The following is a 57671-nucleotide window of genomic DNA, read 5'->3' on the forward strand; positions in this document are numbered from 1 at the left end:
AAGGCCCAAGCGACTGTTTAGCAAAAACACAGGTCTGTGCGAAGCCGCAAGGCGAAGTATACGGGCTGACGCCTGCCCGGTGCTGGAAGGTTAAGGGGAGTGGTAAGCCTTCGGGCGAAGCTATGAACCGAAGCCCCAGTAAACGGCGGCCGTAACTATAACGGTCCTAAGGTAGCGAAATTCCTTGTCAGGTAAATTCTGACCCGCACGAATGGCGTAACGACTTGGGCGCTGTCTCAACGAGAGATCCGGTGAAATTTTAATACCTGTGAAGATGCAGGTTACCCGCGACAAGACGGAAAGACCCCATGGAGCTTTACTGCAGCTTGATATTGAATTTGGGTACGATCTGTACAGGATAGGTGGGAGCCGTAGAACTTTGAGCGCCAGCTTGAAGGGAGGCATCCTTGGGATACCACCCTGATCGTATCTAGGTTCTAACTTGGTACCGTGATCCGGTGCGAGGACAGTGTCAGGTGGGCAGTTTGACTGGGGCGGTCGCCTCCTAAAGAGTAACGGAGGCGCCCCAAGGTTCCCTCAGAATGGTTGGAAATCATTCGAAGAGTGCAAAGGCAGAAGGGAGCTTGACTGCGAGACCTACAAGTCGAGCAGGGACGAAAGTCGGGCTTAGTGATCCGGTGGTACCGCATGGAAGGGCCATCGCTCAACGGATAAAAGCTACCCTGGGGATAACAGGCTTATCTCCCCCAAGAGTCCACATCGACGGGGAGGTTTGGCACCTCGATGTCGGCTCATCGCATCCTGGGGCTGAAGTAGGTCCCAAGGGTTGGGCTGTTCGCCCATTAAAGCGGTACGCGAGCTGGGTTCAGAACGTCGTGAGACAGTTCGGTCCCTATCTGTCGTGGGCGTAGGAAATTTGAGAGGAGCTGTCCTTAGTACGAGAGGACCGGGATGGACGTACCGCTGGTGTACCAGTTGTTCCGCCAGGAGCACCGCTGGGTAGCTATGTACGGAAGGGATAAGCGCTGAAAGCATCTAAGCGTGAAGCCCCCCTCAAGATGAGATTTCCCAGTATGTAAGACCCCTTGAAGACGACGAGGTAGATAGGTTGGGGGTGGAAGTGCAGTAATGCATGGAGCTGACCAATACTAATCGGTCGAGGGCTTATCCTAAAGATAAGGCGCAATGAAGTTTCGGATCCAGTTTTCAGGGTGTAACACCTTGGAATTACGCTTGATATTCAAATTCACTTTGCTGATAATCTGAATATCTTGTAGAATTTCACTAAGCGAGTCCATTCATATGGAGAGATACCCAAGTGGCTATAAGGGGACCCTCTGCTAAGGGGTTAGACTGCGAAAGTGGTGCGAGGGTTCGAATCCCTCTCTCTCCGCCATTTAGGACAAGCTAGTGAATTATGTTATGGCGGTGTAGCTCAGCTGGCTAGAGCGTACGGTTCATACCCGTGAGGTCGGGGGTTCGATCCCCTCCGCCGCTACCATACATACCCAGGAGGCTTAGCTCAGCTGGGAGAGCATCTGCCTTACAAGCAGAGGGTCGGGGGTTCGATCCCCTCAGCCTCCACCATTGTGCCGGTGTAGCTCAACTGGTAGAGCAACTGACTTGTAATCAGTAGGTTGGGGGTTCAAGTCCTCTCGCCGGCACCATTTTTTTGAAAAATATAGGGAACTGTGGTGTAGAGGCCTAACATGCCTGCCTGTCACGCAGGAGATCGCGGGTTCGAATCCCGTCAGTTCCGCCATTTTTCAGTTTAATATTTTCACCGTACTAAAGTGGGAAGGGGTATCCCTCCGCACTTTATTTTTTTGTCAATGGATATGGCTCGGTAGCTCAGTCGGTAGAGCAGAGGACTGAAAATCCTCGTGTCGGCGGTTCGATTCCGTCCCGAGCCACCTTTATATGGAGGATTAGCGAAGTGGCCAAACGCATCAGACTGTAAATCTGCTCCCTTACGGGTTCGGTGGTTCGAATCCATCATCCTCCACCAGTTTTATGAGCCATTAGCTCAGTTGGTAGAGCACCTGACTTTTAATCAGGGTGTCGAAGGTTCGAGTCCTTCATGGCTCATCAGAAGTCATCAACTATAAGTTGATGGCTTTTTTTGTGTTGTTTTAAGTTATGTTTTTATATAGCTTTTTGTTTTAAGGTATCGACAGGTTATAATAAGTTCATTATGTTCGCTTAGTGTTTATCTATATTCTAAAAAAAGTGAAGTGGTGATCGCGTGACTTTGGATACAGAGTGGATTCAGCAACAGCTTCAGAATATAATTCAAGCGCCTTTTACCATAGTGCCTTGGTGCCCAGAAATGATGGCAGAAGGAGAATCAACCGATTCAGTCATACCGGATAGATCATTTGTTAGTGAAAATAAATTATATTTTCCGTTTCGTGCATCGGTAGGTGAACTGGCTGCTTTTGCGGTAGAGGCCAGATACTTGTCGGATCGAGAACGGAAGTTGATAGAAGCGCTACTGGGGAACATGGAACAAGTTTGGCACAATGGTCCAAGCTTGTCGGTCAACCGGGCTTATAGCGAGGAAGAGCGGATGAATCATTTTGGACAATGGCTCATACAGCAGGCTGCCAACCTAAGCAGTAAAGAAGAGGTTCCTGCTGAATTAGAACTTCGTGATCCGCTATCAGCGTGTATGGTGCCGTTTTTGCTAAATGGTGAGGGAACACAGGATGGGGCTATTACCTATACGCAGCTTCATCGATTGTTAGCGAGCTATTTTGGAGGGAATGTGCTGCTTACTCCATTAGACGAACAATCTTGGCTGATTCTGGCTAGAAAGGAGCTTTTATTAGGAGCCGACGATGAACGGGATAAAGATACTGAGACCAGGGAGACAGATTTTGCGGAACCGCTGGAGGAGGTACTTACGGCTTTTAGCTTGGGGTTATATGAACTTATCGCGAATGAATGGGTCGGTGTATTCCATTTGGCGATTTCCAAGCCCTCGATCCCTTTGCAAAGTCTTCCCCACGAGCTGAATTTATTATGGGAGACAATCCATCTTGGCAAGCTTTTTCATGTAACAGAGCACATCCACCTTTCATGGGAGCTTCATTTGGAGAGACTGTTAAATCGCATTCCCAAGGAGCAGCGTGTACTATTTTTGGAGCAAGTAATGAAGTCATCTGTCATACTGGAAGACTCAGAAACGATGGCTACATTGGATATCTTTTTTCAACTGGATTGTAATGTGAGTGAAACAGCCAAGCGTCTGTATGTTCACCGAAACACGTTGATTTACCGTTTGGACAAGATTAAACAGGAGACCGGATTGGACGTGAGGACGTTTAATGATGCGGTTTTGGTCAAACTATATCTACTATTGTACAAAGTGACAAAAAGGAAATAGCATTTTTGTGCAGTTTGCGAATAGTCATACTTTGGGTACTAGGGTAAGATACAAGTAGAAAATGTATTCGATTTCAAAACTTGACCTTGGGGAGGCAAAAGCTATGGCTGGCGTACGTTTAGAGCATATTTTTAAGAAATATCCAGGTGCAGAAAAAGCTACGGTTGTTGATGTCAATTTGGACATTCAAGATAAAGAATTTCTCGTATTGGTTGGTCCTTCTGGTTGCGGGAAATCTACTACACTTCGTATGATTGCTGGTTTGGAGGAAATTTCAGACGGTAAATTGTACATTGGTGATCGTGTTGTGAACGATGTGGCTCCAAAAGACCGCGATATCGCGATGGTATTCCAATCCTATGCCTTGTATCCGCATATGAACGTATACCAAAATATGGCCTTTGGTCTGAAGCTCCGCAAGGTTAAAAAGGAAGAAATTGATAAACGTGTACGTGAAGCGGCTAAAATCCTTGATATTGAGCATCTGCTGGATCGCAAGCCGAAAGCGTTATCAGGCGGTCAGCGTCAGCGTGTTGCCTTGGGACGTGCGATTGTACGTGACCCACAAGTCTTCTTGATGGATGAACCGCTGTCCAACTTGGATGCCAAGTTGCGTGGTCAGATGCGTGCGGAAATCACGAAGTTGGCTAAGCGTCTGGAAACGACCGTTATCTATGTAACACATGACCAGGTTGAAGCCATGACGATGGGTGATCGGATTGTAGTTATGAAGGATGGTATCATTCAACAAGCTGCTTCCCCGGATGAACTGTACAACCGTCCAGTGAATCTGTTCGTAGCTGGTTTTATCGGCTCTCCTACGATGAACTTTATCTCGGGTAAGCTGGTTGAAAAAGAAGGTGCGCTGCATTTCGCAGCACCAGGTCTGGATCTGTTTGTACCTGAAGGTAAGGGACAGATTTTGAAAGCGAAAGGCTACATTGGCAAAGAAGTGATCTTGGGCATTCGTCCTGAGGATATTCATGAAGAGCCTGTATTCTTAGAGGCTTCTCCGAACACGATCTTTACATCCACTGTGGATGTAACGGAAAACCTCGGTCATGAAATGCTGTTGTACCTAAGTGGTGCCGGAAACGATACGATTATTGCCCGTGTAGACGGACGTTCCAATACTCGTGATGGTGTCAAAGCGAAGTTGGCTGTTGATATGAACAAAGTTCATATTTTTGATAAGGAATCGGAATTGAGCATTCTGGTTGGCGAATAAGATTAGCCTCTGGAAGAGAGTCGCAGTTTTCCCCAAGCGGAGAACTGCGACTCTTTTGTATATGATATCCGCTACTAGCTTTGGCATTGCATTCAATGGAAAATTCCGATACGATGGGTGTACAATGGTGCAGGTTTAGATTCAGACAAGGTTCGTTGGCATAAGTCCTAGATTGGTGGGGCTTGGAGGTCCAACTGTCGGGATAGGGATAGCCTGGAATCCTATTGTTAAATCAAGTCAAGTGTGGACTCATTCAGGATAGACTGTGTGGGCTTGTATGGTTAATAGAATAATGCTACATAAATCAAATGGCGTATAGAATCCGGTTTTTGCAGATGAAGGAGAGAATACAATGGCTAAACAGGTAAAGGTATCCGAGCTTGTACAGCAGTTTCAAATGGAGGTTATTTCCGGTGAAAAAGGTCTACGCAGACTGATCACCGTGGACGATTTGAATCGCCCAGGCCTGGAGATGGCCGGGTATTTTGAATATCATACACAGGAGCGGGTACAGCTTTTGGGAAGGTCTGAGCTAGCTTTTCTGGGTATGCTGCCTCCTGAGGAGCGACGGGATCGGATGGAGCGTTTGTGTACAGAGCTGACTCCATGTATTATCATCACACGTGGCCTAGAGGTACCGGCCGAGTTAGTGGAGGCAAGCGCAGAGCGAGATATTCCTGTACTGCGAACCAATATGGCGACGACGATTTTATCAAGCCGGATCACAGGTTTTCTGGAAAGAAAGCTGGCACCTACGGCGACTATTCATGGTGTACTGTGTGACGTGTATGGCGTGGGAATGCTTATCACTGGCAGTAGTGGAATTGGTAAGAGTGAAACAGCACTGGAACTTGTTAAACGTGGGCATCGCTTGGTAGCAGATGATGCGGTAGAAATCCGGCAAACGTCCGACTTTCAGTTGCATGGAACAGCACCTGAACTAATTCGTCACCTGCTTGAAATTCGTGGCGTGGGCATTATTAATGTGATGACACTGTTTGGTGCTGGTGCAGTTCGTAATAATAAGCGGATTACATTGGTTGTCCGTCTGGAGGCATGGCAACAGGACAAGCAGTATGACCGTCTCGGTCTCGATGAAGAAACCACACGCATTATTGATACAGATGTTCCACTCGTTACGATTCCAGTACGTCCGGGCCGAAATCTGGCTGTTATTATCGAGGTAGCGGCCATGAACTATCGGTTGAAACAAATGGGCGTTAATGCAGCTCTGCAATTTACAAACAAGCTGACTGCGACGATTTCTGAAGATATGGAAGAGATGGATTAAGGTTCGTTCGGTTGCAAGGAAGAACAAGGAGTGAGAGAAACATATGTCAACGGCAACATTACTGCTGAATCCGATTGCTTTTTCAATCGGGGCAATCAAGGTCCATTGGTATGGGCTTATTTTGGGGCTGGCGGCACTTGTGGGTTTATATCTCGCCATCCGTGAGGGAAAAAGATTCGGTATTTCGCAGGAATTCTTTATGGATATGCTGCTTCTGGGTGTTCCATCGGCCATTATTGGAGCGCGTATTTATTATGTAGCCTTCAAATGGGAAGACTACCGAGATAATCTATGGGATGTCTTTAAAATTTGGAACGGCGGTATCGCGATATATGGTGCTTTGATTGGTGCCATTATATGTGCGGTTATTTATTTTCGCTATAAAGGGTATAACTTCTGGCGTATCGCTGATATTTGTGCGCCGGGTCTATTAATCGGTCAAGCGATTGGACGCTGGGGTAATTTTGTCAATCAAGAGGCTTACGGTGGACCAACAGAAGAGACTTTTTTGCGCAATCAGCTACATCTACCGGACTTCATTGTGAATCAGATGAACGTTAACGGGGTGTTTCACCACCCTACGTTCCTGTACGAATCGCTGTGGAGTATTGTAGGCGTGATTTTGCTGCTTGTGATTCGCCGGATGAAATTTGTACGTGCGGGTGAAATGTTTGCATTTTACTTCATTTGGTACTCTATTGGTCGCTTTTTCATCGAGCGGGTGCGGACGGACAGCTTGGCCTTTCAGGGACCGGACTGGCTGGCTTCCTTTGTGAATGCTCTGTGGTCCCCTATGGTATGGCTAGGGTTTGAACCGGGGTACTTGGATCCGAATTACGGTAACGTACGGATCTCACAGTTGCTTGCTATTTTCATCATTGTAGCTGCTGTGATTTTCATCTTGGTTCGTCGTCGGAAGGGCTCAGCCGTTGCGAGATATAGCGACCCGATTGTCTCCAGCAAGACAGGGATTGATCAGGTGCCTGATGTGACGCCAGAACAGGTGTCCCGTCCTGGACAGGATGCGGTTTCTCCAACTGCCACGGCGGATAAGCTATCTAAGGAAGACACGGATGAGGACAAGAAGGAGCATCTATGATAAATACGATTTTGTTTGATTTAGACGGTACCATTATGGATACGAATGAGTTGATTATCAGCACATTTTTACACATTTTGAACCATCCAGATGCTGATCCGCTAACGCGGGAGCATATTATTCCTCATATGGGGGGAACACTGGACGATCAACTCCGTACTTTTACGGGATTAACGGATGTATCTGGGCTAATCAAAGACTACCGTGCTTATAATCAAATTCATCATGATCAAATGGTGAAGCCATTTCCACATGTTATTGAGGTTATTCAGGAGCTGCGCGCACGAGGAATTAAGCTAGGGGTTGTAACAACTAAAATACGACCATCCACGATGCGTGTACTTAACCTGTTTGATCTGACTTCGTCTATGGATTACATTGTGACGGTAGACGATGTGGAACATCCGAAGCCTCACGCGGAGCCAGTGCTTAAGGCCTTGGCAGGTCTGAATGCTGAAGCGGAACATACGTTGATGGTTGGAGATAGCTCCTTTGATATTTTGTCAGCTCAGGCGGCAGGTGTGAAATCTGCGGGAGTGGCCTGGTCGCTCAAGGGTGAGGAAACTCTGCGCGGATATGGACCAGACTACATGCTATATGATATGAGGGATTTGCTGAAGCTGGAGCTTCAAGGTGTCAATGTATCGTGAGAAAGGTGAACCGCTATCCTGTAGAAGGTCCCAATGCGTTGTGGCAAATTTATCGGACGGTGAGCCCTTGGAAAGGCGTTAAGAACTTCATTTTTATACAGATTGCCCGGTATTGTCCTGTGCTTTCTCTGAAAAATGTTATTTACCGCAGAATGCTGGGGATGAAGGTTGGGCAACATGCAGCCTTCGGTCTGATGGTGATGGTGGATGTTTTTTTTCCAGAGCATATTACAATCGGGAACAATTCGGTCATTGGATATAACACGACCATACTGGCTCATGAATACCTTATACAGGAGTATCGCATCGGTAAAGTGGTGATCGGGGATCGTGTGCTGATCGGCGCAAATACAACCATTTTGCCGGGTGTTACCATCGGTGACGGAGCAGTGGTAGCGGCCGGAGCGGTTGTGCATAAAGATGTACCAGCAGGTGCATTTGTAGGTGGTAATCCGTTGCGTGATTTAAGACGCTCTGGTGTGGATGAAAAGTAAATAGCACGATGAGAAAGACCCCTTATGTATTAAGGGGTCTTTCTTGTGCTGTTTTTCTGTATAATAAGTGGGGTAATGCATGTTGGTTATGTTTAAAAGTTGATAATAAATATTTTTGCAAGGCGATATGGGAGCGTGTTGATTTGGTCAAAAAAGAACGTATACCAGAGCTTGATATTTACAGGGGAATATTAATTGCGGCCGTCATTACCATTCATGCGACTTCAATGGCATTGATTGATGCGCGTCATTCTCTATTGTTTTACCCCTTTTTATTTTTAAATATGTTTAGCAGCTTTGCAGTGCCTGTATTTATTTTTGTGAGCGGTTTTGTTTTATTTTACAATTATGTCGATCGGCCACTTCGTGGAAAGAGTATGCTTTTGTTTTTTCAAAAAAGACTGATGTTTATTGTGTTACCCTACGTTTTATTTTCTCTTATGTACTATTTGACCTTGGTGACACGTGGGTTGATGCCGCTTAGTGATCTTCCGCTCGTGCTGCTAACGGGAAAGGCGTATACGCATTTGTATTATGTCATTATTATCATCCAATTTTATTTGGTCTTTCCGCTACTGTTGTGGGGAGTGCAGCGTTTACGTCATTGGATATCGAGTCCACGGAGAGCAGCTTTTGTCATTTTGGCAGTAGGGTTGCTCATTCAATGGGGGTTTGTACTGCTGAACAAATATGTTTGGCAAGAGGAGAGAGGAAGCCTTGCGATTACGTATATCAGTTACTTTGCCTTGGGTGCCGCTGTAGCGATTGGATATGAAGGGTTTAAAAAGTGGCTTTTTCCAGTCCCAGGTACGGTAATGGGTCGCGGCCAGTTGATCAGCTGGTGGGCCTTGTGGGCGGCTTGGTTATTACTCGGGATCGTTTATGTACAAATATGGTTTATAGCCTACCGCAAAGCCATTTATGCGGACTCGCTGGTCTATGAACTGCTACATAATGCATATGCTCTCGTATCTGCATTGGTGCTGTTTCAGTTATCGGTTTTATTATATCGTCATACTAGTGATAGACTGCGAATGTTCATTAGTTGGCTGGGAGCATGTTCTTTCGGTATATATTTACTTCATCCGGCGTTATTACGAGTGTATCGCAAACTGGATTTGCATGGTACACCGATAGAATATGTCTTCTCTGTTGCTGGCGGATGGGTGTTGGCGCTGTTTGGATCATGGCTGATTGTGACGTTGTTTTTTCGATATGTACCATTTTCATGGATCGGTTTGGGTACAGTTCCGAAGTTTCCGTTCCAGAGTAAAGATAAACAGGCAAATTGTTAAGTATTTTGACTTAGACTGTTGGCTTAAGGCTGACAGTCTTTTTTTTAGGATTCATGCATTTTGCATTGGATAAAATATGGAGAGGGGCAGCGATTGTCTAAGCTGTAAAAATGGGCTGCTTCGTTTGGTTGACGTTCATAAGTAGGGCATGATAATATATCGAATATACTTTAGTTTATTAGCACTTTACCATGATAAAGATATTGAAATCATGAGGTGATAGAGATGTCTAAGCCAAAAGGATTCGAGATTCCTATAGGGGTTCGGGATTACCTTCCACGTGCAGTGTCGAAGCTGCGGGCCATTGAACTGAATGTACTCGCATGTATGGAACGTTGGGGTTACCGTCAGATTATGACGCCTACGATGGAATACTACGATACGGTAGGAGTAGCTAGCTCTACTTCTGATCGGAAGCTGTTTAAATTGCTCAACAACCGAGGGACTACGTTGGTACTTCGTTCTGATATGACTGCTCCAATTGCACGGGTGGTATCTTCGTTGCTAAAGGAAGAGGAAGTACCGCTTCGCCTTTCCTATCACGCCAATGTATTTCGAGCGATTGAGGAAGAGGCAGGAAGAGAGGCAGAGTTTTTTCAAACAGGCGTGGAGCTGGTAGGGGATGACTCGCCTGAGGCTGATGCAGAAGTGGTAGCATTGGCCATTGCATCATTGCAGGCAGCGGGTGTTACCTCTTTTAAAATTGCCATGGGACATGTGGGATTCCTGAACGGGTTATTTGAGGAGATCATTCCAGGTCGCCAGGCTGAACAGCAGGCGCTAAAAGAACTGTTGCTCAATCGTGATGTAGTGGGCTACCGAACGGCGATTGAAGCTTTAGGTTTGGCGCCCGAGCATCGCGATAAGCTGGAGGCCATTCTTCGGCTGCGTGGCGGGAAGGAAATTTGCGAGCAGGCTACCCGCCTTAGTGTAGAGCAGCAGACGCTTCAAACCATTGCACATTTGTGCGAGGTGTGGGAAGTCCTGGAGGCATACGGCGTATCTGAGCATGTGTTAATTGACCTTACCATGATCGGGGATTTTTCATATTATACAGGAATGACTTTTGAGGGCTATGCAGCGGAAATCGGATTCCCGGTATGCAACGGAGGTCGTTATGACAATCTGCTTCAGCAGTTTGGGCGATCTGTACCAGCAACGGGATTCGCATTGAAGACGAACCGAATCGTCGATGGTGTGGATGGTATTGCAATTGAGACGAAGCGTCCTGTACTTATTCGTTATGACGAGCAGGAACGTCGAAAGGCGTTATCTGCAGCGGCACAGCTACGTGCAGAGGGGCTTACTGTGGTGACAGGACTCGCGGGGGGGCCGGAAGATCGACGTCGTGAGCAGCAGGATCTGTACGCAGAGGTATACAGCTATACAGCTGAAGGAAGACAGCCAGTACAAAGGAGGGAATTGCCATGACGGAAACATTGAAGGTAGCCATGCCGAAGGGACGGATTTATAAGCAGGCTTCCAAGTTGTTTCGCCAGGCAGGGGTTCCAATTCCACTGGATGTGGACGAAACCCGCAAGCTGGTCATTCCATTGCCTGAACTGGGGATGGAATTTATTATGGCGAAGCCCGTCGATGTTCCTACGTATGTGGAGTACGGTGCAGCTGACATCGGCATTGTAGGTAAGGATGTGTTGCTTGAAGAAAACAAGGATGTATATGAGCTGCTGGATCTGGGGATTGCCCGTTGCCGGATGTCGGTGATTGCTTTACCCGATTGGCAACCAGGTATTCGTCAGCGGGTCGCAACCAAATATCCAAATGTGGCTTCCCAGTATTTTCGGGAGCAAGGTCAGCAGGTGGAGGTCATTAAGCTGAATGGTTCCATCGAGCTGGCGCCGTTAATTGGTCTGGCAGATCGCATTGTAGATATGGTGGAGACGGGGCAGACCTTGCGGGAGAACGGATTGGTTGAGCAGATTAGCATACTGGATATTACCAGTCGTTTGATTGCCAACCGGGTCAGTTACCGGATGAAAAATGGTCCGATTCAGGCATTGTGTGATCGATTGCATCAGGTGATTCCAACTGAAGTAGTACCGAAGGGTTAAAGGAACGGAGCAACGGTTAAGGAGCATTCTGCAAGCAAGCAGCAGGTAAGGGGGAATGAGCAAATGAAGATCGTAGCAGCCCGTGATTTCAATCTCCAACGAGAGGTAGATTACGGAACACCTGAGCAAAACGAGGCTGTGCGTACGATTATTCAATCGGTACGCCAAGAGGGAGATGAGGCTGTCCTGCGGTATACAGAAATGTTTGACGGTGTATCGCTGACAGCGGAGCAGCTTCGTGTGACAGATGGAGAATTAAAGTTGGCCTATGATAAGGTAGAGCCTTCATTTATACAGGCGATTCGAGAAGCGGCCGCTCATATTCGCGCTTTTCATACCAAGCAAAAGCGTAACTCATGGATAGATTTACAATCAGATGGTAGCTTGCTTGGTCAAATCATCCGACCCTTGAAACGTGTAGGCGTGTATGTTCCAGGTGGTAAAGCTGCCTATCCCTCCTCGGTATTGATGAATGTTATTCCAGCTCAAGTGGCTGGAGTACCGGAGATCGTCATGGTGACACCCCCGGCGACAGGCGGCAAGGCAGGGATCGACCCCTATACACTGGTAGCTGCGGCAGAGGCTGGTGTAACGGAAATATACAGGGTTGGCGGAGCGCAGGCTATTGCCTCTCTTGCATACGGGACACATAGTATTGAACCGGTTGATAAAATTTGCGGTCCCGGCAACATTTATGTAGCGCTGGCGAAGCGAGAGGTATACGGTGCAGTGGATATCGACAGTATTGCGGGACCGAGTGAAATTGTCGTATTGGCAGACGACACGGCGAATCCCTCTTATGTAGCGGCCGACCTACTTTCACAGGCGGAACATGACGAAATGGCCTCAGCCATTCTGGTTACGCCTTCGCAACGCTTGGCCGAAGAAGTATCAGCCGAGTTACATCGCCAATTGGCGGAGTTGCCGCGCAGAGATATCGCTGCTGCATCGGTGGAGGCATACGGAGCCATCATTGTCGTTGACAATTTGGAAGAGGGCATCCGTATTGTCAACCGGCTTGCGCCAGAGCATTTGGAGATCATGACAGAGCAGCCGATGGAGCATATGGGGCTGATTGAAAATGCGGGAGCTATTTTTCTGGGAGCGTACAGCTCAGAGCCGGTAGGCGATTATTTTGCCGGACCTAACCACATCATTCCGACGAATGGAACAGCACGCTTTTCTTCGCCAGTGGATATTGATGATTTTATCAAGAAGTCGAGTATGATCTATTACAGCAAGGAAGCACTGCTGCGCAATGGAGAGACCATTATGCAGCTTGCCCGGCATGAAGGGCTGGAAGGCCACGCACGGGCGATACAAGTTCGATTGGACAATGAGAAGAAGGCGGTGGATGGCGATGGGGAACGAAAATAGCAAAGCAGAGCGTACAGGCAGTGTCAGCCGGAAAACGAACGAAACAGACATTCAGCTGTCATTTGCAGTAGACGGGACAGGGCAGGCCGAGATTGAAACGGATGTTCCTTTTCTGAATCACATGCTGGATTTGTTCACCAAGCACGGACAATTTGATCTAAATGTACAGGCCAGAGGGGATGTGGACATTGACGATCATCATACCGTCGAGGACATTGGGATCTGTCTGGGGCAAACCTTGCTGGAAGCATTGGGCGATAAAAAAGGTATCAAGCGCTATGCCAGCGTCTTTGTACCGATGGATGAGGCACTCGCGCAGGTTGTTATTGATCTGAGCAATCGACCTCATTTTGAGTATCGCGCAGAGTACCCGTCTCAGCAGGTAGGCAGCTTCTCGACAGAGCTGGTGCATGAATTTCTATGGAAATTTGCATTGGAGGCTCGCATGACGCTGCACGTCATTGTTCACTACGGGCAAAATACCCACCATATGATTGAGGCGGTGTTCAAAGCGCTGGGGCGTGCTTTGGATGAGGCGACCTCCATTGATCCGCGGGTGACAGGAGTGCCTTCAACGAAGGGAGTGCTGTAGTCCATGTCCATTGCCATTGTGGATTACGGCAGAGGGAATCTGCATAGTGTGAGCAGGGCGGTTGAGCGCCTTGGCTATGAGGCTGTAGTGACAGGAGATGCTCAAGTGATTCGTGCCTCTAGCGGTGTAATTTTGCCGGGGGTAGGGGCTTTCGGGGATGCGATGGAACATCTGCGTTCCAGCGGATTGGATCGGGTTATTCAGGAGGTTGCAAGTGCTGGACAACCGCTGCTCGGTGTTTGTTTGGGAATGCAGCTATTGTTCACTCGTGGTGAAGAGTACGGCAGTCACGAAGGACTTAATATATTACCAGGCGAGGTCGTTCGGTTTGCTCCTGATCTGGGCGTTAAAGTGCCACATATGGGCTGGAATCGTCTGCATATCACCCAGCCAGAGCATCCGTTATTGCAGGGTCTGGAGGAAGGACATGTATATTTTGTGCATTCCTATCATGCAAAGCCGGAGATCGAAAGTGACCTGCTGGCAGTAACCGACTATGGTGGACCTGTAACGGCTATTGTTGGCAGAGGACATGTATACGGTATGCAGTTCCATCCGGAGAAAAGCGGAGAAATGGGGATGCGTCTGCTTCGTCAGTTTTTGGAATTGGCGGAAGCGGAAAAGCGAGCATAACTACTTGAGCGTTTGTGTTAGTAGGCTCAAATTTGGGCGTTGATGGGTGTGAAGGTATATAGCTGTTGATTAGTTCATAAGGGGGTCATACTTTGTTCACGATATACCCGGCGATTGATATTCGCGATGGCAAATGTGTACGACTGGTACAAGGTGATTATAACCAGGAGACAATATACAACGAAAATCCGGTGGAAGTAGCACGAGAATGGGAGCGCTTGGGCGGCTCCTACATTCATTTGGTTGATTTGGACGGTGCCAAAGCAGGTCAACCGGTGAATGATGCGCTCATTGGACGGATTGCTTCTGCGGTGCAAGTACCTGTACAAGTGGGCGGTGGCTTACGTACGCTTGAGCATGTGGAGCGGCTGTTGTCGCTGGGCGTGAGCCGAGTGATTTTGGGCACGGCAGCTATTGAGGATCGTGCTTTTACGGAAGCGGTATTGGGTACCTACGGTGATCGGATCGCCATCGGTCTAGATGCGCGAAATGGCTATGTGGCTACGCGTGGATGGCTCGAAACCTCGGAGGTTCGAGCAGATGAATTGGCTGCTGAACTGGCCTCCAAGGGAGCTGAAACATTTATTTTCACAGACATTTCTCGCGACGGCATGATGCAGGGCCCGAATGTAGAGGCCATTGCAGCGCTTGCCAAAAGCAGTGGACGAACCGTGATTGCATCCGGCGGAGTCAGCAAGATGGATGATCTAATCACACTGAGCACCTATGCGAAAGAAGGCGTGGGCGGAGCTATTGTGGGTAAAGCATTGTATACAGGGAGCATTGATTTACAGGTTGCCGTACAAGCTGTAGCAAAGGCATAGGGGGAGTAGGCATGCTGGCTAAACGTATTATTCCCTGTCTGGATGTAAAGGATGGCAGGGTGGTTAAGGGCGTTAATTTTGTGAACTTGCGCGATGCAGGTGACCCGGTGGAGCTGGCTGCGCTTTATGACCAGGAAGGGGCGGACGAAATCGTATTTCTGGATATTTCCGCTTCGGTTGAAGGTCGTGCCACGATGGAAGAAGTAGTTCGCCAGACAGCCGGAGAAATTGCTATTCCTTTCACCGTAGGTGGCGGGATATCTCATGTCGACGATATGAAACGCATTTTGCGGGCCGGTGCTGATAAAATCGGCGTAAATACGGCGGCTGTCCGCAACCCACAGCTCATTGCGGAAGGAGCGCGCAGCTTTGGTTCACAATGTATCGTTGTTGCCATCGATGCCAAGTACAATGAGGCGTGGGGCGAATGGGAAGTTTACACGCACGGAGGCCGCACGCCATCGGGCATTCGCGCCTTGGCCTGGGCCAAGGAAGTAGAGCAGCTGGGGGCCGGTGAGATTCTGCTGACCAGCATGAATGCAGACGGAACTAAGGATGGCTTTGACCTGCCGCTGACTTCCGCGGTTTCGGATACCGTAGGGATTCCAGTTATTGCTTCCGGCGGAGCAGGCAAACAGGAACATTTCTATGACGTGTTTACGTCAGGTAAGGCGGATGCTGGATTAGCAGCAACGATTTTTCACTATAAAGAAATCGGAATCCCTGAGCTGAAACGGGATTTGAAGCGCAGAGGAGTGGAGATACGATGAGCAACGAATTGAACCAACAGCTATCTCTGGAGCAGATACTGGATAATGTCCGCTGGAACGAGGCGGGGCTTGTCTCGGCGATTGTGCAGGATGATGCTACACTTCAGGTGTTGACGCTGGCCTATATGAACCGCGAGTCGCTGAAACGGTCTTTGGAGTCAGGAGAGACCTGGTTCTGGTCACGTTCCAGACAGGAGCTGTGGCACAAAGGAGCAACTTCTGGGAATACGCAAAAGATCTCCTCCATCCAGCTGGATTGTGACGGCGATGCTCTATTGGTGCGTGTCATTCCGAGCGGTCCGGCCTGTCATACAGGCACAACGAGTTGCTTTTCTCGTGATATTTCCGTGCCAGGAACAGCTGTAACACCTGTGGCAGGAAAAGCAGGAGCTCAAGTGTCGGTAACTCGTACCGATGCTATTCCCATTGCTTCAGAAGGCCGCTTTGAGGTGCTTGCCCAATTGGAAGCAATTATTAAGGAACGCGAGGAGACGCGTCCTGAAGGAGCCTACACGACCTATCTTTTTGATAAAGGTGTAGACAAAATCCTGAAAAAGGTTGGCGAAGAAGCATCTGAGACAATCATTGCAGCCAAAAATAAAGATAATGAGGAGTTGCGTCTGGAGGTCAGCGACCTGATTTATCACCTGCTGGTGCTGTTGCAGGAGCGCAAGCTACCACTCGATGACGTGCTGGCTGAGCTGAATCGCCGTCATGAACGCCCTCGTCGTGATTAGGACGGCTATTGTAGGATTTGAAAGGGGGAGGGCTGCATGAAAATTGACTATCATACGCATCATTCCCGCTGCGGGCATGCGATAGGAAGTCTGGAGGAGTATGTGCAGCAGGGGATCCGGCTGGGGCTGGATCAGCTCGGCTTATCCGATCATATGCCGCTGCTGCATGTAGAACCAGCCAACTATTATCCAGAAATGGCGATGCCTATGGATGAGCTGCCCCGATACGTGGAAGAATGCTTGGATCTGAAGGAGCGTTATAAAGGGCAAATTGATATTCGTGTTGGTTTGGAAGGCGACTATATCGAGGGCTGGGAACGCGAAATCGAAGATATCGTCCATGCATACCCATGGGATTATGTGATTGGTTCCGTCCACTTTCTCGGTGAGTGGGATGTCACCGACTTCCGTCAGGTACACCATTGGGAAGGTAAAAATGTGCTAGAGGTGTACCGCACATATTATGATGCGGTTTCCAAGGCGGCCGCTACGGGGTTGTATGACATCATGGGTCATTTGGATGTCATTAAGCGCTTCGGCTATCATCCGAAACCAGAGGAAGAGGAGGAGCTGCGTGAATTGGAGCGCTCCGCACTCTCAGCCGTAGCCCGCAGCGGTCGGGCAATGGAATTCAATGCATCAGGGCTTTCCAAACCCTGTGCCGAAATGTTTCCGAGCCGCCGCATGCTGGAGCAAGCTTTCACGCTAGGTATCCCGTTGACCATCGGCTCGGATGCCCATGATCCAGCGAAGCTGTCTGAGCACTTGGAGAAGGCGCGATCACTTTTATATGAAGTCGGCTATCGCGAGCTTGCCGTATTTCAGCATCGTGAACGTTCACGGGTTCCGTTAACGCTATAATACTTATTTATTGGATCAAAATGTTATATCTAGTTGCTAGCCGAACGCGCCTTTCATACAGGGAAAATGCGCTCGGCTATTTTGCGTATTTTTGCATATGTATCTATCGAGGTACGAGCACAGAACCGTTTTTTGGAATGAGGTAGGATCGACTGTCAAGTCGTTTTGAAGTTGTGGTATACTGAAGGGTATGAACATGCCAGTTACTTTTAAAGGAGGTGCCTTGGTTATTTATGAAAGGGAAACATCTGCGAGTTTCGGAGCCTAGCCCTAAGATTATTGCTTTGCGTTTCGACGCATCTTTCTTTTTTGAGAAAGCTGTGCGCTCGCTTGATCGCAATCATTATGACAAGGCATTGAAATATTTTCGCAAAGCCGTTGAATATGAACCGGATAATCCGGTGAATCATTGCAATATGGCGGGTATATTATCAGAGATGGGGGATTATGCAGGTTCGAATGAGATCCTGTCCTCTGTTCTGAGTGACGTAGACTCGTCGATGACAGAATGTTATTTCTATATGGCGAATAATTACGCTAATATGGAGCAGTTTGAAGAAGCGGAAAAAGCATTGGTCACGTACCTGGAGGAGGACGAAGAAGGCCAGTTTCTTGATGAAGCCGAGGAAATGATGGAGCTGCTCTATTATGAGCTGGACCGTCCGACGAAGTTGAACCGCATTAAGGCCCGGCAGGGAGTGGTTGAGCATGATCAGGCCCGTGTTCTGCTGGAGGAAGGGAAATTTGCTCAGGCAGCCCAACTGCTCAAGCAAATTTCTGAGGAGCAACCAGACATGTTCGCTGCGCGGAATAATCTCGCGCTAGCGTATTACTACATGGGATTGTTCCAAAATGCTAAGGCTACCATTATTCAAGTGTTGGAGGATGAGCCAGGTAATTTACACGCATTGTGCAACTTGGCGATTTTTTATCAGCACGAAGGCGGCGGTCCGGAATTGGATCGTCTGGTTCAAACCTTGGCGGTCACTATACCGTTTCAGGAAGAGCAGGTATTCAAGCTGGCGACCACTATGGGGATTCTCGGACGTCATGAGGAGGCCTACAGACATTTTCGCAGGTTGCTTCATGGCAATGGAGAGAACAATGCGGACGCTTCTTTGTACCATTACACAGCGGTAGCTGCCAGCAATACAGGAAGATATGCGGAAGCTCGGCGGTTATGGAGTCATTTGCAAAAGCAGGATGCTTCCTCGGAGGTTCCAAGATTTTTCCTGTCCAGATTGGAAGAGCTTCAGCAGGAAGGTACACCGCTGCAAGTGCTCAGCTATCACTATCATCTCCCGTTTGAGGAGCAATTCCGCATGTGGGAGAAGTTTGGCGCTGAGCAGGTACCGGACAGTATGAAGAAGGACCCGCTAATCCGATCATCTTTCTTCTGGGCCTTGCGTCACGGAGACCGGGCGACTCAGCTTCAGGTCATTCAGGCGTTAAGCCTGATCGGTGACGATGAGGTTCGCCAGGCACTGGAGTCCTTTGTAGAAGATCCGGTTCAGGATAGTGAACTCAAACGCCGTGCTTTGCAAGTATTGCAAGAGCTGGCAGAGCAGGAAGTACAGAATACACACGCGAAAACGGAGCATCCTGAGCGGTTGGAGGCTGAGAAAGATCCGTATACAACCGAAGGTGATATCTCTGCTTCGCCAGTTGATCCACAATGGCAGGCCGTGCTGGACAAGGTACTGACCGTCATGAGCAAATCATCCGATCCGGCCATGCAGCATGATTTGAGATCACTTTGGCAGGAGTATCTGGATCGGCTTGCTCCAGAAGTCCCGATGGTTCAGCATACTGAGGGATGGGCAGCTGCGCTGGAATATTTGACAGCCAAAATGCATCATCATTCAGTCACCTATCAGGAAGTAGCCGACCGCTATGGTATTTCCGTATCGACCGTAAGCCGCTACGCACGTCAAATTGACAGCGTGTGTGGTATCAAACAGAAGCTGAAGCAGCCGCTCTCCACGTTTAAAAAGCAGGTCTGAGACCTGCTCCAAACATCACTTAAAGGAGGCAACAAACGTATGTATAAATCCATAATTATTGGTACAGGTCCTGCAGGCTACACAGCCGCTATTTATTTGGCACGCGCCAACATGAATCCGCTGATCATTGAAGGAATGCAGCCCGGTGGGCAGCTGACCACAACGACTGAAATTGAAAATTTCCCGGGTTTTGAGCAAGGTATCCTCGGACCTGAGCTGATGGATAACATGCGCAAGCAGGCCGAACGTTTTGGCGCTGAGTTTACTTCCGGTTGGGTAGAGGAAGTCGATTTCAGCAAGCGCCCTTTTAAAGTGAAGGTAGAGGGTAAAGGTATCATTGAGGCGGAGTCGGTTATTATTGCTACAGGTGCGTCCGCCAAATACCTCGGCATTCCAGGTGAGCAGGACAATGTAGGTCGCGGAGTTAGCACATGCGCAACTTGCGACGGCTTCTTTTTCCGTGGGAAAAAGATTATCGTGGTCGGCGGTGGCGATTCAGCCATGGAGGAAGCGAGCTTCTTGACCCGTTTTGCTTCCAGTGTAACCTTGGTCCATCGTCGTGACGAATTGCGGGCATCTAAAATTATGCAAGACCGCGCACGCGAAAATGAAAAAGTACATTGGGCATTAAACCGGACTCCTCTCGAAGTTGTGACGGGAGAAACTGGCTTAAAGGGCTTGAAAGTACACAATAATGAGACCAACCAGGATGAGCTAATAGAGGCAGATGGCGTGTTCGTGGCGATTGGGCATACACCGAATACAGGCTTCCTGAACGGACAGATCCATACCGATGAGCACGGCTATATTGAAGTGAAGCCAGGCACGACGGAAACGAATATTCCGGGTGTTTTTGCCTGTGGGGACGTGCAGGATAACCGTTATCGACAAGCCATTACGGCTGCGGGAACGGGCTGTATGGCGGCTATGGATTGCGAGAAGTATCTTGAAGGCAGCGCTGTCCACGACTGGAGCGAAACACTGGATCAATAAAGGGTGTCTATAATACACAAAGTGGCTAATGTGAGGGGCTAATGGCCCTCTGTTAAGCTCCGTTGTTTGTTCAGGAAGAGAAAGCCTGGTGCATTTGCACAGGCTTTCTCCTTTTTATGATTAAAGAAAAATTTCCGTTAAGCGTGGTCTGGCTTCCTTGAAAGTACGTCAATAGACGTTTTTCTTATGGAGGCATGAGGTTAAAAGTTCAGCTAATCGTACATTTTTCAACAGGCAAGTGTCCTTGACCGTAACGGGGGCTTCAATTATAGTTGGAACGTAGGATTACTATTATGAGGCAGGAATTTTAAGCTATATTTCATACCAGATTTTTAAGTAAACATAAAAGGTGGCTTGGAACATGTCTGAAAGTATCTATGTAGGTGTCGATTTGGGCGGTACCGCGATTAAAGTCGGCATTTGTAATGAAAACGGACAGCTTTTGCACACATATGAGGGACCAACCGAAACCGATAAAGGTGTAGACGTTGTCATTGGTAATATCGAAAAATATGTGCGGCACATTGTTGAGGAATCTCCTTATGAGTGGGATCAACTAAAGGGTGTCGGTGCAGGCGTTGCAGGTTTTACGAATGTTCGTGATGGTATTATTGTCCTCGCTCCTAATATTGGCTTTCGTGACGTACCGATCCGTGCGCTCCTAGAGAACCGGATTGGCAAGCCTGTGAAAATAGACAATGATGCGAATGTTGCTGCGCTGGGTGAGGCTTGGGCTGGTGCAGGCAAAGGCATTGAAAACTGCGTATGTTATACCCTGGGAACAGGCGTAGGTGGCGGTATTATTATAAACGGTAAAATATATCAAGGTTCTTCGGGCATGGCTGGGGAAATTGGCCATATCAGCGTCGTGCCTGATCTGGAGGCTATTCAGTGTGGATGCGGCAAAATGGGTTGCTTGGAAACTGTATCTTCCGCAACAGGCATCATTCGTATGGCCAAGGATGCTGTGGAACGTGGCGACCGGACCTCTCTGGCGCTGGAAGATCACATTGCTGCTAAGGAAGTATTCGATGCTGCTAAAGCCGGGGATGAAGTCGCACTGCGTATCGTGAACCGGGCTGCCTTTTATTTGGGGAAATCGATGGCAGCTGTTGCCGCTGTGCTCAATCCAGAATTGTTTATTATAGGCGGCGGTGTTTCTAAAGCAGGCGACTTTTTGTTTGAAGAGATGCGTCGCGTATACGCCAAGCTGGCTCCTGAACCGCTTCAAAAAGGTGTATATATCGTACCAGCAGTGTTAGGCAATGACGCGGGTATCGTAGGGGCTGCAGGGTTGCTGCTACGCTCCTAATCCACAGGTTGATGATAGGGGTACTGGCATAGAGCGAAGAAGCAGAAGGAGAGGGAAGTCCATATGACAGACAATCTAAAAAATGCTGCGCCGTGGGCAACGCTCATTATTATTACGGGGATGTCAGGCGCAGGGAAGACCATTGCGGTGCAGAGCCTTGAAGACTTGGGCTTCTTCTGCGTTGATAATCTGCCCCCTGTGCTGATTCCCAAATTTGCCGAGTTGATTGAGCAGTCTAACGGTAAAATAGGCAAAGTGGCTCTTGTCATTGATTTACGCGGACGAGAATTTTTCACCGCCTTGTCGGAATCGCTTAATTATATTAAAGATCATTTTACGATTCATTGTGAAATTTTATTCTTGAATGCGAATGACGGTGTTCTCGTACAGCGGTACAAAGAAAGCCGTCGACGGCATCCGCTTGCTCCAGATGGTATGCCTTTGGATGGGATTCGTTTGGAGCGTAAGATGTTGGAGGAACTCAAAAGCTCCGCTACACAGGTTATTGATACAAGTACGATGAAGCCCGCAACCTTAAAGGCGAGGATTATTTCGAGATTTTCTCATCTGGAGAGCAGTATGCTGTCCGTGAATATTACTTCTTTTGGCTTCAAATATGGTATTCCCATTGATGCCGATCTTGTATTCGATGTGCGCTTCCTGCCTAATCCCCACTATGTGGACCAGCTACGTCCACACACGGGACAGGATAGCGATGTATATGATTATGTCATGAAGTGGCCGGAGACTCAGGCGTTCCTGACCAAGTTGCTGGATATGTTGCACTTTTTGATTCCGCAGTATCGCAAAGAAGGTAAAAGCCAGGTCATTATCGGTATTGGCTGTACTGGAGGTAAGCATCGTTCAGTTGCAATATCGGAGTATTTAGGAAAAATGCTGGGTGCCAGCGAGACAGAATCCGTTTCTGTTTCGCATCGGGATGCTGATCGGGACCGGCATTAATGAGGTGAAATCATGAAAGAGACCGGATCACAACGGGAGCGCCCACGTATTGTTGTTATGGGCGGCGGAACCGGCTTGTCCGTCATGCTGCGGGGCTTGAAGCAAAAGCCGCTGGATATTACGGCTATTGTTACAGTCGCTGACGATGGCGGAAGCTCCGGGATATTGCGCAGTGAGCTGCAGATGCCCCCTCCAGGGGATATCCGCAATGTGCTGACTGCCTTGGCTGACGTGGAACCAGTAATGTCAGATATGCTAAAATACCGTTTTGGTGCTGGATCAGGGTTGTCAGGCCATAGCTTGGGGAATTTGATCTTAGCAGCGATGACTGATATATCGGGGGATTTTGTAACGGCGGTGCGTGAGCTTAGCCGTGTATTTGCTGTCCGAGGGCGTGTACTACCGGCGGCTGAGGAAGGCGTTGTGCTCAGCGCCGAGATGGAGGATGGCACGGTGATCACCGGGGAGTCCAAAATCCCAGAAGCGGGCGGACGAATCAAACGTGTTTTTCTTGAACCGACTCACGTGGAGCCGTTGCCTGAGGCTGTGGAAGCCATTAATGAAGCCGATGCGATTCTAATTGGTCCCGGCAGTCTATATACCAGCATTTTACCGAATTTGCTTGTACCGAAACTTGCTGAGGCTGTGGTGAAATCAGATGCTATCAAAATATTTGTCTGCAACGTGATGACCCAGCCGGGGGAAACCGATGGCTATACAGTGGGAGATCACCTGCAAGCGATCTATGAGCATGTAGGGCATCATCTGTTCGACTATGTCATTGTAAATAACGGAGAAATTCCACCCCAAGTACAGGAGATGTATGCCGAGCAGGGAGCTAAGCCTGTTCAAGTAGACATGGGCGAGCTGGCTGATCGAGGATATAAAGTAGTGGCAGATACGTTAGTTCTGTTCCGCACGTATTTACGGCATGACGCCGACAAACTGAGCCAGCATATTTACCAATTGGTACAAAACTGGATGTTAAGAAGGAGGTGAGTCCCTTGTCCTTTGCGGCACAAACGAAAAAAGAGCTTACGATGATTGAAAGCCAGCCCTGCTGTGAAAAAGCGGAACTGTCTGCGCTCATACGTATGCTCGGATCCGTACAACTGTCGAATAAAAGGGTGATATTGGACGTGTCCACAGAAAATGCCGCGATTGCAAGGCGGATTTACTCCTTGATCAAAAAGCATTTTCAACTTCACATCGAACTGCTTGTACGGAAAAAAATGCGCTTGAAAAAAAATAATGTGTATATTGTCCGCATTCCTAATGGTGTACAAGAGCTGCTAAAGGAGCTTTATATTGTCTCAGAAGGTTTCTTGTTCACTGACGGGATTAATCGGGATATCATTCGGAAAAACTGTTGTAAGCGGGCTTATCTGCGGGGTGCCTTTATGGCAGGTGGCTCTGTGAATAATCCAGAGGGATCGTCTTACCACCTTGAAATTTCTTCGATGTATGAGGAGCATTGTCAGGCGCTAGTTGATCTCGCTAATGAGTTTCATCTCAATGCCCGCTGTATTGAGCGAAAAAAAGGCTTTATCCTTTACATCAAGGAAGGCGAGAAGATCATTGAGCTGCTTAGTATCATTGGGGCGCACCAAGCCTTGTTCAAATTTGAAGATGTACGTATCATGCGCGATATGCGCAATTCCGTAAACCGTATTGTTAATTGCGAAACAGCTAATTTGAACAAGACGATCGGAGCTGCTGTCCGGCAAATTGAGAATATTAAGTTGCTGGAGAGGGAAGTTGGTTTGGAGACCTTGCCAGATAAACTGCGTGAAGTGGCAGAAATTCGGCTCGCTCATCCCGATTTGAATTTAAAAGAAGTCGGGGAAATGCTCAAAGGGGTCGTGAGTAAATCGGGTGTAAATCATCGACTTCGCAAAATTGATGAGATGGCTGACAAAATCAGGGGGGAAAACGGCCTGATTCCGTAAAAGAGGGTCTGTGGGGCTTTTAGAACCGGTTTTTTTAGTTTTTTTTCTAGTGTCTGTCCCGGGTTAATGTTATAATGTGATAAATAAAATGGAGTAAATAGCGTCCAGATTTATTTGATGAGGGGGTAAGCTGACATGTCAAAACATCCAGTAGTCGTACGCTTGAAAACAGGACTGCACGCCAGACCTGCTGCGTTGTTCGTACAGGAAGCGAATAAATATTCATCTGAAATTTTTGTGGAAAAAGAAGACAAAAAGGTTAATGCCAAGAGCATCATGGGTATTATGAGCCTCGCCATCAGTACAGGTACTGAAATCAATATTAGTGCTGAAGGTGCGGACGCCGAACAGGCTGTAAACGCTTTAGTAAGTCTGGTTAGTAAGGTAGAGCTGGAAAATCAATAAACGAACATTTGCTTTGTGATATGATGTATGCTCTTAGTGAAAGCCCCCTCGGGGGCTTTTTTTTGTATCCAGAAAAAGCATTCAACCAGCCCCGCCATTAAGCTATTTATGTATATTTATTTGAATATAGCGACCGCGTTAAGTCCAAGCTACAAATAATTAAAACCCCTGGGTAATGCTCTGTTTCGGAAATTTATACCGCTTGACTGCAACCTTTTCCCGTTTTTTCCGTCTGGAAAGTACAAACATTTTCAAGAAAGAGGCTGACTACAATGAGAGTTTGGACAAAAACAGTAAGCACAGCAATTCTTGCAGGAGCATTATTAGCTGGAGGAGTAGCAGGAGGGCTGTGGACGGGAGCTGATCGCGCTTATGCAGCAACGGCGACGACGGCGAATGGTGTAATTAACGTGAGTGGAAGTGGTGAAATAATGGCTAAGCCAGATATCGCTTATCTCTCTATTGGTGTGCAATCGGAAGGAAACACCGCTGCTGCAGCTCAAAAAGCCAATGCTGCGAAAATAAACAAGGTTACACAGCTGTTAAAAGAAAAATGGAGCATTAGTGCAGACGATATTCAGACAAGCCAGTTCTCTGTACAGCCTAACTATACCTATAACGAGAAAGAAGGACAGAAGCTCAAAGGCTACATGGCCAACCATACACTTTCAGTGAAATATCGCAATTTGGATAAAATTGGTCAACTGTTGGATGAGGCTACAAATTCCGGTGCAAACAACGTAGATAATATACAGTTTTCCGTAGAGAATCCTTCCGCTTATGAGGAAGCAGCAATTGCAAAGGCGTTGGATAATGCTCAATCCAAAGCAAGTGCCGTAGCAAAATCAGCTAAACGCGGTTTAGGAGCTCTGGTGAATGTGACAGTAGATGGCGGGGAAGCTCAGGTTTACACACAACGTGAGAATGCCATGTCCAAAGCGCTCATGGATATGAGTGGCGGAACAGAGATACAGTCGGGTCAAGTAACGGTGAAAGTCCAAGTGTCTGCCCAATATGAGATGAACTAGTATAGACCATTAAGCGGAGCCGCAAGCGCCTGCAACATTGCAGGATGACTTGTTGGCTTCTTTTGTCTATTGAAACCGTTTTGTAATGAGTCTGTCATAGCTAATGGCTGTTAGGTGTACAGATTGAAATCAAGGAGTGTACAGATTGTAAACTACATACAATAGGGTATAGATATAATAAGAAAAGTGATCAAAACACATAGATTATACAGATTTGCAATAGGAGGAATACTTACGATGAACAAACATACAAAAAAATGGGGCTCAGCATTGCTGGCAGCGGGAATTTTAGCAGGGGTTGCGGTTATTCCCGTTTCCTATATTGGGGCAGCATCGACCAAACAGCAGCAAGCGACAACACAGCAACCAGGGATCGCCATCCAATGGAATGGTAAAACGTTGGCCGCTAAAGGTATTCAAGTGAACGGGAACACCATGATTCCAGTGGCAGCACTGCGTGACAGCTTGGGAATTCCGGTGAGCTATGACACCAAAGAAGGGACATATACAGTGGGGAGTGGGTACAACAAGCTCTATATCGTGGTCTCCTCCTCGGATGCCTATGTCAATGTGAACGGAATCAACACGCGCAGCATGGATGCCAAAATGATCGCCGGGAAGCTGTACATTCCTATGAGTCTGCTGAAAGACTATCTGGGTATCGATGCTCAGTGGAATGCAGCTCAGAAAACCGTAACATTGAGTAAAAGCCAGCTAAATCCAATCACAATTGCATCTCAGACGCTTCCAGCTTCGAGCAATGCAAAGGTATCTTATAAGATTAAGTATCCACAAATCAGCGGCAGCCAGCTGAATCCTGAGGCTCAACAGACCATTAATAATGTGCTAAAAAAGCATGCAGAGACAGTATTGGCAGCAGGCAAAAAGATGGTGGCAGAGGGAGAGGTTACAGCAGAAAGACCGTATGATTTCGAGAATGATTTTGCAATTGCCTATAACAAGGACGGTATTCTAAGTGTGATTATGCAGGACTACTCGTATACAGGTGGCGCACATGGCATGACGGCGCGTAAAGGATACACGTTCTCGCTCGCTGATGGCAAGCTGCTGCAATTGTCTGACGTATTGAAGGCAAATCCGAACTATAAAAAATTTTTGAATGCTGATTTGAAGAAAAAAATTGATGCGCTCCAGGCTGGCGAAGGTTTTGAAAAATTTAAAGAGTTGGCCGCAGATCAGAATTTTTATGTGACCAATAGTGGAGTAACCATCGTGTTTGATTTGTATGATTATGCCCCATACGCGTATGGAATTCCGGAGTTTACTTACTCGTTCGCTCAACTGCTACCTCAGGGCGGAAAGCCTTTTGCGGGACAAAATCAATAATTTGGATGACCTATATTTTTAAAAAATAGCAAATCAAAAAGGCTGCCTACTGGATACAAAAATCCGAGGCAGCCTTTCTATTTACCAGCTATTCAGAAGTAAACCACTTTTCTTATACACCTTCTGGAGAGGAGCTAGTTAACACTTTATCAATAATACCGTATTCTTTGGCATCATCAGCGGACATGAAATAGTCACGGTCTGTGTCTTTTTCGATGCGTTCCAGTGGTTGACCTGTGCGATCTGCGAGAATGCGGTTCAATTTGTCACGCATTTTCAGAATGCGACGGGCGCGAATTTCGATATCCGTTGCCTGTCCTTGTGCACCGCCCAGTGGTTGGTGAATCATAATTTCACTGTTTGGCAAGGCAAAACGTTTGCCTTTGGCACCTGCATTCAGCAAGAAAGCACCCATGGAAGCAGCCATACCTACACAAATGGTAGATACGTCAGGTTTAATGTATTGCATCGTATCGAAAATGGCCATACCAGCTGTGATGGAACCGCCAGGACTGTTAATATACAAGTGAATGTCTTTTTCAGGATCTTCAGCAGCCAAAAACAGCATTTGTGCAATAATTGAGTTGGCTACAACGTCATTGACGTCCGAGCCCAACAAAATAATGCGATCCTTCAACAGTCTGGAATAAATGTCATAGGCGCGTTCGCCGCGGTTACTTTGTTCTACTACCATAGGAACATAGCTCACGTCAAAAAACCTCCCTTAAATATCGTTAGTGGATTTGGTGGATATGCCGATTACACATCCCTATTTATAAACTGTTACCGTATTAACCACATGATAAACAATTTCAAACAAAAAGTCAAAGAAAGTCAAACTATTGATTAAAAAAAGAGCGCTCAGCGCTCTTTTTGGTTAAAAACATTATATGGAACATTTAGCCAATCATATAAAACGACGCGCCCGCGAGGAATCGAACCTCGATCTCAGGCTCCGGAGGCCTACGTCATATCCGTTGGACCACGGGCGCACAGATGAACATTACAAGCAACTAACTAATTAATTTGGAAACAAAGATGATTATATGATATACGGCATTGAATTGCAAGCTTTTATTACGTGCGCATATTCACATAAAAAGTTGAGAAATATAGGTTCAGATAGACTTGCATGTGAAGCAAATATTGGGTAAGATATACGTGGGACTTAAAAAGTTATCCCGGGACATTTTAAGACCAGTTAGAGATATAGCATAGAGACAGAACTTAGAAGTGTGCGGGAGTGGAAAGCATGCGAAAGATATTAGAAATACAGAAGCAGCTTCTGCCCGACCTCATGGATGTTTTGAAAAAAAGGTACACGATCCTGCATCAGATTATGCTGTCCGAAGTTATTGGACGCAGAACACTGGCAGCTTCACTGGATATGACCGAGCGCGTACTGCGCGCTGAGACTGATCTCCTTAAAGCGCAAGGGCTAATTGAGATTGAGAGTGTGGGCATGAAGGTGAGCAAAGCAGGACTGGATCTGCTGGAACAGCTGGAGCCGATTGCGAACAACTTGTTCGGCCTGTCCCAATTGGAGGATCAGATTCGTCAAGCCTACGGTTTGAGGAAGGTGATTGTCGTTCCAGGGGATTCGGATGCTTCACCGTTAGCGAAGCAGGAACTGGGCCGTGCTGGCGCAAAGGCGCTGCTGAGTGTTATGGATGACGAGGACGTGGTCGCTGTAACAGGTGGCACGACGATTGCAGATGTGGCGGAACAACTGACATTACCTGCTAACGGCCCGCTTAAAGGCGGATGGTTTGTACCGGCACGCGGGGGTTTGGGAGAGAGCATGGAAATGCAGGCAAATACAATTGCTTCCACGATGGCTCGCAAGGTCGGCGCTCAATACCGTCTGCTCCATGTACCGGATTTGCTCAGCAATCATGCTTACAACTCCTTGCTTGAGGATACGAATATTCAGGATATATTGAGCCTGATTCGAGAGAGTCGTATTATCATTCACGGGATAGGCAACGCCATAGCAATGGCCCACAGACGCAAGCTTGACCCTGAAACCTTTGCCCAGATCAGCAATGAGGGCGCGGTCGCCGAATCGTTTGGTTATTATTTTAACGAAGACGGCGTCGTTGTTCACAGAATGCTGACGCTTGGACTCCGTTTGGAGGACATCAGGCGCACGGAGACGGTGTTAGGTGTGGCTGGAGGCAAGAGCAAGGCGGCTGCTATTCATGCGGTATTGCGTTTCGGACAGGAAGACATTCTTGTCACCGACGAAGGCGCTGCTGCCGAGATTGTAAGCCGTTATTTAAGAGATTGATAAGGTTTTTTAATTGTGTTGTCTTGACGGGCTTTCGGGTCTGTCTTGAATATATAAAACTAAACTAAACGAACTTTGGGAGGAACTCACTCATGACAGTTAAAGTTGGTATTAACGGTTTCGGACGTATTGGACGCCTTGCTTTCCGCCGTATTCAAGACGTAGAAGGTATTGAAGTAGTAGCAATTAACGACTTGACAGATTCCAAAATGCTGGCGCATCTGTTGAAATATGATACAACACAAGGTACTTTCCAAGGGGAAGTAGAAGTACATGATGGTTTCTTCAAAGTAAACGGTAAAGAAGTTAAAGTTTTGGCTAACCGTAACCCAGAAGAATTGCCTTGGGGAGACCTGGGTGTAGACATCGTTCTGGAATGCACAGGTTTCTTCACAACTAAAGAAGCTGCTGAGAAACATTTGAAAGGCGGCGCTAAAAAGGTTGTTATCTCCGCTCCAGCTACTGGCGACATGAAAACTGTCGTTTACAACGTAAACCATGAAATTCTGGACGGATCTGAAACTGTAATTTCCGGTGCTTCTTGCACAACTAACTGCCTGGCTCCTATGGCTAAAACATTGCAAGACAAATTTGGTATCGTTGAAGGCTTGATGACTACAATTCACGCTTACACTGGCGACCAAAACACTTTGGATGCTCCACATGCTAAAGGTGACTTCCGTCGTGCTCGCGCAGCAGCTGAAAACATCATCCCTAACACTACTGGTGCTGCTAAAGCAATCGGTCTGGTTATCCCTGAGCTGAAAGGTAAATTGGATGGCGCAGCTCAACGTGTTCCAGTACCAACAGGTTCCCTGACTGAGCTGGTAACAGTTCTGGAGAAAAACGTAACTGCTGAAGAAATCAACGCAGCGATGAAAGAAGCTTCCGATCCTGAAACTTACGGATACACTGAAGATCAAATCGTTTCTTCTGACATCAAAGGTCTGACTTTCGGATCCCTGTTTGATGCAACTCAAACTAAAGTTCTGACTGTTGGCGACAAACAACTGGTTAAAACTGTAGCTTGGTACGACAACGAAATGTCCTACACTGCACAATTGATCCGTACTTTGGAATACTTCGCTAAATTGGCTAAATAAGAATTTCCTTATCGAGCAACATCATAGAGCGGAAACAGGTGTTATTGTTTCCGCTCTTTATATATCAAAATGTGCCTTAAATTCCTGTTTCGTAAAATTATAAGGGTGCGGAGGAATATGGAGATGAACAAAAAGAGCGTACGTGATATAGAACTGAATGGAAAACGGGTGTTTGTTCGTGTAGATTTTAACGTTCCGGTTGAAGATGGTAAAATTACAGATGACAAGCGTATTCGCGAAACCTTGCCAACCATTAACTACCTGATTGAAAAAGGTGCAAAAGTTATTTTGGCGAGTCACTTTGGACGTCCAAAGGGTCAAGTCGTTGAATCCATGCGTCTGACTGCTGCTGGTGTACGTTTGTCCGAACTGCTGAAAAAGCCAGTTGTTAAAGTGGACGAAGCAGTTGGTGAAGCTGTTAAAGCGAAAGTGGCTGAACTGCAAAACGGCGATGTGCTATTGCTTGAAAATGTACGCTTCTACCCAGGAGAAGAGAAAAATGATCCTGAACTGGCTAAGCAATTTGCTGAACTGGCTGACATTTTCGTGAATGATGCTTTTGGTGCAGCACACCGTGCTCATGCTTCTACAGAAGGTATCGCGCATTTCCTTCCGGCTGTTTCCGGCTTGCTGATGGAAAAAGAGTTGTCTGTTATTGGTAAAGCTTTGTCGAATCCAGATCGTCCTTTTACAGCCATTATTGGTGGTTCCAAAGTAAAAGACAAAATCGACGTAATCGACAACCTGCTGAACATTGCAGATAACGTAATTATTGGCGGCGGTTTGACTTATACATTCTTCAAAGCTCAAGGTCATGAAGTGGGTCAATCTTTGCTGGATGAATCCAAACTGGACGTAGCTCTTGGATTTATTGAAAAAGCGAAGAAGCTTGGCAAAAACTTCTACCTTCCTGTGGATATCGTTATCTCTGACGATTTCAGTGCTACAGCGAACACGAACATTGTGGACATCGACGGCATTCCTGCAGATTGGGAAGGCGTGGATATCGGACCGAAAACTCGTAAAATTTATGCAGATGTTATCAAAAACTCCAAATTGGTTGTTTGGAATGGACCAATGGGTGTATTTGAAATCGAGCCTTTCGCTGGCGGTACTCGTGAAGTAGCGGAAGCTTGTGCTACAACAGAAGCATACACCATCATTGGTGGCGGTGATTCTGCGGCTGCGGCTGAAAAATTCCACTTGGCTGACAAAATGGATCACATCTCCACTGGCGGCGGCGCATCCCTGGAATTCATGGAAGGCAAAGCACTTCCGGGTGTTGTTGCACTTAACGATAAATAATCAAACGCATTACGCGTAATAAAGGCTTTAGGGCACCTAATAGTTAGGAGTTGAAACCATTGAGAACACCGATTATCGCGGGTAACTGGAAGATGTTCAAAACCGTACCAGAAGCTAAAACCTTCATCGAAGAGATCAAAGGTAAAGCAGAGGTTGCAGGAGTGGAGAGCGTTATATGTGCTCCATTTACAAATCTTCCTGCTCTGGTTGAAGCAGTAAAAGGCACATCTATTAAAATCGGCGCACAAAACCTGCACTTTGCAGAAGATGGCGCATTTACAGGTGAAATCAGCGGCGGAATGCTTAAAGATCTGGGCGTAGACTACGTTGTGATCGGACACTCCGAGCGTCGTGAGTATTTCAACGAAACAGACGAAACGGTGAACAAAAAGGTTCATGCAGCATTCCGTCATGGCCTGACACCAATTGTATGTGTAGGCGAAAAGCTGGAAGACCGTGAAGCAGGTCAAACCAAAGAAGTTGTAAAAGTGCAAACTGTAGCAGCTTTTGCTGGTCTGGCTAAAGATCAAGCAGCACAAGTCGTAGTTGCTTATGAGCCAATCTGGGCCATTGGAACAGGCAAATCCTCCACTTCGCAGGATGCGAATGAAGTGATTTCCTACATCCGTAGTCTGATTAAAGAGCTGTATGATGAAAATACAGCAAATGCTGTACGTATTCAGTACGGTGGTAGTGTAAAACCTGAAAATGTTACTGAGTACCTGGGTCAAAGCGATATCGACGGCGCGCTCGTGGGCGGTGCCAGTCTTCAACCGGCGTCGTACATCGCGCTTGTTGAGGGGGCGAAGTAAGATGACAGCACCAAAACCGGTAGCTTTAATTATTATGGACGGATTCGGACTGCGTGACACTGTGGAAGGCAATGCGGTTGCACAGGCCAACAAACCGAATTACGACCGGTATTTAAAACAGTATCCACATACCACGTTGACGGCTTCTGGTGAAGCGGTGGGTCTGCCGGAAGGACAAATGGGTAACTCCGAAGTAGGTCACTTGAATATCGGCGCAGGTCGAATTGTATATCAAGATTTGACTCGTATTTCGAAGTCCATCCGTGAAGGCGAGTTCTTCGACAATGAAACATTGGTTAAAGCCGTGCAACATGCGAAGAAGAACAACACTAAACTTCACCTGTACGGACTTCTGTCCGACGGTGGTGTGCATAGCCATATCAGCCATCTGTTCGCTATGCTGGATCTGGCTAAAAAAGAAGGATTAACTGAAGTGTACATTCATGCTTTCATGGATGGACGTGACGTTATGCCTGATAGCGGCGTAGGCTTTATGCAACAACTGGTCGCTAAAATTCAGGAAGTGGGCATTGGCCAAATTGCAACCGTACAAGGGCGCTATTATGCAATGGACCGCGACAAACGTTGGGAACGTGTTGAGAAGTCTTACTGTGCAATCGTATACGGTGAAGGTCCTCAATACACCGACCCACTCGAAGCATTGAAGGAATCGTATGAAAAGTCAGTGTTCGATGAATTCGTGGAACCAACTGTTATTGTGAAGGCTGATGGAAGCCCTGTAGGGCTGGTCGAAAGCAATGACTCTGTCGTATTCCTGAATTTCCGTCCTGACCGTGCGATTCAATTGTCTCAAGTATTTACCAATGAAGATTTCCGTGGTTTTGACCGTGGGCCAAAATGGCCTAAGGATCTGCACTTTGTTTGCCTGACCTTGTTCAGTGAAACGGTTGGAGGCTTTGTTGCCTATGAACCGAAAAATCTGGACAACACGTTTGGTGAAGTGCTGGTACAAAACAACAAAAAGCAATTGCGTATTGCTGAGACAGAAAAGTATCCGCACGTTACTTTCTTTTTCAGTGGCGGACGCGATGTGGAGCTTCCTGGCGAAACTCGTATTTTGATCAATTCGCCTAAAGTGGCTACATATGATCTGCAGCCTGAAATGAGTGCGTATGAAGTAGCGGATGCTGCTGTTAAGGAAATCGAAGCTGACAAGCATGATGCGATTATCCTGAACTTTGCCAATCCGGATATGGTTGGACACTCCGGTATGCTGGAACCAACAATTAAGGCAGTAGAGACGACGGATGAATGTGTTGGACGTGTTGTAGATGCAGTTAAAGCCAAAGGTGGCGTGGTAATTATCATCGCTGACCATGGTAACGCGGATATGGAAATTGATGAGCAGGGACGTCCGTTCACAGCTCACACAACGAATCCGGTTCCGTTCATTTTGACTGACGAAAATATCGTTCTGCGTGAGCATGGAATTCTGGCTGACGTAGCTCCAACGCTTCTGGATTTGATGCAACTTCCGCAACCTGCGGAAATGACAGGAAAATCTATGATTGCATCCCGCAAGTAAGCTTGATTTAATAAGTATAGGCTTGTCCAATAAATTATGAATTACAAAGGAGATTAAGTACAAATGACTATTATTTCTGACGTGTACGCTCGCGAAGTCCTCGACTCCCGTGGTAACCCTACGGTTGAAGTTGAAGTATATCTGGAATCCGGTGCGATTGGTCGCGCTATCGTTCCTTCTGGTGCATCCACAGGCGCTCACGAAGCTGTAGAGCTTCGCGATAACGACAAATCCCGTTACCTGGGTAAAGGCGTTCTGCAAGCTGTTAAAAACGTGAACGAAATTATTGCTCCTGAAGTAATCGGCTTGGATGCTGTGAACCAAGTAGAAATCGATACATTGATGATCAAATTGGACGGTACTCCAAACAAAGGTAAACTGGGTGCGAATGCAATTCTGGCTGTATCCATGGCTGTAGCTCGCGCTGCTGCTGAAGCTCTGGGCTTGCCACTGTACACTTACCTGGGCGGATTCAACGCTAAACAATTGCCAGTACCAATGATGAACATCGTTAACGGTGGTGCTCATGCCGACAACAACGTTGACGTACAAGAATTCATGGTTCTGCCTGTAGGCGCTCCTACATTCAAAGAAGCTCTGCGTGTTGGCGCAGAAATCTTCCACAACCTGAAATCCGTACTGAATTCCAAAGGCTTGAACACAGCTGTTGGTGATGAAGGTGGTTTTGCTCCTAACTTCAAATCCAACGAAGAAGCTCTGTCCACTATTATCGAAGCGATCGAAAAAGCTGGTTACAAACCAGGCGTTGACGTATTCCTCGGTATGGACGTTGCTTCCACTGAGTTCTTCAAAGATGGAAAATACACTTTGGAAGGCGAAGGCAAATCCTTCACTTCTGCTGAGTTCGTTGACCTGCTTGCTTCTTGGGTTGATAAATACCCAATCATCACTATTGAAGATGGTTGCTCCGAAGATGACTGGGAAGGTTGGAAATTGCTCACTGAAAAACTGGGCAACAAAATCCAATTGGTTGGTGACGACCTGTTCGTAACTAACACAGAGCGTCTGGCTAAAGGTATCGATGAAAACATCGGTAACTCTATCCTGATCAAAGTAAACCAAATCGGTACGCTGACTGAAACATTCGATGCTATCGAATTGGCTAAACGCGCAGGATACACAGCTGTAATCTCTCACCGTTCCGGTGAATCCGAAGACAGCACAATCGCTGATATCGCTGTTGCAACAAATGCAGGCCAAATCAAAACTGGTGCTCCTTCCCGTACTGACCGTATTGCGAAGTACAACCAATTGCTCCGCATTGAGGATCAACTGGGTGAACTGGCTCAATACCACGGCCTGAAATCTTTCTACAACCTGAAAAAATAATATTGCCAAAAATGCTGGTGGTGTCTCGGGCCTATGATTTATCATAGGGTCAGGACGCTCGAAGCTTTTGCGCATAATAAAACAGACCTGCTCGCTATATGCAAGCAGGTCTGTTTTTTGTTATGGATAATCTATTATCTACAGAAGCTTAATGGCTAAGTGTCTTGCTGTAGCTGTTGTTATCTACTGGAAGCTGTGGTAGAATGAAAATAGTGTTTTGCGTTAATTTCCGGCTATTTAAAGCATGATATGTGCATGTTTTCATAAAAGAGGCTGTGTTGTTTTGCAAAACAGATGTATAAGCTCAGGAGGTGGGATTTTTCATGGAAATCTTTTTGAAAGTGCTGCTCGTTGTGTTCTCGATTGCTGTTATTGCGGTTGTGTTACTGCAAAAGGGGAAAAGCGCAGGTTTGTCCGGTGCCATCTCTGGCGGTGCTGAGCATCTGTTCGGCAAGACCAAAGCTCGCGGTATGGATTTGATTTTACAACGCGTAACTGCTGTTTTGGGTGCATGTTTTATGATCGTTTCCGTTTTGGTTGCATTTTTCGCAAAATAAGATAAATATACACCTTAAGCCTTCGTTTCACGGGAAACGGGGGCTTTTTTGGATTTTGGACAGGCAGGGATGCCGTCGATTAAATTCGTGTATACTAGGGTATGAGTATATAAAGAGCCTTGTATCAGGAACAAGGAACATGCGGATTTATTACTGAAAATTAAAGGTCACCCGAGGTGGACAAAATTATGATAACAGAGCAACAACTACTTGATTTCATGCGCGAGACCGCATACAAGCCTATGACATACCAGGAGCTGGAGCAACATTTTGACATTAAGGATGCAGAAGAGTTTCGTGAATTTCTTAAGCTCTTGAACGCATTGGAGGAAGACGGGAAAATTCTGCTGACCCGTACGAACCGTTATGGTGTTCCAGAACGGATGGATTTGCAGCGCGGGCGTTTGCAGGCCCATGCCAAGGGCTTTGCTTTTTTGATTCCAGAGGACCGGGAGCACCCGGATGTATACATTCATGCTAACGACTTAAAGAGCGCGATGAATGGAGATACGGTACTGGTAAGAGTAACATCAAAGGGACCTGCGGGTGGCCGACTAGAAGGCGAAGTTGTGCGAATCGTGAAGCGCGCAGTGCTTCAGGTAGTCGGTGTGTTTCAGAGCCACGAAGCATACGGTTTTGTTTTGCCGGATGATAAACGTATTAACCGGGACATTTTCATTCCTAAGGACAGCTTTAACGGAGCTGTAAACGGACAAAAGGTCGTCGTGCGTATTGTGAGCTATCCGGAAGGACGTGCAGCGGCAGAAGGCGAAGTGCTGGAGGTGCTGGGTCATAAGGATGATCCGGGCGTTGACATCTTGTCCGTTATTCGCAAGCATCAGCTCCCAGAAGCTTTTCCGGATGAAGTGATGGCGGAAGCGGATGAGGCTCCTGATGCGATTACGGAAGAGGAGATTATACGTCAGGGACGGCGTGATTTGCGCGATAAGATCATTGTCACCATTGACGGGGAGGATGCCAAAGACCTCGATGATGCGGTTAATGTAGAGCGTTTGCCGAACGGAAACTATCGTCTGGGCGTTCATATTGCTGACGTAGGGTATTATGTGCGTGAGAACTCAAAGCTGGATCTGGAGGCATATAACCGCGGTTGTAGTGTGTATTTGGTTGACCGTGTCATTCCAATGCTTCCTCATCGACTTTCAAACGGAATTTGTTCATTGAATCCTCAGGTGGATCGACTGACTTTATCCTGTGAGATGGAATTCAATGAGCATATGAAGGTCGTAAAGCATGATATTTTCACCAGCGTGATTAAAACGAAGGAACGGATGACCTATACTAACGTTCGCAAAATCCTCGAAGAGGAAGATGCAGAACTGATGGAACGGTACAAGGACCTGGTTGATGTATTCCGTACGATGAAGGATTTAGCATTGAAGCTGCGTGCGAATCGGATGCGCCGCGGTGCAGTTGATTTTGATTTTGATGAGGCCAAAGTGATTGTAGATGATGAAGGCAAAGCTGTCGATATTGTGAAGAGGGATCGTACGATAGCCGAACAAATTATTGAAGAGTTTATGCTGGCGGCCAATGAAACGGTAGCCGAACATTTTCACTGGCTCAAGGTACCGTTCTTGTACCGGATTCATGAGGACCCCGACCCAGAGAAGCTGCAAAACTTTATGGCTTTTGCAGCTAATTTTGGTCATCAGATCAAAGGCCGAGGAAATTCCATTCATCCGCGAGCACTGCAAACATTGTTAGAAGACATTCAGGGTACGAAGGAGCAAACGGTGCTTAGCACAATGATGCTGCGTTCGATGAAGCAGGCAAAATATGATGCGGAGTCTACAGGACATTTTGGACTGGCTGCGGAGTATTACTCTCATTTTACATCACCGATTCGTCGTTACCCTGACTTGGTAATTCACCGTGTCATTCGTGAGGTATTGGAGAATGGCGGGGCTTTAACAGACGAGCGTCAGGAATATTTGACTGCACGCATGCCAGATATTGCTCAGCAATCCTCCGAGCGTGAACGTGTGGCTGTGGATGCAGAGCGCGACACAGAGCAAATGAAAAAGGCTGAATACATGCTGGACAAGGTTGGCGAGGAGTTCGAAGGGATCATCAGCAGTGTAACCAGCTTTGGGATGTTCATTGAGCTGGACAACACAGTCGAGGGCTTAACGCGTCTGAGTGCACTTACGGACGACTATTATCATTTTGACGAGCAGCATATGGCGTTAATCGGAGAACGCACCTCTAAGGTATTCCGCATTGGGGATGAGGTTAAGGTTCGCGTCGCGCGTGTGAATATGGAAGATTACACAATTGACTTTGAACTCGTCGATATGAAGCAACGGCAACGTCGCGAACGGACGGGAGGCTCGGGCCAGGGTGGAGATTTTGCACGTGGCGAGGGCCGTGCTAAAGGCAGAGGCCGAGAAGGACGTGATCGTAAGGGCGGTAAGGACAAGGCTGGTAGAGAGCGTAAAGGCGGTCGTGAGGCGGCTGGAAAGCCTAAAGAGGGCGGCAACGGAGGAATCAGCACCACAGGTCGCGCAGGTCGCGGTGGTGGAAACGGTGTCGGTACAGGCTCGCCAGGCAGCTTCGGCTTTGGTAGTGGCAAGGGCGGATACAATTCGCCAGCAACGGGTGCAAGCAAGCGACGGAAGAAGACGTCTGCCAGCGGGATATTCATTGGTGATGCAGCTACCCCAGGTAGTGATGCCAGACCAGGTGGCGAAGGCGCAGCACGTCGCAAACGGAAAAAAAAGGGCGGTAACGGTGGGAATAGCACCGCTGGGTTTGTACGGAAAAAGAAAAAGTAGGTTGATATAACTTACTTGTTAGGAGATTGGGGCTTCCGAGAGCAGTGAATGAAGCTTAAGGATGCTTAGAATATGAGCGGTTTCTGTCTGTAGTAATGGATAGAAGCCGCTTGGTTTTAGTGTGCAATAAGTGTAATGAGAAATGTAAAAGGCTTGACCTTTCTTGCTTTTACCCTCCGAAATTTGTTACAATATATTTCTAGGTAGCTCTTTGTAGCAGGAATTCTAGATTGAATCTAAGTTATTCATAAGGAGTGGTATTCATGGGTAAGAAGGCAGACGGGAAAGTGCTCGCCCAGAACAAAAAAGCTTCCCATGACTATTTTATTGAGGACACCTACGAGGCGGGCATGGTGTTAACGGGAACGGAAATTAAGTCTCTGCGGAATGGTCGCTCTAATATAAGCGATGCTTTTGCTACGATCCGTAATGGCGAAATTCATATTCACAATATGCATATTAGCCCTTTTGAACAAGGTAATCGTAACAATCCGACCGATCCGACGCGCACGCGTAAGCTGTTGCTGCATAAAGAGCAGATTCGTAAGCTTATTGGTCTCTCCAAACAGGAAGGCTACACCATCGTGCCGCTCAAGATATATGTTCGCAACGGTTATGCCAAACTGCTGCTTGGACTGGGTAGAGGTAAAAAGCAGTATGATAAGCGAGAAACAGCTGCTAAACGTGATGCACAGCGTGATATCCAACGTGCTCTGCGCGAGAAGCAAAAAATAGCGAGATAAGCAGTTTGCTTACTCTGTATGGTACAAATTACGTGGATAAGTTACTTGTTCCTGTAATGGTGCTATTTTATCGAGCTAGAATGGCTTTAATCCGTTTCGTTATGACATGTAATATGTTATACTAACGAAGTAGTAAGTTTTCAAAGATCTTGGATTTAACTTGATTCGAGTGTTGGATCTTAGGATTCAGCTTTTGATATTATGCACTTATGCTCCGGTATTTCCGGATTTATCCGTGGAGCCCTTTTATAATAAGGGGGCGTTTATGGATTCGACGGGGATAGTTCGAGCATGGGTAGCGGGTAGTGGGGACGCGTCCACTTCATCAACGCTAAAGCCTATTAAACGGCAAACAACAAAACAACTACGCTTTCGCAGCTTAATAACCTGTGAGCGTGCTCCTCTCCTGTATCGCCCATGTGCCGGATGTAGGGGCTAACCTATAGTGGGATACGCTGCCACATCTCCGCCTGGGGTGTGCTGAAGAAGACAATCAGGCTGACCCAACGTATAGCCGGTTACGGGGCGATACTCGGGTGACATCAAAACTGTGACTACACCCGTAGAAGCTTATGTGTCGTTATCTTCGGACAGGGGTTCGACTCCCCTCGCCTCCATATGTAGTATTATGAAAAGCGGCCTTGATGGGTCGCTTTTTTGCTTACTTTAATTTCCCTGTCGCATAGTCCAAAGTGAGGTAAAATAAATGTTGGCAGTCTTATTGTATTTGACTTCTAGCTTGTCAACAGATTGGATATTGAATACTTAGATCTGCATTCCTTAAAAATGAGTTTATGTTAAGGAGTTCTGCTATCTTGAAGGAGTTGTTGGAGTTCTAATAAGATTTGAGGAGCTCTCTATTAAACAAGCATTTATAGATAGCTTGATGATGAATCACTCAAGTTATACCGAAAAGTGATTTGCCTACCACGCCGGACGTGAGGGACGATTCGATATATTAGCGAGTGAGCCAATGTCAATTATTAACCGCCAATTGAGCCATTTCAATCATCGCAGAAATGCAAAGCCGGTTTGTTGAAAATATGAAATGCCATTGCCTCGCATCCAGGCTATTTAAAATGCGTCTAATCTTCCTTGTGTATGCTGCCGATAATCATATTAAGCGTTGAGCTTTGGGATTGACAAGATTGATTCCTAAGGAGGAATAGAGCCATTTATACAGACCATGAATAATTTTCATCGTAGTACCACTATCTATGTAAAACATTGGAGGCTCTTAAATGGTATTGGTAGACGTGCATGGTTCATGCTTAAGCAGAGATATTTTCAACGTTAATAAAGACACTAATATATCAGTTAATAGTTATTTAAGCAGAAATAATATTGTATCTAGTATGATGCCTCCTGCAAATATTTCTACAAGATCTGAAGAGTTGCTTTTTTTTAATAGTGAGTATTCTCATCGTTGTTTACGAAACGGTATTGAAAAAAACACTGTTCCAATCCTTCTGAATTCTAGTGCTGATTTCCTAGTGATTGATTTTTTTGACCTTTGCCAGCCGGTAGCTGTATATAAAAATACGACTTTCTCTACTTATGATTATTCATTTTATAATACGGCAGCCTATAAAAGTGAATCGGAACAATTCCAGTCCATTAATTTCTTGGAAATTCCAAGTTGGTTATGGTATGGATATATAGATCTATATTGGGAGAAAATGATTGAGAAATTTGGAGGAAATATAATACTGGTTAGAACTAGAGGTTGTAATCATTATATATCGAGAGATGGAGAGGTTAAGGATACTCCTCCTGCGATGTTGCATTTTGGAAATGCGATTTATAATAAACAACTTTATGAACTCGAAGAGTATGTTATAAATAAATATAATCCCTATGTTTTAGATGTTTCAAAATATTTTATTGCCGACGAAGAGTATAATCGGGATGTAACACCCGTTCACTTTGAAGAAAACTATGCCATAAGTTCTTGGTCATTGATGCAAAATATTATCCTGAATAAACCGAAACAAAGATACTATGATAACCTTAGGCCGCAGGTGGTTGCCGACCTATTGGGAAGAAGGGTTGATGAGAGAAATTTTGAGGTGATCTGGAGAGAAACAGAGAGTTTTTTTGTTTCAAACGATCTTCTGGATGATATATGTTTAGAAAGTGCTTCAATAGATATTATTCAAAACAGAAAATGGTTAGCCACCCTTTATCAAAAGGTGGATGAAGTATATTCAACCTTCTCTGATATAAACATGGATGAAAAATTAACATTTATAAATGAATTCATCAATGGAATTGAACTATCGGAAGAAGATAATGTGTTTCAACGGTATTATTTAAATAAACTAAAAGAAAAACAGGAGTACTTAAATCTACCTGTTGAGCATTTGGTGGAAAGTTTTACAGAAGCATTAGATAAAAATGACTTAAGATGGGTTCAAATGCTGAATTGTTTGGGTATATTGCTTCCAGAAGATGAAGCGGTTATGTATTATCATTTGCAGTACTCTATCGCTGTTGATAATAAATTGATGATTACTAAGCTTAAGCAACGGCTAAATTGTGTAGAATAAACCCGTATGACTAGTCTCCAGTGGAAGTGATATCTGTCTGTAACTACACCCGTAGAAGCTTATGTTACGTTATCTTCGGACAGGGGTTCGACTCCCCTCGCCTCCATCGATCAAATCCACAACTTTGTAGCTTAAAGATGACTTCTATGTTTTCCTTGTAGCGGTCAGCTTTTATACATAGCCGCCGATGAACTACTTGATCTCAAGATGGTTCCAGCTGGTGATGTGGTCCTGAAAGACAAAAAGCAGCCATCACAGATTTTCTTCTGTTGATGGCTGCTTTTTCTTTTAATAGCTTTTATTCTATTGCATTCACATCCAAAGCTTGTATTTGGCCTATTTTAGATATAATACTTAGATGAAAAATGACAATTTATAAAGTTATAAGATGGAGGGGAAATCTTGCGTAGTTGATACAAAAGAATTTGATAAAAAAATGATAACCGATTTTTTTATTTGTAATTGGGGAACTCCACAAATGGTGATTTCTAGCGGGATCTATCAATGTGATGAGTTAGATGGATTTGCTGTCGTAGATCATAAAGAAAAGATTATGGGATTAATCACTTATGTTATAAGTGATAATGAATGTGAAATCATTTCTTTAGATAGCAAAGATGAAAATAAGGGAATTGGTACTGCGTTATTGAATGAGGTGGAAGCAGTATCAAAAAAGAGCGGATGTTGCAAAATAAAATTAGTAACAACTAATGATAACTTGCATGCTTTTTTATTTTATCAAAAAAAGGGTTATCAAATTGCGAAAATATTCCCAAACTCTGTTGAAAAGGCAAGGATTATAAAACCTAATACACCAAAAATATCAAATAATGGTATTACAATTCGTGATGAAATTCTATTTGAGAAAAGCATATTATGAATATTACAAGGACAATTTGAATTAACTAAAATTATTTTGTGTAGTATTCTTGAATAGAGGTGGTACGGACTTCGCGTTGAATGATGCTTTCGTCGGCACTGGCTTTTTTTTGGTTTGAAGGGCTACTCTCTCATTTAATTGCATTAGTTTCAGTTTAGATCCGTCGCCACTTCTCCGCTCTATGAGCGGGTTTTTGCTTTTTAGTAGGTTCGAATCCGGACCAAGTATAATTTTAACTCAACAATCTCCCATTATCCAAACCACTTGATAAAAATCATTTGTATTATGGTAGCTGCCTTTCCAAGTCATAATACCTGCTTTCATTCTGAGCAAGGATGGATTCAATTCGATCCATAGTCCGTTCCGATCAATCCTCTTATCCATATTGATTTCAGAAATATACATTGAAAATAACGCATGCTATGGTTCTTTCTGTAAACAAAGTCTCGATTCTGGCCGATACATACATAAGATGGGTTATTGTTAAATATGCCCTTTTGCTTTTATATTTTGAATTAAATACTCATCTTTTTTAAGAAGAAGGGACTAACCCTATGAACTATATGGACGAGCATATTTTAAGTCTTAAAAATAAGCTTAATTATGATGTTGCATCTAATAACGTAAATACGAGTCTTTCTCAAACTGTTATTTCCGAACAGGATCACTCCGTTTCTGAGAAAAATTTGGCGTTACGGTTAGGTGATGAGCTCATTCCGCTGGAATTAAGGGTGATTTTGGACGGAGAAATTGAGGTTAGCGTGCCGAAATCCTTTAGCTTGATGCCACTTGAACAGACCAAATTTAAATATCCTTCGGAGCATCGTCCAGAGGTCATTTATACCTCGGAGGATGGAACGGTGAATATCACCTTTAGTCGGACAGAATCATTTTTGGCGGACGAGGAGCTTCCTGAGTTTGTGGAGCAAATGGCGGACGTTTTGCGATCTGTACAACCAATCCGTAATTGGCTGGGCACTCAAGTGATCGTGAATCATTCTGGTCTATCCATTGGGATGATCCGTTTTGTTGCTGCAGGCGTGGATACGAATTTGTACAACGAAATCCTGCTGTTCACCCATGCAGGACAGGTGATGATGGGAACGTTTAATTGCATGGAATCGGACATGGAGGTATGGCTGTCTGTAGCGGAAAATACAGTACAATCGCTCCATGCAGTTCCATTGCTTTTACATCCTACGCTTGAGAGAGGAGTGGATTCGCTATGAGTCTGGGCTACGACAATATCCAAATCCATCCCTATGAGTTGGTTGAGCTGGAGCACCTTACCCTCGCGAAGAAAATCAACGAGCATACTCGGCTCTATTTTACAGGGATCATCCCGGAAGAAATGCAGGACAGCTATGTGGAAACGACGGAAAAGAACACGGTTATTGAGGTAAGCCAGCGCAATGAATCGGGTGAAAGTAAGCCGCTATTCAGCGGAATTGCGCTATCGGTCGAAGTGAAGGTTGTGCGGGATGTGTACTATCTGGAGGTAGAGGCCATCTCCCATACTTATCGGATGGATGTTCAGCAACGCACCCGTTCTTTTCAATATACCAAAATGACAATTCCTCAGATGCTGGAGCAGATTGGTAAGGATTATGAGGGATTGGATGTGATTGATGGAGCGACCGGTGGAGAGCCTATCGGACGGATTGCCATCCAGTATCAGGAGACGGATTGGGCTTTTTTAAGACGCATGGCTTCCCGCTATCATACGAGCCTGATGCCTGTGTCGCGTTTTGATAGTCCCAAATTTTATTTTGGCATTGAAGACAGCCCTGCACAGGCAGTACTGGATCATACCCGTTATACGGTACGCAAGCAGATGCTGCCTTTCCGCTACTTTCAGGAAAATGAGCAGGCAAAGGTAAACGAAAATGACTTTATTTTTTATGAGGTGGAGACAGACGAGGTGCTGGATTTGGGCGCTCAGTTGACCTTTCAGGGACACAGTTTGTATGTCATGGAGGCTTATACGGAAATGAGACAGGGTCTGTTGCGGCATCAATATGTGCTTGCCTCGTATAAAGGCTTACGGCAGAAAGGCTACTATCAGGAAAAGCTGGCGGGCGCTTCATTAGGAGGGGTGGTCGTGGACGTGCGTCAGGATCAGGTACGTATCCATCTGGATTGCGACGAGAAGCAGGCGGTCGATCAGGCGCATTGGTTCAATTATTCGACGGTATATAGCGGCGGGGGACATACAGGCTGGTACGTAATGCCGGAAAAAGGGGACCCGGTTTCACTTTATTTTCCGGGCAGCCGTGAAGAGGATGGGGTAGCAGGCAGTGCAGTCCGACGTGCAGACAGAGGGAGCGGACATAACAAGCTTTCCAATCCGCAGATGAAAATATGGCGAACACCTCATGGAAAAGAAATTCGTTTGGGACCGGATGAACTGGTCGTGACGGGTAAAGATGGTGCTATTTTTATCAAGCTGGACGACAAGGAAGGCATTCATATTGTGAGCAATAAACAGGTAAGTATCTCGGCGGGTGGTAATCTGAGCTTGTCGGCAGGGAAAACGATGAATTTGTCGGCAGGCAGCGAGCTGCGTATGGATTGCAATGGCAGTCATATTCAATTGAGTGGATCAGCGGACATGAAGGGCAGTGAAGTAAAGTCGAATTAGGCTATAGGGCAGCGGGTGAATGGCGTCAGCCTGAAGACATAAATTTATGAAGAGCTTTAGGTGGTGGTTGGGTACAAATGGAGAAGTCTATTGATGAGTTAGAACCGCAATGGCATGCCATTTTGAATCAGGCGTGGCTTCTCATCCGCAGAGACTGGGCGCTGAAGTTCAAGGTGACGCAGGAGCAACGGGTTCAGGCTTGTGTCGAAGAGTTCCGGGGATATTACCAGCACATTCGGCGAGAGCAGCTTCAAGGAAGAAAGGGAAGGATCGGTTATATCACGTACTCCATGCTACGTACCGCATGGCTGGAAGAACGGCCTGCTTATCTCGTAGAGGCTTCCGATGCTTTATGGATGCTTGATCCGCAGCCGATCCGATTGGAATGGGATACAAGCTGGGCATATTCCTACTGGACCGATTTGCAGCGACAATTGCGAAGGGAGGTAGAGAAGCAGCATGTTTCTCTAACGGAGCTTGAATGGGAGCAGGTTATGCTGGAGGCAGCGGTACACATTCATGCGCTCGTTGTGAATGTGGTGCGCTTGGCGATGAAACAGGCGGTGTGCTTACCGGAGTTTCAAGAGCTGGAGCGGGAAGAGACGTTCGAGATTCGTGTGGGTGAATTTTTGGATCATAGTGTGTCAGTATATCGAGAAGATCGCAGAGTCATGGAGGCAAATGATATCCGGTCATGGTTGGAGGAAAAAGAAGAACATGCGTACAGCTATCAGGCGTTGACCCAAGTTCAATTGTCAGATGGGGATTATAGCCTGTTGGATTTTCGTTATACAGCCTTTCGCCAAATCAGGATGGAACATAGTCGTCTGCATGGCTGTATCCTGGTAGGAACGGTGTGGCAGGAAAGTGAGTTAAATGGAATCGATTTGACATACAGCTTGCTTCATGGAGCCAATTTTAGCGGATGCTCGATGAAAGGGGCCATATTGGATGTCGTTATGGGTAACGCCGGATATGGATCAGATGCTTCATTGGATTGGGAGGCATTGGGTTTTGCTGGCGTAGATTTCACAGGGGCGAGCTTGCAGGGAGCCCGTTTTCATGATGCACAGTTACGAGGAGCCATTTTTCAAGAGGCGTTACTACAAAAAGCGTCCTTGGACGGGGCAGACCTCACGGATGCCTGCTTTGTTGGAGCAGATGCGACAGGTGCATCCTTTAAAGGGGCTTGTTTGATCGGAACCGATTTTACGGGTGCAAACGTACAAGGAGTCATTTTTACCGATGAGCAGCGTAGAGGAGCCATTGGTTTGGAGTGGTCTACACAGGTAAGGGGTGATGCTAGCAAAAAGGAGTGGCTGCATTGAGATATTTTCGACTGATGATAGACGAGCGGGTAAAACATCGGGTGGAGCCTGCTGCGCTGTCTCCTTTGCAAGTAGAGAAAATCCTGACAGAAGCTGAGGGAGATCAACAGAAGGATGATCCTCTTTTTTTGGCTGTACATAGCGATCCACGAACAGTGTACCCGGATTTTCTGGAATTTCCCCTGCCGCTGGTGTCTGATCGGATGAAAGTATTATTGGAGAAATATATGCCGGGACTGAAATGGAAAGCGGCCATCCTTACCGATTTCCAGCAGGCCAGACAGGAGGTATACTGGGTGCTTCGTCCGCCGATGGTGGACTGTTTGTCCGCACAAACGGAATGGTATCCCAATGGTACGTTGAAGCGTTTGATACTGAGACAGGGGGAGATAGAGCCCCTTGTTTTTCGGATTGAGGGACTGATCGAACCTCATATCTATATCCATTTGGCTGTGGCAGAAAGCCTGCTGCGCCGATCTTTTACAGGCATTCGAGTGCAAAGAGTCGAGATGGAAGCACTAAGGAGGATGGGGTAAGTGGAAGAAGCCCAAGTGAAACCGGGAACGGGCGCAAAAAAAAGCTATGTCGTGGCAGGAGCGATCTTAAGTTGTAGTTATGGCACACAACCTACCCGTTTGAAAAGACCTTTTAGCCATGGTGTCTACGTAAAAAACAAAGCACAAATGAACATTGGAGATTACGTTCCAGGAGTGAACATTCAGTCTTTTGGAAATTGCTCCAGTCCTTTAAATCCGGCTGTACAGGCTAGTGAGATGGTGGACATCTATGGCGTGAAAAAGGCTCCGTGTGTTCCAGTTCTGACCATGCCGTGGCTGAATGGGAAAAGTGATGTGAAGATCGAGGGACAGCCGGCCTTGACACAAAACTGTACCCATCAGTGTCTGTATTGTGGTCATATCCAAATTGAAAATGATGGACAGGAGCTGGATTAAGAGTCTGTTTCAAAGCCGTTGGGTTTTGGATTCGGGACGTGTATACAGTTGAACTGAAGGGTGCTTCGCATTCGTACTAGATGGATATCCAGATGAAGAGACGATCTTATCAGGATATCCATTGACCTACGATGATCTGGTCACTGCGATGGTACAAAAATACCAGTATTACCAGCATGGAGATAGCATTGATATTAGGGGGAGAAGCAACTCAAAGATTCATTTTCTCCTCTCTTTAATAAAGTGTTGACAAGAACAATAAAATATTATATCTTTATATCAAGATAAATAAATTAAAGATAAAACAACAGCAAATTTTGAATAGGGAGGTATACACATGCTTGCGATTTTAGAAAGAATTAACCAGTTGGCAAACAAAGCAAAAGAAGTTGGGTTAACTGAAATTGAAAAAACGGAACAAATGGATCTTCGCAAAGAATACCTTCAAATCTTTCGAGGCTCTATCAAAAGCATACTTTTGAATGCTACGATTTATGATCCGAATGGAGATGATGTTACTCCTGAAAAATTAAGAAAAGAACAGGCTCAAATCGTTAAGCCATGAATTTAATTTTGTCTAATATCTCTAATTTAAAAATCTTTAAATAATAAATATAATATGGAGAGTGATTTTATGTTGGCGAGTGGATTGTTGTTAATACGTTTGGTGGTTGGATTGCTATTCGTGGGGCACGGGGCTCAGAAGCTTTTTGGCTGGTTTGGCGGCTATGGTCCAAAAGGTACCGGTGGTTGGATGGAATCAATCGGGATCAAGCCTGGGGTATTGATGGCTGTGGCCGCTGGATTGATGGAATTGCTGGGAGGGGCTCTATTTACTGTAGGACTGCTCACTCCACTGGCTGCACTGTTGATTACGATGGCGATGCTCGGAGCGATTGTCAAAGTGCATGGTCAAAACGGAATCTGGGCAACCGCTAATGGCTATGAATATCCACTGGTTCTTATTGCTGTCGTAATCGGGATTGCGTTGACAGGTGCAGGTTCATATTCCATTGATGCAATACTTCATTAATACATGAACTTAGATCATTAAAAATTGAACGATAATGGAAAATAAGGATTTCTACGATTTAAAGGAGGGTTTTATATGTCACTTCAAACGACAGGTATCCATCATATTACAGCTTTTGCCGGTAATCCGCAGGCTAATGTCGATTTCTATGCAGGTATTCTTGGACTTCGGTTAGTGAAGAAAACCATCAACTTCGATGCCCCCGAGGTTTACCACTTGTACTTTGGTAACGAGGCAGGGAGCCCAGGAACGATCATTACTTTTTTCCCTGCACCGGGAACTCCCAAAGGGCGAATCGGAGGCGGCCAGGTGGGTATAACCTCGTATGTGGTACCGCTAGGTTCGCTTGATTTTTGGCAGCATCGTTTGAAAAGCTTTGGTATTCAAGTTACGAAAACAAGCCGTTTTAATGAACAATACCTTCAATTCGAGGATAATGAGGGCCTACGTCTTGAGCTTGTTGAACGTGCGGAGGGATCGAACAGTACCTGGTTTTACGATGGCATTTCGGCTGATAAAGCAATCAAGGGGTTCGGAGGTGCAGTGCTATTTAGCGCCAACCCACAGAAAACGATGGATGCATTGGAGAGCATACTCGGATTTACGAAAATCGATGAAGACGCCGAATATGCTCGTTATCAGTCCGCTGGAGAAATCGGCAACATTGTGGATGTTCCGCTCGTCAAAATGGGCTTAGGCTTTGGTGGAGCAGGCACGGTACATCACATTGCATGGCGCGCAAAAGATTTCGAGCAACATGAAGAGTGGAGAAGCGCAGTTCAGCATTATGGCTATCAGCCAACTCCAATCATCGACCGCCAATATTTTAATGCAATATATTTCAGAGAAGCGGGCGGCATACTTTTTGAAATTGCTACAGATCCACCGGGATTTGCTAACGATGAACCTGCAGAATCTTTGGGGCAGAAATTAATGCTGCCAGAGTGGTATGAACCGCAGCGGGCTCAGATCGAGGCAAACCTGCATCCTATTGAAGTGAGAACATTAACAGATAAACAAAAGTAAACGAAATCAAACGAAATAGCTGCTGTTTTGCATCCAGATGAAGTCACATAAATCCACAATCTCATTCGATTGTGGATTTTTCATTTGATAGGTTACCACCTGAAAATGAAATCCTCCGCAATTAACCTATATTTATGATTTGACTAATCTAATATACGACATTATCTATCCAGGACAGAATCTGCTTCCAGGTATGTGTCTCGTGTGCTACCGTCCTCTTGTTATTCCAACAGCTTTTCAGACTTTACCAGCATTTCTCGTAACACGTGGGCGACTCGGCTTTTCCGGTTCTCTGCTTTCTTTTTTATCGCTCGTAATGATTGCTGGTATGCTGGGGTATTGTTGTGATAATAAAACTGCTTGGCAGCAATGCGTAGTGTCCTTCTCAACAACATAGCCGATGAACGTGTTAACCTAGAACGGAGTCCCCTGCGTAATACGCGCAGCGTATTTTTGTAGGTCTCAAAATCCTCGGATGGAGGAATTAGAGCGAATAAATTTAACGAGGAGTCATTGAACCCGTAAGTTTCATACATGATTCTCAGATTTTCCGTATTTAAAACGTTACCTCTAAGATGGGTTGGATGTTCCTGATGATATCCGACCAACTCTTTGATGCAATAAAAAGGGATTTTTAAGCGATGCAGTCTATAGCCCAAGTCCCAGTCTTCGAGTCCGTACAGCACAAACCGTTCATTGAAACCTCCAATACGAATCAAGTGGTTGCGTCTGATGGCTACACAACGAGTTACTAGCATCATCCAGGGAGCTACGTCCGTTGAGGCAAATTGTTTTTGAGTACTGGGCGGAACCCTGGTGGGGCTAACGACTTTAGACAATGCACCCGTTTGATGCAGGACATCATCAGGGGTGATGATCGGGATAATTTCATTCGCTGTTTCAAAGTCGGGATTCCATAAGCCTGATTGTGTAAGTATGCTCCGACAATGTTCTTTTTCTTCCACAGAAAAGTCAGGGTGATAATGGGTAAATGCATCGTCCCACGAGTGAGGAATGCCTGAAAGCACGGATTTGGGATACTTGCGGTGATAACGACTCACGGTTTTAATGAAATGAGGTAGCACCAAAAAGTCAGCGTCGCAGAAAATGATGTATAGCCCTTTTGCTCGGCGCAGTCCCAAATTTCGAACGGCAGATCGACCGCGTTGTTCCGGGTGTGACACATAAGTAAGAGGATAGGATGCTTTGAAGCCTTCGACCACTTCTTTCGTCCCATCTGTAGAGCCGTCATCAGCTACAATCACTTCGAATAGTTGCTTGGAATAGGTTTGCGCTTCAAATGAGGCGAGTGTGAGCAGCAGCTGCTGGGCTCGATTATAGGTTGGAATGATGACGCTGTAGCGGATAGCCAATGTGATCTCCCCCCATCATTTTTATTAGAACACGTTTGAACAAGATAAATAATAACAATGTATTCAAGGATTTTAGCCTGGTCTGGTCAAACACCCCTCAAGGTGCGAAACAGGCTTGGTCATATTGAGGATGTTAAGGTGGAGGTTCTGTAATTTTTGCTATTTTGCAGGTATTTTCAGTGGTGTGATGTATATGTCATGGCAGCATTACGCATAAGGATGTAAAGTAAAAGAGATACAAACAAACATGAGATGAAATGGACATGTTTATGGTAAACTATATGGAGTTATAGAAGACCTGAAAGAGGAGTACTATATGACACAATTTGTCTATAAGCAAATTATTGACGATCTTAAAATGAAAATTTTCGCTGGAAAGTTTGCAGATATGAGATTGCCAGATGAACGTAGTCTTAGTGAGACTTACCAGGTTAGTCGTAGTTCCATTAAACGCGCTCTGACTAAAATGGAGAGTGTCGGAATTATTTTCAAAAAACAAGGCTCCGGGACATTTATTAATCCCTTATACATAAGAAATGAATCGATCTTTAACTATGAAGGCTCTAATCTAGGAGTTACTGATAATTTTCAAATGCATGGCAAAAAGCCAAAAATCAAAGTATTGAGTTTCGAGGTCATTCCACCGACAGAAGAACTACAGCGCGATTTGTTCTTGGATACCCATGATTTTGTTTATAAAATCGTTCGTTTGCGTCTGTTTGATGACGATCCCTTTATGATTGAAACGGGCTACATCCCCATTAAAATTGTCCAAGACTTAAATCAGACGATTATTGAGGGTTCCATTTTTAATTATTTGGAAGACTCGCGGAACCTGGCCGTCACCAAATCTTTTTTATCCATTTTTGCAGAACCGTCCCAAGAGAATGACCAAAAGCTACTACAATTGAAAGAAAATGAACCGGTAGGCATTATGGAGGGTGTTTTCTTTTTAGATAACGGCACGCCATTTGAATTTTCACATATGCGGTTTCATTACAAATATTTGAAATTTAATACCTTTGTATCGGTACACTAACGAAAAGACTGGAGAATTCTCCGGTCTTTTTTTATGGTTTTGAAAAAGAATTAGAGTCTGCAAACCTTTCATTTATCACAAATTTTATTGGTTTATCTTTCTATATATTTTAATGTAAGAGCTTTTTTACTGTCTTTTTAATTTATATTTCATAGTATGTTCAAGATTTCACAAAATTGGACCGTATCACTTGTGAAAAAGGTTGAATTAATTTAGCGTAGCGTTATGATGTACATGTAGATGAAATTTCCGGAAATAAATTACAAACCAAATTACTAGGGAGTGGACACCATGGCCTTAACACCCGTGTTAGCAGAATACTCATCTCAAACATATTTGAAAAAACTTGATGCATACTGGCGTGCAACCAACTACATTTCAGTAGGTCAGCTTTATTTAAAAGACAATCCTTTGTTGAGAGAACCTTTGAAAGATTCGGATGTAAAGGTGAAGCCTATTGGACACTGGGGCACGATTCCAGGCCAAAACTTTATTTATGCTCATCTTAATCGTGTTATTAATAAATATGATTTGAACATGCTTTATATTGAAGGTCCTGGTCACGGCGGCCAGGTGATGGTTTCAAATTCATATCTTGATGGAAGCTACACTGAAATCTATCCACAAATCACTCAAGATATCCCAGGCATGAAGAAACTGTTCAAACAATTTTCGTTCCCTGGCGGTATTGCTTCGCATGCTGCTCCTGAAACACCTGGATCTATCCATGAAGGTGGAGAGCTGGGCTATTCCCTTTCTCATGGTGTAGGTGCTATTTTAGATAATCCGAATCTGATTTCGGCTGTTGTTATTGGGGATGGTGAAGCTGAAACGGGTCCATTAGCGGCTTCGTGGTTCTCTAACAGATTTATCAATCCAATCACGGATGGCGCAGTGCTGCCAATCTTACACTTGAATGGCTTCAAAATTAGTAACCCAACGATTATGTCTCGCCAATCGAAAGAAGAGTTAACTTCGTTCTTTAAAGGTTTGGGTTGGGAACCGTTCTTTGTTGAAGGTGAAGACCCTGATCACATGCATCCAGAAATGGCGAAAGTATTGGATACTGCCATCGAGAAGATCGAAGCTATCCAGAAGAATGCGCGTGAAAATAATGACCTTACTCGTCCGGCGTGGCCAGTACTTATCTTCCGTTCACCTAAAGGCTGGACGGGTCCAAAGGAATGGGACGGAGTGCCGAATACAAATTCGTTCCGTGCCCATCAGGTTCCAATTCCGGTTGATCAAAAAAATATGCAGCACGCACCTGCCTTATTAGAATGGCTGAATAGCTATAGACCAGAGGAATTGTTCGACGAAAACGGTCGTTTAAAAGCTGAGATTGCTGAAATTCTGCCTACAGGCGATAAACGAATGGGAATGAACCCTGTTGCGAATGCGGGTAACCTTATTAAAGACTTGAAATTGCCAGATTTCCGTAACTATGCGCTGGATAACTCCACGCCTGGTAAAGTGATTGCGCAAGATATGTCGGTTTTGGGCAAATACGTTAAAGATGTGGTTGTATTAAATGAAGAGAATCGCAATTTCAGAATCTTCGGACCTGACGAAACGATGTCTAACCGCTTGGCTCCTGTTTTTGAAGTAACCAAACGCCAATGGATGGATCAAATTATTGAGCCTAATGATGAATTCTTGTCATCTTATGGTCGTGTCATTGATTCCCAATTGTCTGAACACCAAGCTGAAGGTTTACTGGAAGGTTATGTGTTGACAGGTCGTCATGGTTTCTTTGCAAGTTACGAGGCCTTCCTGCGTGTGGTTGACTCGATGATCACTCAACACTTCAAATGGCTGCGTAAAGCAACGGATCAAGGATGGCGTGCAGACATCCCATCATTGAATGTTGTAGCTACTTCAACGGTCTTCCAACAGGATCATAATGGGTATACACACCAAGATCCAGGTTTGTTAGGTCATTTGGCTGATAAGAAACCAGAATTTATTCGTGAGTATCTGCCAGCTGACGCCAACTCTCTGCTAGCTGTTTTTGACACCATTTTAAATGACCGTCAAAAGATCAATTTGGTTGTTTCGTCCAAACACCCACGCCCACAATGGTTTTCTGCTGATGAAGCGAAGGAATTGGTGGACAAAGGGTTAAAGATTATTGACTGGGCAAGTACAGATCAAGGTGGAGAGCCTGATATTGTTATCGCTTCTGCCGGTACAGAACCAACGATTGAAAGCTTAGCTGCGATCTCTATCTTGCATAAAAAACTGCCTGATTTGAAGATTCGTTACATCAACGTAGTAGACTTACTGAAGCTGAGAAGCCAAAAGTTAGATCCTCGTGGATTATCTGACGCTGAGTTTGATCAATTTTTCACAAAGGACAAACCAGTCGTATTCGCTTTCCATGGTTACGAAGGTCTGATCAAAGATCTGTTCTTTGATCGTCACAACCATAACCTGCATGTACATGGTTACCGTGAAAATGGCGATATTACGACACCATTTGATATGCGTGTATTGAATCAAATGGACCGTTTTGATTTAGTGAAGGAAGCTGTTCTAAACTTACCTGACGCTGGAAAGTACGCGAATATTGCGGATGAAATGGATGCAATGGTTAAGAGGCATCATCAATTCATTCGCGAAGAAGGCATTGACTTGCCAGAGGTAGAGAACTGGGTATGGGAAGGTCTGAAATAAAAAAAGTACAGTACATTTTCAGCTTTGTGTTGGACAACCAAGCAGTCTAGCATGAAGTGAAATATATGATTTGGTAGCAGAATAGAAGTGCCTGACCCCCTTGATTTCAACGGGGATCAGGCACTTTTTGATGTAGCACACAGAGAATTTAATAGGGAAGTCACGAGCAAGTGGGTAATAAGTATATGGGGAACTGAATGGTTCGCTGCATTTTGTCTGAATATTGAAGAGGTGTTATGGTATAAGAGAATAGGAGAGGAGGCTGTTAATATGAACCATCCAATTCCGGAGAAGGTATTGAATGATGGCACTAAGGTGCCTGTCATTGGGTTTGGAACTGCTGGATTGAAGGGGGCAGATGGAGTAACAGCGATAGCTAGCGCGATTGATGCAGGTTACCGTCTGATTGACACAGCTTTCAACTATGAAAATGAGGGTGCTGTCGGAAAGCTGTCCGGCAGAGTTCTGTACCCAGAGAAGAATTGTTGATTTGCTCCAAACTACCGGGTCGTCGACATGCGTATCAGGAAGCCATTGTCACGATCGAAGAGTCATTATATAGAGGCGGTTTGGACTATTATGATCTGTATTTAATCCATTGGCCGAATCCCCAAATTGATCGTTATGTTGAAGCCTGGCAGGCGTTGATTGAGGCGAAGAAGCGGGGCTATATTCGTTCCATCGGGGTCTGCAATTTTCTGCCTGAGCATAATGAACGTTTGATTCGGGAAACAGGTATCGCGCCGAGCATCAATCAAGTTGAATTGCATCCATTGTTTAACCAGGAGCATCAGCGTGCAAAAGATGCTGAACAGGGCATTGTGACGGAATCGTGGAGCCCTTTGGGTCGCGGTCACAGCATGATGGAAAACGAAGAGATTGGGGAAATTGCTGCTGCTCATGACAAAACCGCGACACAAGCGATTTTACGGTGGCATATTCAACTAGGAGCGATCCCGATTCCCAAGGCCTCTTCTGTAAAACATCAGACGGAAAACCTGAATACTTTTGATTTTGAGTTGTCGCCTGAGGAAATGAACGTAATCTCGGCACTTAGCAGGGAAGATGGACGGCTATGGGGGCAGGACCCCAATTCCTATGAAGAGCTATAATCTATAAGAATGAATGAGAAGGGTTCAAAAATCTGTGGAAGGTTTTTGAACCCTTCGCTTTTAGTAATAACCGAAAGCATGCGATAGGTCCGTATATAGATATGATGAATGATGAACATTTTTAATCGGATTTGATGTATGATATGGGGGAATGTAGTCCTTTCGAAGGAGGTCATCATGGGGATTTTGTCAAGGTTTAGGGATATTATGAAGATGAATATCAACGCCTTAATGGATAAGGCGAGTGATCCGGAGAAGACGATTGATGATTATATGCAAAATCTAAATAGTGATCTAGGCAAGGTGAAAGCGGAAACGGCCTCAGTGCTGGCTGATGAGAAAAGGGCGAAAAGAGCACTGGATGAATGTAGAACTGAGATCAAAAAGTTCCAGCATTATGCAAGTAAGTCTGTGGAAGCTGGCAATGAAGAGGAAGCCCGAAAGTTTTTGGAGCGTAAAGGTTTGCAGGCGGAGAAATTGGAATCGTTACAGACATCCTATGACTTAGCTTCGGCAAACGCCGTACATATGAAACAAATGCAGGAGAAATTGGTGTCCGATATAGGGCAACTGGAGTTGCGGCGTGCCGAACTTAAAGGGAAGCTGGCGATCGCCAAAGCACAGCAAACCTTGAATTCTATGGGCGACCATGATTCTGTTTTCGAGGCCTTGGAAGAAAAGGTGAACAGGGCATATGATGAAGCGATGGCGATAGCCGAGCTCCGAACAGGAACGAAGGACGACCTGGATGCGTTATTCGCACAATATGAGAAGAGTACCAATCCAGAAGATGAGCTGGCTGCAATCAAGAAGAAAATCAATCCCAAAGAATCATAATAGTTTCTACATGAAGAGGTGAGCAGATGCCGGTTATCGAATACAAATGCCCCAACTGCGGCAGCGGCATGGTCTTTGACAGTGAGACAGGAATGTTATCTTGCCATAGCTGCGGAAGAGAGGACAACATCGATACGATTCCTGATCCTCTGACTAATCGTATTTTTTCAGAAGATGAAGCCCATGAGTATCATTGCAATAACTGTGGAGCAGTGATTATGACCGAAGTGGAGACGAGTGCAACGGTGTGCAGCTTTTGTGGTTCTGCCGTGGTGCTGGGTGATCGACTGACCGGAGAGCTAGCTCCGGCGCAAGTTATTCCTTTTTCGATCAGCAAGGAAGAAGCCATAGCTGCATTCAAAAAATGGTGCAAGAATGGCCGTCTGACACCGAACCGATTCATGATGGCCGACCGAATCAAGGGAATAACTGGTATGTATGTCCCCTT

50 protein-coding genes, 9 tRNA genes, 1 rRNA gene, 1 other RNA gene and 1 pseudogene (2 of these 62 running past the window's edge) are annotated in these 57671 nt (G+C 45.7%); 59 read left to right on the top strand and 3 right to left on the bottom strand.

Annotated features, from left to right (window positions below; translation table 11 throughout):
- The 34 genes from EGM68_RS01270 to EGM68_RS01435 all read left to right on the top strand — a co-directional run.
- Nucleotides 1-1133, top strand: a 23S ribosomal RNA gene (locus tag EGM68_RS01270); it begins 1794 nt to the left of the window's first position.
- Nucleotides 1134-1265: 132 nt separating this feature from the next.
- Nucleotides 1266-1357 (top strand) — tRNA-Ser (locus tag EGM68_RS01275).
- 28 nt (nt 1358-1385) lie between these two features.
- Nucleotides 1386-1462, top strand: a tRNA-Met gene (locus EGM68_RS01280).
- A gap of 10 nt (nt 1463-1472) precedes the next feature.
- Nucleotides 1473-1548 (top strand) — tRNA-Val (locus EGM68_RS01285).
- 4 nt (nt 1549-1552) lie between these two features.
- Nucleotides 1553-1628, top strand: a tRNA-Thr gene (locus tag EGM68_RS01290).
- Nucleotides 1629-1646: 18 nt separating this feature from the next.
- A tRNA-Asp gene (locus tag EGM68_RS01295) sits at nt 1647-1723 on the top strand.
- Between the two features lie 78 nt (nt 1724-1801).
- A tRNA-Phe gene (locus EGM68_RS01300) sits at nt 1802-1874 on the top strand.
- A gap of 9 nt (nt 1875-1883) precedes the next feature.
- Nucleotides 1884-1969 (top strand) — tRNA-Tyr (locus EGM68_RS01305).
- Between the two features lie 7 nt (nt 1970-1976).
- Nucleotides 1977-2049: transfer RNA gene (locus EGM68_RS01310), tRNA-Lys, on the top strand.
- Between the two features lie 157 nt (nt 2050-2206).
- On the top strand, nt 2207-3349 hold the full coding sequence (locus EGM68_RS01315; protein WP_129548519.1) for a PucR family transcriptional regulator: 1143 nt from the start codon (nt 2207-2209) through the stop codon (nt 3347-3349).
- Nucleotides 3350-3452: 103 nt separating this feature from the next.
- Complete coding sequence (locus EGM68_RS01320) at nt 3453-4577, top strand: ABC transporter ATP-binding protein (protein WP_013368790.1); 1125 nt, start codon at nt 3453-3455, stop codon at nt 4575-4577.
- A gap of 352 nt (nt 4578-4929) precedes the next feature.
- Complete coding sequence (gene hprK / locus EGM68_RS01325; RefSeq protein ID WP_013308232.1) at nt 4930-5868, top strand: HPr(Ser) kinase/phosphatase; 939 nt, start codon at nt 4930-4932, stop codon at nt 5866-5868.
- Between the two features lie 43 nt (nt 5869-5911).
- Nucleotides 5912-6967: a prolipoprotein diacylglyceryl transferase gene (gene lgt, locus EGM68_RS01330; protein ID WP_129548520.1), complete on the top strand. Its 1056-nt coding sequence runs from the start codon at nt 5912-5914 to the stop codon at nt 6965-6967.
- The gene (gene ppaX, locus EGM68_RS01335; RefSeq protein ID WP_013368792.1) at nt 6964-7617 is read left to right on the top strand and encodes a pyrophosphatase PpaX; all 654 of its coding nucleotides are present in this window, start codon (nt 6964-6966) and stop codon (nt 7615-7617) included. The genes lgt and ppaX overlap by 4 nt, the downstream gene beginning before the upstream one ends.
- Nucleotides 7614-8111, top strand: coding sequence for an acyltransferase (locus tag EGM68_RS01340; protein WP_013368793.1), 498 nt, complete (start codon nt 7614-7616; stop codon nt 8109-8111). Before ppaX ends, EGM68_RS01340 begins: the two co-directional genes overlap by 4 nt.
- Nucleotides 8112-8254: 143 nt before the next feature.
- Nucleotides 8255-9406: an acyltransferase gene (locus EGM68_RS01345; RefSeq protein WP_129548521.1), complete on the top strand. Its 1152-nt coding sequence runs from the start codon at nt 8255-8257 to the stop codon at nt 9404-9406.
- A 225-nt stretch (nt 9407-9631) separates the two neighbouring features.
- Nucleotides 9632-10837: an ATP phosphoribosyltransferase regulatory subunit gene (locus EGM68_RS01350; RefSeq protein WP_129548522.1), complete on the top strand. Its 1206-nt coding sequence runs from the start codon at nt 9632-9634 to the stop codon at nt 10835-10837.
- Nucleotides 10834-11478 carry an ATP phosphoribosyltransferase gene (hisG, locus tag EGM68_RS01355; RefSeq protein ID WP_013368797.1) on the top strand — a complete coding sequence of 215 codons (645 nt, stop codon included), beginning with the start codon at nt 10834-10836 and terminating at the stop codon, nt 11476-11478. The genes EGM68_RS01350 and hisG overlap by 4 nt, the downstream gene beginning before the upstream one ends.
- 63 nt (nt 11479-11541) lie before the next feature.
- The gene (hisD, locus tag EGM68_RS01360; RefSeq protein WP_129548523.1) at nt 11542-12855 is read left to right on the top strand and encodes a histidinol dehydrogenase; all 1314 of its coding nucleotides are present in this window, start codon (nt 11542-11544) and stop codon (nt 12853-12855) included.
- Complete coding sequence (gene hisB, locus EGM68_RS01365) at nt 12839-13447, top strand: imidazoleglycerol-phosphate dehydratase HisB (protein WP_025675860.1); 609 nt, start codon at nt 12839-12841, stop codon at nt 13445-13447. The genes hisD and hisB overlap by 17 nt, the downstream gene beginning before the upstream one ends.
- A 3-nt stretch (nt 13448-13450) precedes the next feature.
- Entirely contained in the window at nt 13451-14080 is a 630-nt protein-coding gene (gene hisH / locus EGM68_RS01370; RefSeq protein ID WP_129548524.1) for an imidazole glycerol phosphate synthase subunit HisH, read from the top strand.
- Between the two features lie 92 nt (nt 14081-14172).
- Nucleotides 14173-14904, top strand: a complete 732-nt coding sequence (gene hisA, locus EGM68_RS01375) for a 1-(5-phosphoribosyl)-5-[(5-phosphoribosylamino)methylideneamino]imidazole-4-carboxamide isomerase (RefSeq protein WP_013368801.1) — start codon at nt 14173-14175, stop codon at nt 14902-14904.
- A gap of 11 nt (nt 14905-14915) precedes the next feature.
- A complete protein-coding gene (hisF, locus tag EGM68_RS01380) occupies nt 14916-15674 on the top strand; it encodes an imidazole glycerol phosphate synthase subunit HisF (RefSeq protein ID WP_129548525.1) in 759 nt (252 codons plus the stop codon).
- Nucleotides 15671-16411 carry a bifunctional phosphoribosyl-AMP cyclohydrolase/phosphoribosyl-ATP diphosphatase HisIE gene (gene hisIE / locus EGM68_RS01385; protein ID WP_129548526.1) on the top strand — a complete coding sequence of 247 codons (741 nt, stop codon included), beginning with the start codon at nt 15671-15673 and terminating at the stop codon, nt 16409-16411. Before hisF ends, hisIE begins: the two co-directional genes overlap by 4 nt.
- 36 nt (nt 16412-16447) lie before the next feature.
- The gene (gene hisJ, locus EGM68_RS01390) at nt 16448-17272 is read left to right on the top strand and encodes a histidinol-phosphatase HisJ (RefSeq protein WP_129548527.1); all 825 of its coding nucleotides are present in this window, start codon (nt 16448-16450) and stop codon (nt 17270-17272) included.
- A gap of 233 nt (nt 17273-17505) precedes the next feature.
- Complete coding sequence (locus EGM68_RS01395) at nt 17506-19275, top strand: tetratricopeptide repeat protein (RefSeq protein WP_129548528.1); 1770 nt, start codon at nt 17506-17508, stop codon at nt 19273-19275.
- 39 nt (nt 19276-19314) lie between these two features.
- Nucleotides 19315-20268, top strand: a complete 954-nt coding sequence (trxB, locus tag EGM68_RS01400) for a thioredoxin-disulfide reductase (protein WP_013368806.1) — start codon at nt 19315-19317, stop codon at nt 20266-20268.
- A 361-nt stretch (nt 20269-20629) separates the two neighbouring features.
- On the top strand, nt 20630-21580 hold the full coding sequence (locus EGM68_RS01405; RefSeq protein WP_013368807.1) for an ROK family glucokinase: 951 nt from the start codon (nt 20630-20632) through the stop codon (nt 21578-21580).
- Nucleotides 21581-21643: 63 nt separating this feature from the next.
- Nucleotides 21644-22543, top strand: coding sequence for an RNase adapter RapZ (gene rapZ / locus EGM68_RS01410; RefSeq protein ID WP_013368808.1), 900 nt, complete (start codon nt 21644-21646; stop codon nt 22541-22543).
- Between the two features lie 12 nt (nt 22544-22555).
- Entirely contained in the window at nt 22556-23542 is a 987-nt protein-coding gene (locus EGM68_RS01415) for a gluconeogenesis factor YvcK family protein (protein WP_013368809.1), read from the top strand.
- Nucleotides 23543-23547: 5 nt separating this feature from the next.
- Entirely contained in the window at nt 23548-24492 is a 945-nt protein-coding gene (gene whiA / locus EGM68_RS01420) for a DNA-binding protein WhiA (RefSeq protein WP_013368810.1), read from the top strand.
- Nucleotides 24493-24627: 135 nt separating this feature from the next.
- On the top strand, nt 24628-24897 hold the full coding sequence (locus tag EGM68_RS01425) for an HPr family phosphocarrier protein (RefSeq protein ID WP_013368811.1): 270 nt from the start codon (nt 24628-24630) through the stop codon (nt 24895-24897).
- Nucleotides 24898-25169: 272 nt separating this feature from the next.
- Nucleotides 25170-25925: an SIMPL domain-containing protein gene (locus EGM68_RS01430; protein ID WP_013368812.1), complete on the top strand. Its 756-nt coding sequence runs from the start codon at nt 25170-25172 to the stop codon at nt 25923-25925.
- Between the two features lie 237 nt (nt 25926-26162).
- Nucleotides 26163-27272, top strand: coding sequence for a PdaC/SigV domain-containing protein (locus tag EGM68_RS01435; protein WP_013368813.1), 1110 nt, complete (start codon nt 26163-26165; stop codon nt 27270-27272).
- A 112-nt stretch (nt 27273-27384) separates the two neighbouring features.
- On the opposite strand, the gene clpP is transcribed toward EGM68_RS01435, so the two are convergent.
- Together clpP and EGM68_RS01445 are read right to left on the bottom strand one after the other, a co-directional pair.
- Nucleotides 27385-27981: an ATP-dependent Clp endopeptidase proteolytic subunit ClpP gene (clpP, locus tag EGM68_RS01440; RefSeq protein WP_013368815.1), complete on the bottom strand. Its 597-nt coding sequence runs from the start codon at nt 27979-27981 to the stop codon at nt 27385-27387.
- A 211-nt stretch (nt 27982-28192) separates the two neighbouring features.
- Nucleotides 28193-28264, bottom strand: a tRNA-Arg gene (locus tag EGM68_RS01445).
- A gap of 260 nt (nt 28265-28524) precedes the next feature.
- Here EGM68_RS01445 and EGM68_RS01450 point away from each other — a divergent pair.
- The 20 genes from EGM68_RS01450 (at nt 28525) to EGM68_RS01545 (ending at nt 50186) form a co-directional block, all read left to right on the top strand.
- A complete protein-coding gene (locus EGM68_RS01450) occupies nt 28525-29562 on the top strand; it encodes a sugar-binding transcriptional regulator (RefSeq protein WP_129548529.1) in 1038 nt (345 codons plus the stop codon).
- 92 nt (nt 29563-29654) lie between these two features.
- Nucleotides 29655-30665, top strand: a complete 1011-nt coding sequence (gap, locus tag EGM68_RS01455) for a type I glyceraldehyde-3-phosphate dehydrogenase (protein ID WP_013368817.1) — start codon at nt 29655-29657, stop codon at nt 30663-30665.
- A gap of 123 nt (nt 30666-30788) precedes the next feature.
- Nucleotides 30789-31970 (top strand): phosphoglycerate kinase, encoded by a 1182-nt coding sequence (locus EGM68_RS01460; RefSeq protein WP_044786793.1) that lies wholly within the window; start codon nt 30789-30791, stop codon nt 31968-31970.
- Nucleotides 31971-32029: 59 nt separating this feature from the next.
- A complete protein-coding gene (gene tpiA / locus EGM68_RS01465) occupies nt 32030-32782 on the top strand; it encodes a triose-phosphate isomerase (RefSeq protein WP_013308264.1) in 753 nt (250 codons plus the stop codon).
- Nucleotide 32783: 1 nt separating this feature from the next.
- Nucleotides 32784-34328 carry a 2,3-bisphosphoglycerate-independent phosphoglycerate mutase gene (gpmI, locus tag EGM68_RS01470; protein WP_129548530.1) on the top strand — a complete coding sequence of 515 codons (1545 nt, stop codon included), beginning with the start codon at nt 32784-32786 and terminating at the stop codon, nt 34326-34328.
- Between the two features lie 63 nt (nt 34329-34391).
- Complete coding sequence (gene eno / locus EGM68_RS01475) at nt 34392-35678, top strand: phosphopyruvate hydratase (protein WP_013368821.1); 1287 nt, start codon at nt 34392-34394, stop codon at nt 35676-35678.
- Nucleotides 35679-36001: 323 nt separating this feature from the next.
- Nucleotides 36002-36235, top strand: coding sequence for a preprotein translocase subunit SecG (secG, locus tag EGM68_RS01480; protein WP_013368823.1), 234 nt, complete (start codon nt 36002-36004; stop codon nt 36233-36235).
- A 188-nt stretch (nt 36236-36423) separates the two neighbouring features.
- Nucleotides 36424-39033, top strand: coding sequence for a ribonuclease R (rnr, locus tag EGM68_RS01485; protein ID WP_129548531.1), 2610 nt, complete (start codon nt 36424-36426; stop codon nt 39031-39033).
- Between the two features lie 263 nt (nt 39034-39296).
- Entirely contained in the window at nt 39297-39776 is a 480-nt protein-coding gene (gene smpB, locus EGM68_RS01490) for an SsrA-binding protein SmpB (RefSeq protein WP_007428162.1), read from the top strand.
- 255 nt (nt 39777-40031) lie between these two features.
- Nucleotides 40032-40396, top strand: a transfer-messenger RNA (tmRNA) gene (ssrA, locus tag EGM68_RS01495).
- Between the two features lie 621 nt (nt 40397-41017).
- A complete protein-coding gene (locus EGM68_RS01500; protein ID WP_129548532.1) occupies nt 41018-42325 on the top strand; it encodes a DUF6270 domain-containing protein in 1308 nt (435 codons plus the stop codon).
- 388 nt (nt 42326-42713) lie between these two features.
- Nucleotides 42714-43205 (top strand): GNAT family N-acetyltransferase, encoded by a 492-nt coding sequence (locus tag EGM68_RS01505; protein WP_064962682.1) that lies wholly within the window; start codon nt 42714-42716, stop codon nt 43203-43205.
- A gap of 554 nt (nt 43206-43759) precedes the next feature.
- The gene (locus tag EGM68_RS01510) at nt 43760-44434 is read left to right on the top strand and encodes a hypothetical protein (RefSeq protein ID WP_129548533.1); all 675 of its coding nucleotides are present in this window, start codon (nt 43760-43762) and stop codon (nt 44432-44434) included.
- Nucleotides 44431-45846 (top strand): contractile injection system protein, VgrG/Pvc8 family, encoded by a 1416-nt coding sequence (locus EGM68_RS01515; protein WP_129548534.1) that lies wholly within the window; start codon nt 44431-44433, stop codon nt 45844-45846. The genes EGM68_RS01510 and EGM68_RS01515 overlap by 4 nt, the downstream gene beginning before the upstream one ends.
- A gap of 77 nt (nt 45847-45923) precedes the next feature.
- Nucleotides 45924-47174: a pentapeptide repeat-containing protein gene (locus EGM68_RS01520; protein ID WP_129548535.1), complete on the top strand. Its 1251-nt coding sequence runs from the start codon at nt 45924-45926 to the stop codon at nt 47172-47174.
- Nucleotides 47175-47188: 14 nt separating this feature from the next.
- Complete coding sequence (locus EGM68_RS01525) at nt 47189-47710, top strand: hypothetical protein (RefSeq protein WP_129550278.1); 522 nt, start codon at nt 47189-47191, stop codon at nt 47708-47710.
- Nucleotides 47711-48127: a DUF4280 domain-containing protein gene (locus EGM68_RS01530; RefSeq protein ID WP_025677132.1), complete on the top strand. Its 417-nt coding sequence runs from the start codon at nt 47711-47713 to the stop codon at nt 48125-48127.
- Between the two features lie 337 nt (nt 48128-48464).
- Complete coding sequence (locus EGM68_RS01535; RefSeq protein ID WP_058711434.1) at nt 48465-48692, top strand: DUF896 domain-containing protein; 228 nt, start codon at nt 48465-48467, stop codon at nt 48690-48692.
- 69 nt (nt 48693-48761) lie between these two features.
- On the top strand, nt 48762-49160 hold the full coding sequence (locus EGM68_RS01540) for a DoxX family protein (RefSeq protein WP_013368890.1): 399 nt from the start codon (nt 48762-48764) through the stop codon (nt 49158-49160).
- A gap of 75 nt (nt 49161-49235) precedes the next feature.
- Complete coding sequence (locus EGM68_RS01545) at nt 49236-50186, top strand: ring-cleaving dioxygenase (RefSeq protein WP_129548536.1); 951 nt, start codon at nt 49236-49238, stop codon at nt 50184-50186.
- A 221-nt stretch (nt 50187-50407) separates the two neighbouring features.
- Here EGM68_RS01545 and EGM68_RS01550 read toward each other — a convergent pair whose 3' ends face one another.
- On the bottom strand, nt 50408-51559 hold the full coding sequence (locus tag EGM68_RS01550) for a glycosyltransferase (protein WP_129548537.1): 1152 nt from the start codon (nt 51557-51559) through the stop codon (nt 50408-50410).
- A gap of 316 nt (nt 51560-51875) precedes the next feature.
- Here EGM68_RS01550 and EGM68_RS01555 point away from each other — a divergent pair, with 316 nt between their 5' ends.
- From EGM68_RS01555 to EGM68_RS01575, 5 genes and pseudogenes are all read left to right on the top strand, one after another.
- Nucleotides 51876-52598, top strand: a complete 723-nt coding sequence (locus EGM68_RS01555) for a GntR family transcriptional regulator (RefSeq protein ID WP_013368893.1) — start codon at nt 51876-51878, stop codon at nt 52596-52598.
- A gap of 291 nt (nt 52599-52889) precedes the next feature.
- Complete coding sequence (locus tag EGM68_RS01560) at nt 52890-55274, top strand: phosphoketolase family protein (protein WP_129548538.1); 2385 nt, start codon at nt 52890-52892, stop codon at nt 55272-55274.
- Nucleotides 55275-55544: 270 nt separating this feature from the next.
- Nucleotides 55545-56386: pseudogene (locus tag EGM68_RS01565) on the top strand (aldo/keto reductase).
- A gap of 177 nt (nt 56387-56563) precedes the next feature.
- Nucleotides 56564-57223, top strand: coding sequence for a PspA/IM30 family protein (locus EGM68_RS01570; RefSeq protein WP_129548539.1), 660 nt, complete (start codon nt 56564-56566; stop codon nt 57221-57223).
- Between the two features lie 26 nt (nt 57224-57249).
- A protein-coding gene (locus tag EGM68_RS01575) for a TFIIB-type zinc ribbon-containing protein (protein ID WP_025677120.1) crosses the window boundary here: on the top strand, nt 57250-57671 show its 5' portion. 613 nt of this gene lie beyond the right edge of the window; the window shows 422 of its 1035 coding nt (coding positions 1-422); its start codon is at nt 57250-57252; its stop codon lies off the right edge, out of view.

Origin of the sequence: Paenibacillus sp. M-152, assembly GCF_003856555.1 — a bacterium.
In the GTDB taxonomy this organism is placed as follows: Bacteria; Bacillota; Bacilli; order Paenibacillales; family Paenibacillaceae; genus Paenibacillus; species Paenibacillus polymyxa_C.

Bases quoted from the DNA above. Each gene is read 5' to 3' on its own strand.
- EGM68_RS01320 (WP_013368790.1), top strand. From the start codon at position 3,453: ATGGCTGGCGTACGTTTAGAGCATATTTTTAAGAAATATCCAGGTGCA.
- hprK (WP_013308232.1), top strand. From the start codon at position 4,930: ATGGCTAAACAGGTAAAGGTATCCGAGCTTGTACAGCAGTTTCAAATG.
- lgt (WP_129548520.1), top strand. From the start codon at position 5,912: ATGTCAACGGCAACATTACTGCTGAATCCGATTGCTTTTTCAATCGGG.
- ppaX (WP_013368792.1), top strand. From the start codon at position 6,964: ATGATAAATACGATTTTGTTTGATTTAGACGGTACCATTATGGATACG.
- EGM68_RS01350 (WP_129548522.1), top strand. From the start codon at position 9,632: ATGTCTAAGCCAAAAGGATTCGAGATTCCTATAGGGGTTCGGGATTAC.
- hisG (WP_013368797.1), top strand. From the start codon at position 10,834: ATGACGGAAACATTGAAGGTAGCCATGCCGAAGGGACGGATTTATAAG.
- hisD (WP_129548523.1), top strand. From the start codon at position 11,542: ATGAAGATCGTAGCAGCCCGTGATTTCAATCTCCAACGAGAGGTAGAT.
- hisB (WP_025675860.1), top strand. From the start codon at position 12,839: ATGGGGAACGAAAATAGCAAAGCAGAGCGTACAGGCAGTGTCAGCCGG.
- hisH (WP_129548524.1), top strand. From the start codon at position 13,451: ATGTCCATTGCCATTGTGGATTACGGCAGAGGGAATCTGCATAGTGTG.
- hisF (WP_129548525.1), top strand. From the start codon at position 14,916: ATGCTGGCTAAACGTATTATTCCCTGTCTGGATGTAAAGGATGGCAGG.
- hisIE (WP_129548526.1), top strand. From the start codon at position 15,671: ATGAGCAACGAATTGAACCAACAGCTATCTCTGGAGCAGATACTGGAT.
- hisJ (WP_129548527.1), top strand. From the start codon at position 16,448: ATGAAAATTGACTATCATACGCATCATTCCCGCTGCGGGCATGCGATA.
- EGM68_RS01395 (WP_129548528.1), top strand. From the start codon at position 17,506: ATGAAAGGGAAACATCTGCGAGTTTCGGAGCCTAGCCCTAAGATTATT.
- trxB (WP_013368806.1), top strand. From the start codon at position 19,315: ATGTATAAATCCATAATTATTGGTACAGGTCCTGCAGGCTACACAGCC.
- EGM68_RS01405 (WP_013368807.1), top strand. From the start codon at position 20,630: ATGTCTGAAAGTATCTATGTAGGTGTCGATTTGGGCGGTACCGCGATT.
- rapZ (WP_013368808.1), top strand. From the start codon at position 21,644: ATGACAGACAATCTAAAAAATGCTGCGCCGTGGGCAACGCTCATTATT.
- EGM68_RS01415 (WP_013368809.1), top strand. From the start codon at position 22,556: ATGAAAGAGACCGGATCACAACGGGAGCGCCCACGTATTGTTGTTATG.
- EGM68_RS01425 (WP_013368811.1), top strand. From the start codon at position 24,628: ATGTCAAAACATCCAGTAGTCGTACGCTTGAAAACAGGACTGCACGCC.
- EGM68_RS01430 (WP_013368812.1), top strand. From the start codon at position 25,170: ATGAGAGTTTGGACAAAAACAGTAAGCACAGCAATTCTTGCAGGAGCA.
- EGM68_RS01435 (WP_013368813.1), top strand. From the start codon at position 26,163: ATGAACAAACATACAAAAAAATGGGGCTCAGCATTGCTGGCAGCGGGA.
- EGM68_RS01450 (WP_129548529.1), top strand. From the start codon at position 28,525: ATGCGAAAGATATTAGAAATACAGAAGCAGCTTCTGCCCGACCTCATG.
- gap (WP_013368817.1), top strand. From the start codon at position 29,655: ATGACAGTTAAAGTTGGTATTAACGGTTTCGGACGTATTGGACGCCTT.
- EGM68_RS01460 (WP_044786793.1), top strand. From the start codon at position 30,789: ATGAACAAAAAGAGCGTACGTGATATAGAACTGAATGGAAAACGGGTG.
- gpmI (WP_129548530.1), top strand. From the start codon at position 32,784: ATGACAGCACCAAAACCGGTAGCTTTAATTATTATGGACGGATTCGGA.
- eno (WP_013368821.1), top strand. From the start codon at position 34,392: ATGACTATTATTTCTGACGTGTACGCTCGCGAAGTCCTCGACTCCCGT.
- secG (WP_013368823.1), top strand. From the start codon at position 36,002: ATGGAAATCTTTTTGAAAGTGCTGCTCGTTGTGTTCTCGATTGCTGTT.
- rnr (WP_129548531.1), top strand. From the start codon at position 36,424: ATGATAACAGAGCAACAACTACTTGATTTCATGCGCGAGACCGCATAC.
- smpB (WP_007428162.1), top strand. From the start codon at position 39,297: ATGGGTAAGAAGGCAGACGGGAAAGTGCTCGCCCAGAACAAAAAAGCT.
- EGM68_RS01500 (WP_129548532.1), top strand. From the start codon at position 41,018: ATGGTATTGGTAGACGTGCATGGTTCATGCTTAAGCAGAGATATTTTC.
- EGM68_RS01505 (WP_064962682.1), top strand. From the start codon at position 42,714: ATGGAGGGGAAATCTTGCGTAGTTGATACAAAAGAATTTGATAAAAAA.
- EGM68_RS01510 (WP_129548533.1), top strand. From the start codon at position 43,760: ATGAACTATATGGACGAGCATATTTTAAGTCTTAAAAATAAGCTTAAT.
- EGM68_RS01515 (WP_129548534.1), top strand. From the start codon at position 44,431: ATGAGTCTGGGCTACGACAATATCCAAATCCATCCCTATGAGTTGGTT.
- EGM68_RS01520 (WP_129548535.1), top strand. From the start codon at position 45,924: ATGGAGAAGTCTATTGATGAGTTAGAACCGCAATGGCATGCCATTTTG.
- EGM68_RS01525 (WP_129550278.1), top strand. From the start codon at position 47,189: ATGATAGACGAGCGGGTAAAACATCGGGTGGAGCCTGCTGCGCTGTCT.
- EGM68_RS01535 (WP_058711434.1), top strand. From the start codon at position 48,465: ATGCTTGCGATTTTAGAAAGAATTAACCAGTTGGCAAACAAAGCAAAA.
- EGM68_RS01540 (WP_013368890.1), top strand. From the start codon at position 48,762: ATGTTGGCGAGTGGATTGTTGTTAATACGTTTGGTGGTTGGATTGCTA.
- EGM68_RS01545 (WP_129548536.1), top strand. From the start codon at position 49,236: ATGTCACTTCAAACGACAGGTATCCATCATATTACAGCTTTTGCCGGT.
- EGM68_RS01555 (WP_013368893.1), top strand. From the start codon at position 51,876: ATGACACAATTTGTCTATAAGCAAATTATTGACGATCTTAAAATGAAA.
- EGM68_RS01560 (WP_129548538.1), top strand. From the start codon at position 52,890: ATGGCCTTAACACCCGTGTTAGCAGAATACTCATCTCAAACATATTTG.
- EGM68_RS01570 (WP_129548539.1), top strand. From the start codon at position 56,564: ATGGGGATTTTGTCAAGGTTTAGGGATATTATGAAGATGAATATCAAC.